The organism is Thermoplasmata archaeon (assembly GCA_038851035.1).
Taxonomy (GTDB): Archaea; Thermoplasmatota; DTKX01; order VGTL01; family VGTL01; genus JAWCLH01.
Map to the genome: position 1 here is coordinate 95,145 of JAWCLH010000001.1, position 57,671 is coordinate 152,815.

The 57,671-nt window shown below is 62.3% G+C and carries 43 protein-coding genes and 2 pseudogenes (1 of these 45 only partly in view); 24 read left to right on the forward strand and 21 right to left on the reverse strand.

Translation table 11 applies throughout. The annotated features are described in order from the left end of the window. The 3 genes and pseudogenes from QW379_00320 to QW379_00330 all read left to right on the forward strand — a co-directional run bounded on the left by QW379_00320 (window position 1) and on the right by QW379_00330 (window position 6,282). Window positions 1-2,784 (forward strand): annotated as a pseudogene (locus QW379_00320) (hypothetical protein). 184 nt (window positions 2,785-2,968) lie between these two features. Beyond that, window positions 2,969-3,904 (forward strand): hypothetical protein, encoded by a 936-nt coding sequence (locus QW379_00325; protein MEM2868855.1) that lies wholly within the window; start codon window positions 2,969-2,971, stop codon window positions 3,902-3,904. Then, window positions 3,799-6,282, forward strand: coding sequence for a hypothetical protein (locus QW379_00330; GenBank protein MEM2868856.1), 2,484 nt, complete (start codon window positions 3,799-3,801; stop codon window positions 6,280-6,282). The genes QW379_00325 and QW379_00330 overlap by 106 nt, the downstream gene beginning before the upstream one ends. An 86-nt stretch (window positions 6,283-6,368) precedes the next feature. Here the strand turns inward: QW379_00330 and pyrG are convergent, their stop codons facing one another. Together pyrG and QW379_00340 are read right to left on the reverse strand one after the other, a co-directional pair. Continuing rightward, the gene (pyrG, locus tag QW379_00335; protein MEM2868857.1) at window positions 6,369-7,973 is read right to left on the reverse strand and encodes a CTP synthase (glutamine hydrolyzing); all 1,605 of its coding nucleotides are present in this window, start codon (window positions 7,971-7,973) and stop codon (window positions 6,369-6,371) included. A gap of 7 nt (window positions 7,974-7,980) precedes the next feature. After that, window positions 7,981-8,478, reverse strand: a complete 498-nt coding sequence (locus QW379_00340) for a hypothetical protein (protein ID MEM2868858.1) — start codon at window positions 8,476-8,478, stop codon at window positions 7,981-7,983. 679 nt (window positions 8,479-9,157) lie between these two features. Between QW379_00340 and alaS the strand changes: the two genes are divergently transcribed. The 3 genes from alaS to QW379_00355 all read left to right on the forward strand — a co-directional run bounded on the left by alaS (window position 9,158) and on the right by QW379_00355 (window position 13,546). Further along, window positions 9,158-12,028, forward strand: coding sequence for an alanine--tRNA ligase (alaS, locus tag QW379_00345; protein ID MEM2868859.1), 2,871 nt, complete (start codon window positions 9,158-9,160; stop codon window positions 12,026-12,028). A gap of 4 nt (window positions 12,029-12,032) precedes the next feature. Then, the gene (locus QW379_00350) at window positions 12,033-12,188 is read left to right on the forward strand and encodes a hypothetical protein (protein MEM2868860.1); all 156 of its coding nucleotides are present in this window, start codon (window positions 12,033-12,035) and stop codon (window positions 12,186-12,188) included. Between the two features lie 167 nt (window positions 12,189-12,355). Next, the gene (locus QW379_00355; GenBank protein MEM2868861.1) at window positions 12,356-13,546 is read left to right on the forward strand and encodes a glycosyltransferase family 4 protein; all 1,191 of its coding nucleotides are present in this window, start codon (window positions 12,356-12,358) and stop codon (window positions 13,544-13,546) included. A 51-nt stretch (window positions 13,547-13,597) separates the two neighbouring features. Here QW379_00355 and nadE read toward each other — a convergent pair whose 3' ends face one another. Further along, window positions 13,598-14,542: an NAD(+) synthase gene (gene nadE / locus QW379_00360; GenBank protein ID MEM2868862.1), complete on the reverse strand. Its 945-nt coding sequence runs from the start codon at window positions 14,540-14,542 to the stop codon at window positions 13,598-13,600. Between the two features lie 108 nt (window positions 14,543-14,650). Here nadE and coaT (QW379_00365) point away from each other — a divergent pair, with 108 nt between their 5' ends. The 4 genes and pseudogenes from coaT (QW379_00365) to QW379_00380 all read left to right on the forward strand — a co-directional run bounded on the left by coaT (QW379_00365) (window position 14,651) and on the right by QW379_00380 (window position 21,450). After that, entirely contained in the window at window positions 14,651-15,979 is a 1,329-nt protein-coding gene (gene coaT / locus QW379_00365; protein ID MEM2868863.1) for a choice-of-anchor T family protein, read from the forward strand. 33 nt (window positions 15,980-16,012) lie between these two features. Further along, complete coding sequence (gene coaT, locus QW379_00370) at window positions 16,013-17,269, forward strand: choice-of-anchor T family protein (protein MEM2868864.1); 1,257 nt, start codon at window positions 16,013-16,015, stop codon at window positions 17,267-17,269. Window positions 17,270-17,306: 37 nt separating this feature from the next. Further along, the gene (locus QW379_00375; GenBank protein ID MEM2868865.1) at window positions 17,307-20,690 is read left to right on the forward strand and encodes a right-handed parallel beta-helix repeat-containing protein; all 3,384 of its coding nucleotides are present in this window, start codon (window positions 17,307-17,309) and stop codon (window positions 20,688-20,690) included. A 34-nt stretch (window positions 20,691-20,724) separates the two neighbouring features. Further along, a pseudogene (locus QW379_00380) lies at window positions 20,725-21,450 on the forward strand (carbon-nitrogen hydrolase family protein). Window positions 21,451-21,464: 14 nt separating this feature from the next. On the opposite strand, the gene cca reads toward QW379_00380, so the two are convergent. The 3 genes from cca to QW379_00395 all read right to left on the reverse strand — a co-directional run bounded on the left by cca (window position 21,465) and on the right by QW379_00395 (window position 24,160). Further along, window positions 21,465-22,814 carry a CCA tRNA nucleotidyltransferase gene (gene cca, locus QW379_00385; protein MEM2868866.1) on the reverse strand — a complete coding sequence of 450 codons (1,350 nt, stop codon included), beginning with the start codon at window positions 22,812-22,814 and terminating at the stop codon, window positions 21,465-21,467. A gap of 173 nt (window positions 22,815-22,987) precedes the next feature. Further along, complete coding sequence (thpR, locus tag QW379_00390; protein ID MEM2868867.1) at window positions 22,988-23,542, reverse strand: RNA 2',3'-cyclic phosphodiesterase; 555 nt, start codon at window positions 23,540-23,542, stop codon at window positions 22,988-22,990. Beyond that, entirely contained in the window at window positions 23,543-24,160 is a 618-nt protein-coding gene (locus QW379_00395; GenBank protein MEM2868868.1) for a hypothetical protein, read from the reverse strand. Between the two features lie 81 nt (window positions 24,161-24,241). On the opposite strand from QW379_00395, the gene QW379_00400 reads away from it, so the two are divergent. Further along, window positions 24,242-25,606, forward strand: a complete 1,365-nt coding sequence (locus QW379_00400) for a PrsW family intramembrane metalloprotease (GenBank protein MEM2868869.1) — start codon at window positions 24,242-24,244, stop codon at window positions 25,604-25,606. Window positions 25,607-25,667: 61 nt separating this feature from the next. Next, the gene (locus QW379_00405) at window positions 25,668-26,036 is read left to right on the forward strand and encodes a MarR family transcriptional regulator (protein ID MEM2868870.1); all 369 of its coding nucleotides are present in this window, start codon (window positions 25,668-25,670) and stop codon (window positions 26,034-26,036) included. A gap of 10 nt (window positions 26,037-26,046) precedes the next feature. On the opposite strand, the gene nikR is transcribed toward QW379_00405, so the two are convergent. The 6 genes from nikR to QW379_00435 form a co-directional block, all read right to left on the reverse strand. Next, window positions 26,047-26,448 carry a nickel-responsive transcriptional regulator NikR gene (gene nikR, locus QW379_00410; protein MEM2868871.1) on the reverse strand — a complete coding sequence of 134 codons (402 nt, stop codon included), beginning with the start codon at window positions 26,446-26,448 and terminating at the stop codon, window positions 26,047-26,049. After that, window positions 26,432-27,235, reverse strand: a complete 804-nt coding sequence (locus tag QW379_00415) for a hypothetical protein (protein MEM2868872.1) — start codon at window positions 27,233-27,235, stop codon at window positions 26,432-26,434. Before QW379_00415 ends, nikR begins: the two co-directional genes overlap by 17 nt. Continuing rightward, on the reverse strand, window positions 27,222-28,004 hold the full coding sequence (locus QW379_00420; protein ID MEM2868873.1) for a hypothetical protein: 783 nt from the start codon (window positions 28,002-28,004) through the stop codon (window positions 27,222-27,224). Before QW379_00420 ends, QW379_00415 begins: the two co-directional genes overlap by 14 nt. Before the next feature lie 152 nt (window positions 28,005-28,156). Continuing rightward, entirely contained in the window at window positions 28,157-29,872 is a 1,716-nt protein-coding gene (locus QW379_00425; GenBank protein ID MEM2868874.1) for a radical SAM protein, read from the reverse strand. 98 nt (window positions 29,873-29,970) lie between these two features. Beyond that, complete coding sequence (gene dnaK, locus QW379_00430; protein MEM2868875.1) at window positions 29,971-31,860, reverse strand: molecular chaperone DnaK; 1,890 nt, start codon at window positions 31,858-31,860, stop codon at window positions 29,971-29,973. Window positions 31,861-31,881: 21 nt separating this feature from the next. After that, window positions 31,882-32,661 (reverse strand): nucleotide exchange factor GrpE, encoded by a 780-nt coding sequence (locus tag QW379_00435; protein MEM2868876.1) that lies wholly within the window; start codon window positions 32,659-32,661, stop codon window positions 31,882-31,884. A 114-nt stretch (window positions 32,662-32,775) separates the two neighbouring features. Between QW379_00435 and QW379_00440 the strand changes: the two genes are divergently transcribed. Next, window positions 32,776-33,783 (forward strand): THUMP domain-containing protein, encoded by a 1,008-nt coding sequence (locus QW379_00440; protein MEM2868877.1) that lies wholly within the window; start codon window positions 32,776-32,778, stop codon window positions 33,781-33,783. A gap of 102 nt (window positions 33,784-33,885) precedes the next feature. Here QW379_00440 and QW379_00445 read toward each other — a convergent pair whose 3' ends face one another. From QW379_00445 to QW379_00465, 5 genes are all read right to left on the reverse strand, one after another. Then, complete coding sequence (locus tag QW379_00445) at window positions 33,886-36,435, reverse strand: Ig-like domain-containing protein (protein ID MEM2868878.1); 2,550 nt, start codon at window positions 36,433-36,435, stop codon at window positions 33,886-33,888. A gap of 131 nt (window positions 36,436-36,566) precedes the next feature. Further along, window positions 36,567-37,487, reverse strand: a complete 921-nt coding sequence (porB, locus tag QW379_00450; protein MEM2868879.1) for a pyruvate synthase subunit PorB — start codon at window positions 37,485-37,487, stop codon at window positions 36,567-36,569. Window positions 37,488-37,605: 118 nt separating this feature from the next. Beyond that, window positions 37,606-38,793, reverse strand: coding sequence for a pyruvate ferredoxin oxidoreductase (porA, locus tag QW379_00455; GenBank protein MEM2868880.1), 1,188 nt, complete (start codon window positions 38,791-38,793; stop codon window positions 37,606-37,608). A 12-nt stretch (window positions 38,794-38,805) separates the two neighbouring features. Further along, window positions 38,806-39,090 carry a 4Fe-4S binding protein gene (locus QW379_00460; protein ID MEM2868881.1) on the reverse strand — a complete coding sequence of 95 codons (285 nt, stop codon included), beginning with the start codon at window positions 39,088-39,090 and terminating at the stop codon, window positions 38,806-38,808. Further along, complete coding sequence (locus QW379_00465; GenBank protein ID MEM2868882.1) at window positions 39,087-39,638, reverse strand: 2-oxoacid:acceptor oxidoreductase family protein; 552 nt, start codon at window positions 39,636-39,638, stop codon at window positions 39,087-39,089. The genes QW379_00460 and QW379_00465 overlap by 4 nt, the downstream gene beginning before the upstream one ends. A gap of 274 nt (window positions 39,639-39,912) precedes the next feature. Between QW379_00465 and QW379_00470 the strand changes: the two genes are divergently transcribed. After that, window positions 39,913-40,629 carry an ATPase domain-containing protein gene (locus QW379_00470; protein ID MEM2868883.1) on the forward strand — a complete coding sequence of 239 codons (717 nt, stop codon included), beginning with the start codon at window positions 39,913-39,915 and terminating at the stop codon, window positions 40,627-40,629. Window positions 40,630-40,873: 244 nt separating this feature from the next. Beyond that, window positions 40,874-41,851 carry a hypothetical protein gene (locus QW379_00475; GenBank protein MEM2868884.1) on the forward strand — a complete coding sequence of 326 codons (978 nt, stop codon included), beginning with the start codon at window positions 40,874-40,876 and terminating at the stop codon, window positions 41,849-41,851. A gap of 183 nt (window positions 41,852-42,034) precedes the next feature. On the opposite strand, the gene uppS is transcribed toward QW379_00475, so the two are convergent. Then, a complete protein-coding gene (gene uppS, locus QW379_00480) occupies window positions 42,035-42,832 on the reverse strand; it encodes a polyprenyl diphosphate synthase (protein ID MEM2868885.1) in 798 nt (265 codons plus the stop codon). A gap of 94 nt (window positions 42,833-42,926) precedes the next feature. Between uppS and QW379_00485 the strand changes: the two genes are divergently transcribed. The 3 genes from QW379_00485 to QW379_00495 all read left to right on the forward strand — a co-directional run bounded on the left by QW379_00485 (window position 42,927) and on the right by QW379_00495 (window position 45,541). Continuing rightward, window positions 42,927-43,463 carry a DJ-1/PfpI family protein gene (locus tag QW379_00485; GenBank protein MEM2868886.1) on the forward strand — a complete coding sequence of 179 codons (537 nt, stop codon included), beginning with the start codon at window positions 42,927-42,929 and terminating at the stop codon, window positions 43,461-43,463. Window positions 43,464-43,482: 19 nt separating this feature from the next. Beyond that, window positions 43,483-44,430, forward strand: coding sequence for a choice-of-anchor T family protein (gene coaT / locus QW379_00490; GenBank protein MEM2868887.1), 948 nt, complete (start codon window positions 43,483-43,485; stop codon window positions 44,428-44,430). Between the two features lie 94 nt (window positions 44,431-44,524). Next, entirely contained in the window at window positions 44,525-45,541 is a 1,017-nt protein-coding gene (locus QW379_00495) for a histone deacetylase (protein MEM2868888.1), read from the forward strand. Here the strand turns inward: QW379_00495 and QW379_00500 are convergent. Then, the gene (locus tag QW379_00500) at window positions 45,538-46,692 is read right to left on the reverse strand and encodes a CBS domain-containing protein (protein ID MEM2868889.1); all 1,155 of its coding nucleotides are present in this window, start codon (window positions 46,690-46,692) and stop codon (window positions 45,538-45,540) included. The genes QW379_00495 and QW379_00500 overlap by 4 nt on opposite strands. A gap of 239 nt (window positions 46,693-46,931) precedes the next feature. Between QW379_00500 and lonB the strand changes: the two genes are divergently transcribed. From lonB to QW379_00515, 3 genes are all read left to right on the forward strand, one after another. Further along, complete coding sequence (lonB, locus tag QW379_00505) at window positions 46,932-48,932, forward strand: ATP-dependent protease LonB (GenBank protein MEM2868890.1); 2,001 nt, start codon at window positions 46,932-46,934, stop codon at window positions 48,930-48,932. Between the two features lie 329 nt (window positions 48,933-49,261). Further along, entirely contained in the window at window positions 49,262-49,828 is a 567-nt protein-coding gene (locus tag QW379_00510; protein ID MEM2868891.1) for a nicotinamide-nucleotide adenylyltransferase, read from the forward strand. A gap of 142 nt (window positions 49,829-49,970) precedes the next feature. Beyond that, a complete protein-coding gene (locus QW379_00515) occupies window positions 49,971-51,605 on the forward strand; it encodes a hypothetical protein (GenBank protein MEM2868892.1) in 1,635 nt (544 codons plus the stop codon). Window positions 51,606-51,976: 371 nt separating this feature from the next. Here QW379_00515 and QW379_00520 read toward each other — a convergent pair whose 3' ends face one another. Continuing rightward, window positions 51,977-53,872 carry a propionyl-CoA synthetase gene (locus QW379_00520; protein MEM2868893.1) on the reverse strand — a complete coding sequence of 632 codons (1,896 nt, stop codon included), beginning with the start codon at window positions 53,870-53,872 and terminating at the stop codon, window positions 51,977-51,979. Window positions 53,873-54,061: 189 nt separating this feature from the next. Then, entirely contained in the window at window positions 54,062-54,763 is a 702-nt protein-coding gene (locus QW379_00525; GenBank protein ID MEM2868894.1) for a TraB/GumN family protein, read from the reverse strand. 174 nt (window positions 54,764-54,937) lie between these two features. On the opposite strand from QW379_00525, the gene QW379_00530 reads away from it, so the two are divergent. The 3 genes from QW379_00530 to QW379_00540 form a co-directional block, all read left to right on the forward strand. Beyond that, window positions 54,938-56,083, forward strand: a complete 1,146-nt coding sequence (locus QW379_00530; GenBank protein MEM2868895.1) for a DNA primase large subunit PriL — start codon at window positions 54,938-54,940, stop codon at window positions 56,081-56,083. A gap of 294 nt (window positions 56,084-56,377) precedes the next feature. After that, entirely contained in the window at window positions 56,378-57,409 is a 1,032-nt protein-coding gene (locus QW379_00535) for a cobalamin B12-binding domain-containing protein (GenBank protein MEM2868896.1), read from the forward strand. Beyond that, window positions 57,409-57,671: the beginning of an FtsX-like permease family protein gene (locus QW379_00540; protein MEM2868897.1), read on the forward strand. 901 nt of this gene lie beyond the right edge of the window; only the first 263 of its 1,164 coding nucleotides appear in the window; the start codon lies at window positions 57,409-57,411; its stop codon lies beyond the right edge, outside the window. The genes QW379_00535 and QW379_00540 overlap by 1 nt, the downstream gene beginning before the upstream one ends.

The window sequence follows — 57,671 nt, forward strand, 5'->3', positions numbered from 1 at the left end:
GGGGGGGGGGGGGGGGGGGGGGGGGGGGGGGGGGGGGGGGGGGGGGGGGGGGGGGGGGGGGGGGGGGGGGGGGGGGGGCCGGGGGGGGGGGGGGGGGGGGGGGGGGGGGGGGGGGGCTCGGGAGGAAAGACCGCCCAATGGGACGTAGGGGGCGATGGCGCGGGCCCCTTCGGAGGCAAAGGTGGCCCGTCCGCGGGCGGCGGAGCCCCCGGTTCCGCTAACAACGGCAAGAACGGAGGCTATCAGGCACCGGAGTCCAATGGCGACACCTCGATGAACCTGACGGTCTGGATGGGCAGCGGCGGTGGTGGAGGGGGTACGACCTCGAGCGGGAGTTACGGAGGGGGCGGCGGAGGTGGCGGCGCGGGCGGCGGAGCGGTCACAATCTTCTGCGACGGAGAGGTAACCATAGCCGGCACAATTTCCACGAGAGGGGGCGGGGGCGGAAAGGGTGGCTCGGGCGGGGGCACGACCGCGGGCGCAGGCGGGGGCGGGGCCGGGGGCGGGGTGGCGGTGAGCTGCGTTAAACTGATATTCTCGGGCACCATCGACGCCCGCGGCAGAAATCTCGACACACTCTCGGAGACTAATGGCGGGACGGTGAAGCTCTGCTACAACTACAAAGAAATGTCGGGCACGGTTTTTGCCGGAAGGAAGCTCATCAACGGAAAACCAAGAATGGAATCCCTGCTCTCCCCGGCGAACAACACCGGGACGGTGCCCAAGCCCACCTTTAAATGGAAAGCAGCGACCGACCCCGACGGTGACCCAGTGACGTACCACCTCCAAGTTTCGGCGAAGATGGACATGAGCAACCCGATTCTCGATGTCACAGGTATAGAAACGACCCAGTACACATCGACAGTGTCATTCATCGGCAAGGAATTTTTCTGGCGAGTCAGGGCGAGCGACGCCTACGGACCCGGGGCCTGGTCCGAGGTCTGGCGCTTCGTGACGGACCAGACACCACCGAGCTCCTCGGTCAACCCCCTCCCGACCTACACAAACACGAGCAATTTCACGGTGAGCTGGAACGGGAGCGACGACCTCGCGGGCGTGGAGAGCTACACCATTTGGGTCTCAGAGAACGACGAGCCCTTCGAGATATGGCTCTCCAACACACCAAACACCAGCGCGGTTTTCCACGGTCAAGATGGCAGGACATATACCTTCTACTCTGTCGCTAGGGACTGGGCGATGAACGTCGAGCCGAAACAGAGCAGGGAGGAGGCCTCGACGACGGTGGACACCACACCGCCCTCGAGCCTTATATACCCGCTGGAACCCTGCTCAGCCCACCTCGAGCTCAATATCGCCTGGAGCGCCAAGGATGCCGTCTCGGGCGTGAGCAATTACACCGTGTATGTCTCAGACAACGGAGAGCCGTTCACCGTGTGGCAGGATAGGACGACGAAGACCTCCGCGGTCTATCAGGCGAGGGAAAATCACGAATACGCTTTTTATGTTCGAGCCTGCGACAAAGCCGGCAACATCGAGCCGGTCCCGCCGCCCGCGAGGTGGACAAAGACGAAAGTCGACCTCACGGCTCCGGAGACCACCGTCAGATTTGGCACGCCGAACTACGGGAGGGAGCCGGTCTACATCAAACCGGAGACTATCATAAACCTGACCTTCCGGGACGGCTACTCGGGAGTGAACCACACCTACATCATTATAGACAACCGGCCTCAAGAGGAGTACAGCGCCAGCATATACGAGGAGCTCGGAGGCCACCACAACCTGAGCTACTGGAGCGTCGACCTCGCAGGGAACTCCGAGACGCCGAAGAAGGTCTGGTTCTTCGTGGACACGGACGCCCCGGTCACGACCGTGCTCTACGAGGGACCGAACTGGAGCAAAGATGACGCCGTATATATTACATCCCAGACCAAAATAATTCTTGTTAGTCGGGACGGAGGGGCGGGTGTGAACTACACCGAATACACCCTTCAGATGGGTGCGATGAGCCCGTATACCGGTCCGATAACAATCAAGAAACCCGGGACACACACCCTGAGGTACAGGAGCGTGGACCTTCTATACACAGAGGAAAAGGAGAAATCCCAGAAGCTTGTCGTGGACAACGAGCCGCCGAAGACCACCGCGCACGGCCCGTCGGTGGCGCAGAACACGGACGTCTGCGTGGAGCTCAGGGCAATGGATGCAGAGAGCGGCGTGGCCGGAACGTTCTATCGCGTGGACCCCTCGGGAGGTCCCGACGAGGGCTGGCAAAATGGGACGAGTGTGACGATTCAGGCGCTCCCCGACCACAGTAACGATGGGAAGCACAGAATAGAGTACTACAGTGTAGACCATGTCGGAAATCGAGAGAGCGTGAAGTCCATCGAGGTCAAAATCGACACCGAGAGCGAGCTCACCATTGAGAAGCTCTCGCCGAGCGGCAACAGGCTGGTCATAAAGGGAAAAGCGGAGCCGGGTTCTGTCGTGACCATCAACAGCCTGAACGTGTATGTCAGGCCAGATGGAACCTTCGAAAAGGAGTTCGAGCTCAGGGAGGGAGGGAACAAATTCTTAATCAAGGCCACGGACCCGGCGGGGAACATCGTAGAGCAGACGAAGAGGGTGAGCTACCAAAAGCCCATGGAAACGTCAATGACGGGTGGGCTGGCCGCGATGGTTGTTGTTGTGATTGTGGTGGTGGCCCTTCTCGTGGTCTGGATGGTGCGGAGGAGGAGAAAGCCCTCCGGGACGATGCCGGGGCAGGCGCCCCCCTACGGACAGGCCGCGCCACCCGCGCCGCCCCCCATCCCCCCTCCCTCATGAAGGCCACGCCCTGACAGGAGGCAAAGGCCTCCAGCACTACTTTACCACCCGGTCCAGCCCTCTCCGTTTCCATCACTAATTACGACCTTCAATCGCCCTGCTTTTAATCGTCCGAGGGCCCCACGAGGGCCCACAAACTACGACAAGATTAAAATATTATTCTGAGTATATGGCTCGTTGTCTGATGGAGGGACGAACTATGCCGGCTAAGACAATAGCTAAAAGAATAGGCACACTCGTGATTGCACTGCTGATGCTTGGCGCTGTGCCATGGCCGGTGCCGGCGGAGAGGGTGGAGGATGCGGCCACCCCTCGAGCAATCACGGACAACGCCAACGATCTCATCATACCGGATGGGGAGAGCTACGAGCTCTCAGGATGCCATACATATAAGAGAAGTGTCCAAATAAACGGCACACTGAAGCTCAAGCCCTGGGACGGCGTTGATGAATCCACAGGGATGATATGGCTGGAGGCGCCGTGGATAATCATCGGCCCGAGCGGTGTGATAGCGGCGGATGGACGCGGGTACGGTGGCGGGGGCGGGGCAACTGAGAACGAGGGCAATGGCGGCAAGGGAGGGGTGGGGGGCAAGGGAGGGAACGGCGACAGCGGCTATACATGGGGCGGGGGCGGTGGTGGAGGGAGCAATGGGGGGGGGGGGGGGGGGGGGGGGGGGGGGGGAGGGGGGGGGGGGGGGGGGCGGCTGGTACCTATGGAACCGCGGGCACAGCGGGAACCGAGACGAAAGGGGGCGATGGGGGCCAGTCCACTTATGTCTCTTACCCGGGTGGAAAGGGCGGCACGGGCTTTGGCGGCGGGGGAGGAGGAGGCGGGGGCTGGTACCCGGACGGCGGCGGCGGTGGTGGAGGAGGCACTGGGGGCAAGCCGGGCCGGGGCTACACACAGGGAGGCGACGGGGCCGGACCTGCGGCCGGAAAGGGAGGCTCGGGCACGGCCCAGAACGGGCAGAACGGAGGCTACGCTGTGCCCGGTAGCAACGGAGACACGAGCATGGACTTCAGTGTGCTCAGGGGGAGCGGTGGGGGCGGGGGGAGTTCCGGGAGCTACTATGGCGGTGGCGGGGGCGGCGGCGCGGGCGGTGGTGCGGTCTACATAATCTCAGATGGGGAAGTCGTCATCAACGGATTAATATCAACAACGGGCGGCGGAGGCGGGACGGGCGGCTCTGACGGCTCTGGCAAGGGCGGGGATGGCGGCGGCGGGGCAGGCGGAGGAGTTCTCATATCCGCTATCAAGCTGACGGGCTCTGGAACGATAGATACCCGCGGGCGGAATGGAAACACACTTTCCGAGACCAATGGAGGAACGGTGAAAATGTTTTATGAAACGGGGCCGGTTCCGTCGAACATTATTGCAGGAAGGAAGCTGATCAACGGCAAGCCGAAGATGGTTGGGCTGCTGTCCCCCGAGAATAATAAGGGAACCGTGCCGAAGCCGACATTCAAGTGGAAGCCTGCGGAGGACCCCGACGGCGACCCAGTGACCTACCACCTGCAGGTCTCTGCCAAATCCGACATGAGCAACCCCATCCTTGACAAAGAGGGCATTAAGGGCACGGAGTACACCTCGACCGTCACCTTCCTCGGAATCGAGTTCTTCTGGAGGGTGAGGGCGAGGGACGACTTCGGCTACGGCCGGTGGTCGGAGGTCTGGCGGTTCGTGACTGACCAGACGCCCCCGATATCGAGGGTGAAGGAGCTTCCGGAGTATATCAACTCATGGAACTTCACGGTATCGTGGGAGGGGACGGACGACCTTGCCGGCATAGAGAGCTACACAATTTGGGTTTCGGAGAACGACGAGGAGTTCGAGATATGGCTGGCGAACACGCCCAACACGAGTGCGGTATTTCGGGGCAGGGAGGGGATGAAGTACAGCTTCTACTCTATTGCGAGGGACTGGGCGATGAACATCGAGCAGGCGCCCGGCGAGCCCGACGCATCGACGACTGTGGACACGATTCCGCCGACGAGCAACATGATAGCTCTGGAGCCCTACTGTTCGGAGGCCAAGTTCAAGGTCTCTTGGACTGGCAAGGACGGCGTCTCCGGCGTCAAGGACTACACGGTCTATGTCTCGGACAACGGGGAGCCGTTCACGGTATGGCAGGAGGAGACGCGGCAGACCTCGGCGGACTATGAGGGGAAGGAGAAGCACGAGTACACGTTCTATGTGAGGGCGAGGGACAACGCCGGGAACTTTGAGCCGGTGCCGCCGCAGGACCGGTGGACATCGACGAAGATAGACTTCACGCCACCGGAGACGACGGTGAGGTTTGGGACACCGAACTACGGGAGGAACCCGACCTACATAAAGCCGGCAACCCTCATCAACCTTACTTGGAAGGACAACTATGTCGGGGTGGAGCACATTTATTACATTATTGACAGCAGGCCGCAGGACGAGTACACCGGCAGCATAAACGAGGGGATAGGCGGGCACCACAACATCAGCTACTGGAGCGTGGACCGTGCGGGGAACCAGGAGTCGCCGAAGAAGCTATGGTTCTTCGTCGACACGGACGCTCCCTCGACGACTTTAGTTTTCAAGGGTCTGAACTACACGAAAGAGGACACGGTCTTCATCACATCCCAGACGGAGATTCACCTCTTGGCGCGGGACAGCGGTGTGGGCGTCAACTACTCGGAGTACACATTCCAGACGGGTGCGATGAACCCCTACACGGGCCCGATAATGATAAAGAAGGCGGGCCCGTACACTCTTAGATACAGGAGCGTGGACCTTCTCTACACCGAGGAGGCCGAGAGGTCCCAGAAGCTCGTCGTGGACAATGACCCGCCCACCACGAAGGCCATCGGTCCCTCGGAGCCGCAGAACAAGGACATTTACGTTGAGCTGAAGGCGCTCGACACGGTCAGCGGGGTAGCAGCGACCTATTACAGGGTGGACCCGACGGGCGGGCCGGAGGAGGGTTGGCAGACGGGGACGCAGCTGAAAATCGCGGCTGCGACCGACCACAGCAGGGACGGGAGGCACAGGATAGAGTACTACAGCGTAGACAATGTGGGGAACAAGGAGGCCGTGAGGGTGCTTGAGGTGGTAATCGACACTCAGAGCGAGCTGGTCTTGGACAAGCTTGTTGTGAAGGGCGACAGGGTAACTGTGTCTGGAAAAGCCGAGGTCGGGTCGCGTGTGTCGATAAACGACCAGTTCGTGTATGTTAGGTCCGATGGCAGCTTCATGAAGGAGTATCCGCTGAAGGAGGGCGGGAATGCGTTCGTGGTGAAGGCCGTGGACGCTGCTGGGAACACGGTCGAGCAGAGGAAGAGCGTGAGCTACCAGAAGCCGATGGACACAGCGATGGTTGGAGGCGTGGCGGCGATTTCCATCGTGGTCGTGCTTCTCGTGGTGGTGATAGCGGCGTACCTGCTCGCCAGCCGGAGGAGGCCGCCGGTAAAGAGTGGGGGACCGGCGGCTCCAACCCCCTCTCAAGGACCCACGCCCAAGCCGTGAGCGCTCGGTCTACGGGGTTGGAGTGAGACGCTGGCCCGTCAGGTCCCATAAAAGGGAACTCCTCAGAACAAGACCGGTGAGTGAATCTATCCGGGAGGCTTCACGGCCAGCGCGGCCCTGACCAGCCCGAGATGCAGCTTGGAGGGCTTGTTCGGTCTGGACTTCAGCTCGGGATGGAACTGGCAACCGATGAAGTACGGATGGCCGGGGAGCTCCGCCACCTCCATCCTACGGCCGTCCTCCGACCTCCCTGTGAAAAGAAGGCCCTTTTTCTCAATCTCCGAGATGAACTCTGGATTCACTTCGTAACGGTGGCGATGTCTCTCTGATATCTCGGTTGTTCCATAGAGCCTATGAGCCATTGAGCCCTCTTTAAGGATTATCTTGTGGGCTCCGAGGCGCATTGTTCCACCCATGTCCTGAATGTTCTTCTGCTCGGGCAAAAGGTCAACGACTGGGTGTGTTGTCTTTGGGTTGAGCTCGGTGCTGTTGGCGTCCGTGTAGCCGAGGTTGTGCCTGCAGAACTCTATGACCGCGAGCTGGAAACCGAAGCAGACGCCGAGGAAGGGGATGCCGCCCTGCCTCGCGTACTGGATGGCCTGTATCTTCCCCTCCGCTCCCCTCTCCCCGAAGCCTCCGGGAACAAGCACTCCCTGAGCCCTTCTCAGAAGGGCATCAGCCCCGCTCCTCTCGATCTCCTCAGCCTCGACCCATATGAGGTTGACGCGTGTGCTGAGCTCGGCGCCGGCGTGGTTGAAGGCCTCGATGTGGCTTAAGTAGGAGTCCTTGAGGTCAACATATTTTCCAACGATGGCGATGCTAACGGCGTGGGTGGGGTTCATCACCCTGTGCACGAATTCCCTCCATTGAGCCAGGTCATCCCCCCTTGGCTCCAGCCCGAGTCTTTTTATTAGGTAGTTGGTCACGCCTTGGTCCTCCAGCACAAGCGGGACCTGATAGATGCTGCTCACGTCGGGCGCGCTGACGACGGCCTCGAGGGGCACGTCACAGAATTGGTGGATTTTCTCCTTTGTTGCCTTGTCCATCGGCCGGCTCCCCCTGCCCACGATCATGTCAGGCTGGATGCCGAGGGAGCGGAGCTCTTTGACCGAGTGCTGCGTGGGTTTCGTCTTCTGCTCTCCGACGATGCTCAAGACGGGTATGAGAGTAGTGTGCACCACTACCACGTTCTCCCTTCCGACCTCGATTATCGCTTGCCTAGCCGCCTCGAGGAAGGGCATGCTCTCGATATCACCGACTGTCCCGCCGAGCTCGATTATGATAACATCGGCCTTTGAGTCGCGTGCAACTTTTTTTATCCTGAGCAGAATCTCGTTTGTGATGTGGGGAATTATCTGGACGGTCTTGCCCAGATATTCGCCCCTTCTCTCCTTTTCTATGACCGCCTTATACACCTTCCCCGTGGTTATATTGTGGTCGCTCGAGAGGTCCACATCAAGGAAGCGCTCATAATTGCCCAGGTCGAGGTCGACCTCGCCACCGTCCTCCAGCACGAAGACCTCGCCGTGCTGGAAGGGATTCATCGTCCCCGCATCGCAGTTCAGATACGGGTCTATCTTTATCGCGGTGACGGAGAAGCCCCTGCTCTTCAGGAGCCTCCCGATCGATGAGGCAGTGATTCCTTTACCCAGACCCGAAAGCACGCCCCCGGTAACGATAATGAACTTCATTGCGCCCTCATAGCTCCAGAAGCACTTGGTACTCAGTGTGGCCCGCCATCGAGCCCATCTCCTTTATCTCGAACCCCTCAGCCCTAAACATGTCGAGCTTGTCCGCGGTCCTTGTGTCCGTGCTGTAAATCCCCCCGGCGATTGTGGTGACACCTCTGGCTGCGATGTACCTGACGAACCATCTGAGAAGCCTCTGGCCAGCCCTGGCCTTCTCCGACCAGTCCTCGATGTTGAAAGACTGTATCTCTACCTTGTTGTCCGGCAAAAGGGCATAGGTGAGCTTGGCCATGGGTCTCTTGGTTTCGACGGAGTACATCGTGGCGCTCTCTATCTTGTGCGCCGAGGGCAGGTTCTCCTCCCTCACGTCGAAGACCACCATGCCCCTCCCGCTCAGCCTCGCCGCTAGGCGGTCTGCGAAGGCCTCCATGAGCAGGGGCCTCTCCCGCTTTCGGGCTCGCTTTCTGAGCTGCAGAAGCAGTGTCAGCGGCTCAATCCCCGGGGCCATTCTCCGCCACCTCGTACGGCGTTATACAATATTAAATTAAATAAGTTGCGCAGCTCCTCCCCGCGAGTGGTGCGATGTCGCACTCCGGGAACAGAGTGTCGGTCGTCACGGCCTGAGGCCCCTCTCCCGCGCCGTCGAGTCGGGCGACCAACTCTACAATGCGGCCTTCTGTCAGTCCTGCGGGCTATCCTCCCCCGGCCGGTCAGAAGCCGAGCCTTTCGAAGGTGAGACCACCTCCCACTGGAGTTCCAGGGCGAAACGATACTTCGAGGAATTTATGTTATCCAGCATAATGCTGAGACAGGGCCCGACATATTTGCTCGCACATCTGGGCGAAAGGTCGAGAGTGATTTCTCTCTTTTGTGGCCCGACCCCCTGCCCGGTTTGCAAGTCCTCGAGGCCCACGGAACTGCTCTTTATTATATATCACCGGCCGTGGGGCTCGCCCGTGGCTTTTCTCCTGTAGCACGTTGCCGGCTGAGCTCGCAATGGTAGCCCCCCGAGAACATGAGACCGTCGAAGGATCTCTCCGTTGCGTCCATGATTTCATCGCGCAGGACCAGTTGAACTCCCCAGTGCCAGCTAGCCGGGGTTTTCAGAGGGACTAGGAGTCACAAGCGTTTTAAATACCCATCGCGCATATCACGTGATATAAAAGATGAATGGCGGGAAGGAGCGTATGCCGCAGGGCGACATGTCGGTCGAGCTGAATTTCTTCAGGGAGCGCGGATTCGAGAGGCGACAGTGCTCCAGTTGCGGCTCCGCCTTCTGGAGCCCCGGCGGGTCCCGCGCCCTATGCGGCGACACACCGTGCGTGGAATATTCCTTCATCGGTGCCCCGAAGATGAGGGAGAAGCACGACCTCGCCTCGATGAGGGAACTCTACCTATCATTCTTTGAAAAAAGGGGCCACACCCGAATTAGCCGCTACCCGGTCGTGGCGCGCTGGAGGGACGACGTCTTCCTAGTCAACGCCTCGATATACGACTTCCAGCCCCACGTGACCTCCGGAGAGGTCCCGCCCCCGGCCAATCCCCTGACGATTTCCCAGCCGTGCATAAGGCTCGTAGACCTCGACTCCGTCGGGCGCTCGGGCCGCCACCTGTCGAACTTCGAGATGATGGCCCACCACGCCTTCAATACAAAGGAGAGGAGAGTCTATTGGAAAGAGGAGTGCGTCGCCTACTGCCACGAGCTCCTGACCGAAGAGCTCGGCGTTCCGGAAGATGAGATAACCTATAAAGAGAACCCGTGGACCGGCGGAGGCAACGCGGGGAGCGCCCTAGAGGTCATGGTTGGGGGGCTCGAACTCGCGACCCTCGTCTTCATGGACCTGAGGCTTGACCCCCGCGGGCCAGTGGTTCTGGACGGACAGAGGTATGGACCGATGCCCCTATCCGTCGTCGACACGGGGTACGGTCTGGAGCGCTTCGTGTGGGTCTCAAGGGGTACACCGACGATATACGACGCAATCTACCCCGGGGTTTTGAAGGAGCTGTTCGAGCTATCTGGCGTCAGTCCGCCCGAGAAATGCGCCCACCCCGAGGTCCTGGCGGAGCACGCGCGCCTCGCGGGAATGATGAGCGTGAGCACAACCTCAAGACTAATGGAGCAGAGAAAGGGCCTCCTCGAGCGCCTCAGGGGTAAGGGAATCAACCTGAGCCTCCAGGAGCTCGTCGAGCTCCTCGAGCCCATCGAGAAGGTGTTCACCCTCGCCGACCACACCCGCTGCATCCTGCTCATGCTCGCCGACGGAATAGTCCCCTCGAACGTGAAGGCTGGGTATCTGGCTAGGCTCGTGATACGCAAGGCCCTCCGCGTGATGGAGGAGCTGGGGCTGGAGACACCTCTCGCCGACCTCGTATTTATGCATAGAAAGACCACGGAGGGCGTTCTAAAAATCGTTGGGACGGAGGAGGTCATCCGAACGATGCTCGAGCTGGAGACGAAGCGCTATCGAGAGACCTCTGAGAAGGGCGCAAGAATGGTGAGGAGGCTCGCGCGGGAATGCGGGGGCGGAATCACGCTCGAGAAGCTGATCGAACTCTACGACACGCACGGCATCCACCCCTCGGTCGTGCAGGCCGCCGCCGCTGAGGTCGGGGTGAGCGTCGAAGTCCCGGACGCATTCAGCGCTCTCGTGGCCCAGCGTCACTCAGCAGAGCAGGCGAGGGAGGAGCGGTGGCCCGCCCTGCCGGAGGGAATTCCCCCGACCCGGGCACTATACTACGAGCAGCCCGCCCTGAGGAGTTTCGAGGCTGTGGTGCTTTTCAGCAGGAGGTCCGGCGGGAGGGAGGAGGTCGTGCTTGACGCCACGGCATTTTACCCCGAGGGCGGGGGCCAGCACGCGGACAAGGGGTGGATAGAGGCTGCGGAGGCGCACGGGAGGCCTGGGGGAGGGGAGGCAGCTATGGGTGATGCGCTCCAGCAGGAGGGGTCCGGTCCGAGAAAGGGCGGCGAGAGAGAGGGTGTGAAGGTGCGCGCCGCTGTGGTGGACGTGCAGAAGGTTGACGGGAGAATCATCCACGTCCTAGAGCCGCCGCTGGGGCTCAGGGAGGGGGAGAGGGTCAGGGGCGAGGTCGACTGGAGAGTGAGGATGGCCCACAGCAGGCATCACACAGCCACGCACATCATTATTGGTTCGGCGAGGCGGGTTCTGGGTCCGCACGTCTGGCAGGCCGGGGCTGAGAAGGGTGAGAGCGGGGCCCACGTGGATATATCCCACTACGACAGGGTGACGATGGAGCAGCTCCACGAGATAGAGCGTGTGGCGAACGAGGTCGTGGCGGCCAACCTGCCCGTCGAGCTCCTCGAGCTCCCCCGGGAGGAGGCCGAGAAAAGGTACGGCTTCCTCCTATATCAGGGCGGGGCCCCAACGGGCAGGGTGATTCGCGTGGTTAGGATAGGCGATTTCGACTCCCAGGCCTGCGGCGGGACACACACCAGAACCTCTGGCGAGGCCGGTCTAATAAAAATCACCAGAGCGGAGAGAATTCAGGACGGCGTCGTCAGGCTTGAGTACTCCGCCAGCCTCGCGGCCCTAGCGAGAATTCAGCACATGGAGAGACTGCTGCACGAGGCCTCGAACGAGCTCAGCGTCCCGCCGGAGCAGCTGCCGAAGAGCGCTAGGCGCTTCTTCGAGGAGTGGAAGGCGCTCCGCAAGGAGGTCCAGGCGCTCAGAACGAGGACCGCGCGCGAGATGGCTGAGAGGAGGAGGCCCCTCGCCGAGAGGGTCGGGGAATTCTCTCTTGTGGCGATTTCCGAGGAAGTCGACATCGAGCTCGCGAGAGAGCTCGCCACGGCCCTCGCAGGGGACCCACGCACGGTGTGCGCCGTTTCGAGCAAGCTGGAAGGCACCCTCGTCCTCGCCGCGGGTGGGGAGGTGCCGCTCAGAATGGGAGAACTTGCGAGAGAGCTCGCGGGCTGCTTGGGCGCCTCAGGCGGGGGGAGGGACAGGCTCGCCCAGCTCGGCGGCATTTCTGCGGAAAGGGCGGAGGAGGCGGCGCGCGCCGCGGCGGAGCTTCTCCGGGCTCGCCTTTCCGGGAAGTGATTCTGTGGACCGGAGACTCTGGCTCAAGGCGAGGACTGTTATCTTGCTCTGCAGGGTGGCTCTGGCGCTCGGCGCGGAGGGCGAGAGGGCCGAGGCCTTGGAGGCGTTGGTCAGGAATTATAGAATTTTATTAGGGGCCCTTGAGGGAAAGATGGGGTAGGGATTGGGTATGGGCGGAGGGAAACCAAAGCTCGGGCGGAGTGGGTGGGGAGGGGCACGAGATGGGTAGAGGGGGATTGAAGAAGAAAGGGAGATGAGAGAAGAGACTCACGGGCCTACCGGGAGAGGATTATTAGGGAAGGGGCGGAGTGTGGGCGGGGGAGGGCGATGAGAATCGCTCAGGCGTGCTTCAGGTTCGCCGCGCCCGGCGGGGCGGAGGAGCACGTTATGCAGATATCGAAGGAGCTGGTCAGGAGGGGCCACGAGGTCGTAGTCCATACCTCGGACATCCTGACAGAGACGCCCTGGGTGAGGGGGGAGTGGCCGGCAGGAGGGAGAGGCACCGGTGGAGCGGGCTCCCTCGACGGCATCGAGGTCGTGAGGCACAGGGCCTACATCCGCCCGCTTTCGAGGCGCTGGAGCACCCTCGTCATTCCGGATATGGTCTCCGGCCTCCTGGGCGAGCGATGCGATATCTACCACGCCCACTCCCACCGCTACTTCCAGCTGGAGGCGGCCGCGTCGGCCGCAAGAGCGCGCAAGAGGCCTCTGGTCGTCACGCCCCACTATCATCCGGCGGAGAGGAGGGAGGGCGCGAGGACACGCGTCCTGCTCAAGCTCTACGACCTCTACTCGAGCGCAGGGATATACTCGTGGGCCAGCAGGGTCCTGACGATGACGGAGCTCGAGAAGAAGTATCTGAGCTCAATCGTCCCAGCCACGAAGTGCACCACAATCGGGACTGGAATCGACCCCGGCGAGTGGGAGGAGGCGCCCGACCCCAGCCTCTTTAAGGAGCGCTGCGGGGTCGAGAGGCCCTACATACTCTACTCGGGCAGGCTTGCCAGCAACAAAGGGCTGGAGACCCTATTCGAGACCCTCCCGGATATATTCAGGGGCTGGAATGGGGAACTCGTGCTCGTCGGGAAAGACTGGGGAATGAGAGAGAGGCTTGAGGAGGCCGCACGCCGGGGCGGTTTTGAGGCGAGGGTCAGATTCATCGACTTCCTGTCAGAGAGAGAAATATATAGAGCCGCAATCGCGGGGTGCGAGCTGCTCGTGCTGCCGAGCGAGTGGGAGGCCTTCGGCATCGTTCTTCTCGAAGCAGCGATGTGCCGCAGGCCCGTCGTGGCAACGGCCGTGGGGGGAGTGCCAGAGGTTGTTCACGATGGGACCACGGGCATCTTAGTTCCCTATGGGGACACGCGGGCGCTCTCGGACGCCGTCACGGCGCTCCTCTCTGACCCGGCCCGGGGGGCGCGGATGGGCGAGCGAGCGCGCGAGCTTGTCCTCGAGAGATACACCTGGCCTAAGGTCGTCGACAGAATTCTGAGGGTCTACAAGGAAATCCTCGGATGAGTCTGACGGTCTGGCTGGTCCCCGACGAGAGAGAGGACGGCTACTGGCGTGCTACTCCCTGTCCCCTGCGTGCAAGAGCTCCTCTCGCCAGTCCAGCCCTACGGTCCTGATGGCGAGCTTGGGTATCTGTGGAAATAGTCTCTTGTGGGCGCTCCTTCTGACTAGCGCCATCACTCTCGCAATCCTCTCTTGCGTGATTCCGGCTCTGCGTGAGATCTCAGCGGGCCCGAGCCCCAACTCGAGGCCGAGGAGGACTCTGTCGAGCTCTTCATAGGAGATGCCGAGCTCCCCTTCGTCGGTCTGGCCGGGATAGAGGCCTGCGGAGGGGACCAGCAATCTTATCCTCTCGGGAACACCAAGCCACTCAGCGAGGGCCCTGACTTGAGTCTTGTAGAGGTCGCCGATGGGCAGGATGTCCACTCCACCGTCGCCGTACTTTGTGAAGTAGCCCGTGAGAATCTCGCTCTTGTTTCCAGTCCCGGCCACTAGCCTCCCCGAGCGGTTGGCTTCGAGATACAGCAGAATCATCCTCAGTCTCGCCTTTACATTTCCCGCGGCGAGCCTCGGGTCCGTCACCATTCCTCCCTTCCCTTTTCCCGCAACACGACCCTTCCTCGAGGCATGTCCCTGACCCCCTCCGCCCGCTCGCCTCCCCCCTCCCCCGGCCGCAGAGGACGCACGCGCGCCAGCCCCGCCCGCCTCAAGCACCGATGCCGCGAGCTCGCCGATGGGAACGATTCTGTGCGGAACACCAAGCCACTTCACCGCCAGAAGAGCTTCCGGCGCCGGCTTCTTCTCGGGCATTAGGAGCGCAAGCACCCTCTCCTCACCGAGTGCGCGCGCAGAGAGCGCTCCAACTACGGTCGAGTCTAGACCGCCGCTCAGGCCGAAAACCACCCCGGAGGCCCCAGCCTGCTCGACCCTATGGCCTATGAAGCGGCATATCGCCTCGGCCATCTCGGGCTCGAACCGGGGAACCAGGGGCAGGCAAACCACCGGTGGTCAATGCTCCGCGCCGGTTATTAATTTATTTATGACCCGCCTCCCGGCCAGGGTAAAAAGAGGCACCGATTTCAATATATACCCGCATGACCGATTTTCAGGATGAGCGGGGCTGGGGGAATGGCCGGACCGGTCAGGAGAGGGCTCGCGCTTTGCGCCACAGCCATATTCCTGACCCTCCTGACCCTTCAGCAGAACTCCTCCGGGGACGGGCCGCCGCTCCTTCCGGACATTTACCTCTCCGACGACGATATCACCATCACAACGCTGTGGGGCGACCCCGCGCCGGAGTGCATTCTCCCGGACTATCTGCATGTCTGCGCCACGGTGCACAACAGGGGCCCGGGCGAGGCCAGCTCGGTCAATGTCAGCATCTATGTTGACGGCCGGCTCGTGTGCATCCTTCCTCTGGCGGGGACTCTTGCCGCCGACGAGCCGTTCAACTCCGGCCATGTCGAGTATATCTGGGACGCCACCTCCCTCAGCTTCGGGGAGCACACCCTGCGGGTCGAGGCCGGCGCCCCCTGTGGCGACGCGAATCCCGGGGACAATGGCGCCTCGAGGGGGCTCATGGTGGGCTGGGCACCGGCGCTCCTGATTCGGACAGACGAAACCACTAGGACCGCAAACTCGACCCCCGACGGGGGCGAAATCGTCCGGTTCACCGGAAGCGTCTCCGTATATGATGACTCCGGCGGGCCCGTGGAGGTCACCCTGGACGCCAGCACGGATAGGGGCTGGGACGCCGACATCCTTCCGAGAAACATGGTCTTCACGAATTCCTCGCCGCAGGCCTTCGTCGCCACGGTGCTTGTCCCTCCCGGAGCTGGCGAGCCCGGGATCACCACACTGACAATCAACGGAATGGCCTTCAATGGATATTTCCTGGACCTTGCGAGTACAATGGCGTCCATAGTAATACAACCATACTGCTGCTTCACCGTCGAGCCCGTCAGGGACTGGTATCCCGTTGGTCCCGGAGGGGTGGCGGGGTTGGAAATCGCCGTGACGAACACGGGCAATTCAATCGACTCCTTCAGAATTAGCATAGAGAATCAAAAAGAGCTCGGACGCCGGGGCTGGGAGTTCATAATGGAAAGAACCACCCTTGCGAGACTCAGTCCGGGCAGCAAGTCATCGGCGACGCTCTACATCCGGGCCCCGGCCGCGGGCGGGGGGAGGGCGGAAATCCGCCTGAATGTTTCATCTCTCAATGCGGAGAACATGCACTCGCCCGTCTCCGAGGTGCGGACAGTTACTGTAGAGGCCCGGAAGGGAGAACCACAACCGGTTATTACACTCGAAAACGCCGCCGCCGTTCTCCTTCTCGTCTTCTGGGTTGCGGTCGTGGTCGACCTTCTCAGGTGGCGGAAGCGCTTAGGGCCCGCGCCTTCCGGCAGCGGCCGGGAGGGTCATGGAAACAATATTTAACCATCCCGACCGATGTCGGAAAGGGGTGTGCCGATGGAGAGAGGATCGCGCCTTGTGTGTGCCCTCGCCGCTCTGCTTCTTTTCCTTCCTCCGGTCTCAGAGGGATCGCGGGCCGGTGACCTGCCGGACCTCTCCGTTTCTCCGGAGGGCATCGCGTTCATCGTTAATGGCGAGAAGGCAAACCTGAGCATCGCGGGGCTGCCCGTCATGCTCAGCATTACCGTCCGGAACGCCGGCCCCGGGAGCTCTGAGGGGGGGTTCGTCCTCATCACAATCGACGGCTCGCCCGCCGCAAATCTCTCCCTCAACACCACCCTCTCCCCCTCGGCGCCGCTCAACGTCACAACCGTCGAGTGGCTCTGGAACGGCACGGCCCCCGCCGGGAGCCACACCGTGCGCGTCGAGGTCAACGACACCGCGGGCGACGCGGACCCGTCAAACAACGCGGCCGTGGTCGTTTTCAGGACCATAACAGAGCCCGTTGTGAAAGTCTACCTGGACCGGGCGCTCGCGGAGGCCGAGGTCTCGGAGTCGGCGCAGGGCAATGTGAGGCTCACAGGGTGCGTGAACGTGAAGAGCGAGGAAGGGGTCAGGCTGATGATTCAGATGACCGCGAGCACGGACACCGGCTGGCCCACCTCGGTGAGCCCCTTGGAGGCGGTGTTCGATTCTTCCGGAACGAGGGCCTTCGAGGCGCTCGTCGTCGTCCCGCAGGCCACCCCGGCCAGCATCATCGGAACCCTCACGCTCCAGGCCCGGGGGAGAGGGGACGGCTTTGTTACTGGAGTTGCGAGTCAGACCGCCAAAATCATCGTAAGGCCATACTTCAGGGTGGGTATGGAGGCCTCGCCCCCTCACAGCGAGGCCGCGCCGGGCGGGGAGGCGGAGTTCTATTTGAAGATATGGAACCAGGGCAACTCGGTGGACTCCTTCGACCTCGCGGTCGAGAATCTGAGGGAGCTGGTCAGGGACGGGTGGCTGGTGATGCTGAGCAGCCAGGGCGCCTATCACGTCGCTCCGGGCGAGTGTGGAACCGTGAAGGTGACGGTCAGGGCGCCGGAGCGCTCTTCCCTCTACACGGACGAGACCGCGATAATCAGGCTGCACGTTACATCGCAGGGCGCCGCCGCACGGAACGAGAGCGTGAGCGCCTCCGATATCGTCTATGTGCACGAGCGCGGCTACAATCAGCCGGCGGTCGCGTTTCTGGCGCTCGCGGTGGTTCTGGTTCTCGCGCTCGCCGTGGGATACATCCTCGTATGGTGGCGCAGACGCGGGGAGGAGAGATAATTTATTATATTCTCCAGCGATATCACGTCAGAGAGAGATGCCGAAGTCCCCGAGAGCTCTTTTGTTCGCGGCTGTGGCCCTCATGCTGGTCCCTCCGCTACTCCCCGCGTCCGAAGGGGGCGCGGGGAGCGGCCGCGCCACCCCTCCCCCTTCCCCCGGCGACTGGCTCGTAAATGATACCACCATTCTGACTGGGGAGGATATCGTCCTTAAGGGCAACCTGACTGTCGGCCCCTCCGGCTCCTTGACTTTGACTTGCTGCACCCTCACCCTCGACTGCTCCTACCCCGGCGAGTTCGGAGTCAGCGTGCTCGCCGGGGGTGAGCTGATTCTCAGGCAGTCCACGCTGCAGTCGTCCAATGTTTCGAGGGGCTTCCTGTTCACGGCGCACCGGGGCTCCCTCATCGAGATATCACGCAGCACCGTGCGCCACGCGGGCGTCGGGAAAAGCGCCGACGGAAGTCTGAGCGGCCTGAGGGTTCTCACGCCCTACACCACCATCCACAACACCACATTCGAGCGCTGCTATCAGTGCCTCCACGTCCGCGACACGACGCTGAGGCTCACGGACTGCGAGCTCAGGGACAGCGAGGAAGGCGTCGCCGCCTTCAACTCCACCCTGATTGTCTCGCGCTGCACCTTCAGGGATATCAACAGCACCGCGATTCTGGCGAGCGACCGCTCCGCGCTCAGCGTCTCCTTCTCGAATTTCACCGGGAACCGGAAGTTCGGGATATACGTCAGCCGCTCCACGCTCGACGCGAGGCGCAACACATTCACCGGGAACTACAACGCGATATGGGCGGAGTACTCCTCTTCGGCAGTCTCGGAGAACAGCACGATGCTGAACAACACCTACAGGGGCGTCGGTCTCATGAGCTGCGCGAGCACCCGCGTGTCGGACCACGTCATCACGGGCACCCAGATCTATCCCATCGAGGTCCGCTCGACCCGCGCGCTTCTCGAGAACATCACCCTGAGCAGGGGCCTCCTCGACATCTACCTCACCGACAGGGCATATGTGGAGTGCGTGAACTGCACCGTGCGCCCGACGAACATTTCCGTCGGCGACGCCCACAGCCGGCTGAACGTCTCCTGGTTCCTCGGGGCGAGTGTGGTCTGGTGGTCTAGCGATGGGCCGGTGCAGGGGGCGGAGGTCAGGGCCTACAACGCCTCCGGAGCGTTGGCATTCCAGGGCGTGACGGACGCGCAGGGCCGCCTTTCCTTCGGGAAGGCGCTCGAGTACACATACGCCCGTGACTTCAGGCTCTACTACGGCCCCTACAAGGTCGTTGCTAGCAGGGGGGGCCGGAGCGGGTACGCGTTCTCCAGCCCCGACCGCTCGCTGGATGTCCTGATAAAACTGGACGACATCGGACCCGTCGTCAGGGTTGAGGCCCCCGAGAACGGAACCCATCTGCCGACCCGCGAGTTCGAGCTCAGGGGGACCGCCTGGGACAACGAGACCTCGGTGACGCTTGTCGAGTACAGGACGGGCAGCGGCGCCTGGAAGAGCGCAAAGGGCACCTCTTTCTGGAACGCAACCCTCAACCTGAGCGACGGAACACATACGGTTCAGGTTAGGGCCTGGGACGCGACAAACAACACCGGTCTCGCCTCGCTCACCGTCACCGTGGACACAAAGCCCCCGATGCTCTGCGTGACCGCGCCGGCGAGCGGCAACGTGACGAGGAATTCGGAAACGCTGATGCTCGGGTACACCGAGGCCGGCGCATCTGTCACGGTGAATGGAGCACAGGTGGCCGTGGACAACCGCTCCGGCGCCTTCAACACCACTCTGAGGCTGACAGAGGGCGACAACGTTTTTCTGGTCGAGGCAAGGGACAGGGCCGGGAACAGGGCTCGTGTGACCGTTGTCGTCCGTCTCGACACGATGATACTCCCGTTCGAGGTCTACCCCCTCAACGGCACCTTCACAAACCAGACCAATCTGACGATCTTCGGGGCGATTGAGGAGAACACCACTCTCAAGGTTTGCACGGTGGACGACGAGACCAACCTCACTTGGAACGAGCTCGCCATCAACGTCACCGGCCGGAATTTCTCGCTCGAGTACCCCCTTCGGAATGGAACCAGCCACCTGCGCGTATCGGCCTGGGACCGGTACGGCAACAACGCCACAGCCGACATCTATGTAACTCTCGACACCTCCCCGCCCCTCATAAATCTCAGCTCGCCACCATCTCAGCTCTATTACACGAGGGAGAGGAGGCTTGTCTTCGCGGGCGTGGTCGAGAGGGGGGCTTCGCTCACCCTGAACGGCAAGCCCGTGCTCGTCGAGGAGGGAAACTTCAGCAAGCCCGTCACCCTCGACCTCGGGGAGAATGTTTTCGTGATCACCGCCAGCGACGCTGCCGGAAACACGAGGGTGCTTGTGTACAGGGTCGTTCTCGACAGGGAGAGGCCATTCCTCAATGTGACGAGCCCGAAGAACGGTGCCAGAACCACCGCTTCTAAGGTGCTGGTGAAGGGCTTCACGGAGCAGTGCGCCACGGTTATTGTTAACGGAAAGCCGGCCCGGGTGGACGCCTCTGGCGCCTTTAAAAAGGAGGTGGCCCTGCGGGAGGGCAACAACACAATCGAGATAGTCGCCTACGACCTCGCAGGAAACCCCTCCAGGGTCCAGAGGCTCGTGGTCAGGGAGAGGCAGAGGCCCATCCTCTCGGAGCTCGAGTTTGGGGCCGTGATCGCGCTTGCGCTTGTTCTGGTATTCGTGGGGGTCGTCGCCTGGGACACGAAGAGAACGACGGGAAAGTGGGGTCTGAAGCGCCCCACATGGCTCAGAGTGCCGGACAGGCTGAGGGCATTGATTCCGAAGCCGACATTCGGGAGGGAGGAGTATGAGGCTGGCGCTGGTGCAGTTCAGGCCGCTGCTCGGAGAGAAGGAGCGGAACCTGAGAAGGATAGAGGAGCTGCTGAGGAGGCACTGCAGGCTCCGCTGGCGGGGGCCAAGGCGGCAGCCGGGGCAGGAGTTGGCGGGGGACCGGGGCCAGCGCCTCCCACCAAACCCGCCCAGCCGCCCCAACCCACCAAGCTCGGCGAGGAATACAGAATTTCAGAGAAGCCAGTACCCGAGCCATTCAAGCCCCTGCCCCCGCCCACCGAGGTTCCCGTGCCCGTCCCCGACACCGCACCCACTGGAGCCACCCCATCGCCCCCTCCCGCCAGCGGGGCCCCTACCGCTGGAGCTTCAACCGCCGCAGGCCCAGCTCCCAGTGGTGCGGGTGGGGCCGGAGGCGCCGCCCCCGCTACGGCAACGACGGGTCCCAGCGCCCCCGCATCCCCTCCCTCTCCTTCACAGCCCCCAGGAGCTCCACTCCAGCCTCCGAAGCCGGAGCCGAGGCCCGAGGAGCTCGACCCCCTCGCGGAGATTCTCGGCACACCCACGAAAAAGCTATGAGGTAGCAGGCGCGGCCCCGGAGTCCCCGCGCCGCGGCGCCGACCTATATGTCCTCCCTGAGATGGCCCTGACGGGATACTCCATCAGGGACGAAGTCCCTAGGCTCGCCGAGACGCTCGACGGCCCCTCGGTTAGGAGGATATCAGCCCTCTCCCGAGAGCTTGGGTCGGGGATAATATTGGGGATGCCGGAGAGGGACAAGAGGCTCAGAGGGCATATCTACAACTCCGCCGTCCTTGCGCTCCCCGATGGGAGCGTGGGGGTCTACAGGAAGTGCCATCTGGCGAACTTTGGGCCCTTCGACGAGAAGAGGTATTTCCTCCCCGGCAGGGAGCTCCCCGTCTTCGAGACGCCCTGGGGTAGGCTGGGGGTGCTGATATGCTACGACATCTTTTTCCCGGAGGCCGTGAAAACCCTTGCGCTGAGGGGTGCCGAGCTTGTGGTTGATATCTCTGCCTCCCCAACCCAGACCCGCCGCTTCTTCGAAGCGGTTTTGCCCGCGCGCGCTGTGGAGAGCACGGTCTTCGTCGCCTACTGCAACCTAGTCGGCACTGAGGGCCAGCTCGAGTTCTGGGGTGGGAGCCGAGTCATCGGCCCGAGACTGGAAATGAAGGCTCTCGGGCCGGACTATGAGGAGGCGGTCGTGGATGCGGAGCTGGATTTCTCGGACCTTGAGGCCGCGAGGCCACTCAGACCGACACTGAGGGACACAAGGCCGGAGCTTCTAGAGGAGCTCAAAGCGGCCCTTAGGGAGGTCTAGGACCGCCGGCTTTCTCATCGCTCCCATGGAAACCTTTTGTCGAAGTGGAGAGTCAGGGCCAGCGCGAGCTCTCTCGTGAGCAGCTCCACCCCGGTCAATAGCCTGTAGCCCCTCCTCACCTCCTCGCTCAGATGCCTGCCGAGACTCAGGCGCTCGATGCTCGCCTGGATGAGTTCCGCGGCCGTTGTGTGATCGCGCCTGACCTCGACCGCCCAGAGCCCCTCACGGATGTGTGGTGCGCTCATCCTCTTCGTCGAGCGCCTCCACTTTCCAATGAAATCAGGAGCTCTGGGGTTCCCGACCGGCGGTCCCTTGTGGACCATGACGCGCGGTAGCCTCCCAACCTCGAATTCGAAAATGAAGACCGTCTGCCCGCCCGCCTCGTGGAAGGATGAGGCGAGGAGGCGGAAGCCGTGCTCCTCGCAGAGCGCCGCTATCCCCCTTTCAAACTTCCTGAGCTGGGAGTAGTATATATCCGGAACCACACTGGGCGTTCGGAGCCCAATGCCCACAAGCTCCGTGCCCCTCCTCCGCAGCATCGCCGCCAGCTCACTCCGGGTCATCGGAACCGGCGGTCTGGGGAAGAAGAACTTCATGCTCGGCCTCCTGAGATAGCTCTGTGAGGCCGCGACGAACAGGGAAAATTTCTCGAGTGAGAGGGCGGAGGCAACGTTCCGGCTAGGGTCGACGGGGTCGGAGAACAGGAGGGGCGAGTGTCTCTCGTCGGGGCATCCGCGGGCCCCATCGAGAGAGAGCTCGACCCTCCCGGACCAGCGCGAAGCGGCTTCCAGCACCGCTCTGAAGCTCTCGAACTTAAGCACAAGGAGCTCGGCCAGATAGCCAGAGAAGCCGCGCACGGCCTCCTCCGCTCCGTAGGCCCCAATGCCCTTAAGGAAGCTCTTGAGCAGCCTGACCTCGGCCCTCTGGGCGTCGGTGATTCTTTCCGCGACAAAGCGAGTGTGGAAGGGAGTTCTGTCCACCGCGCTCATCCTCTGGGCGGTGTCGGTGATGCGGTAACAGGGGACGACCTCTGCCTCAAAACCGCCGAATTCGCCCCTGATGTACGGGTGCTCCGCGTAGCGCCTGATTCCCCCCAGGACCCTCATGCCGAGCTCCAGGCCCTTCTCCTCGAGCTCCTCCCTCGGGACATCCGGCGGGAAGAGAAAAAAGACGTCGATGTCTGGGTGGGTCAGATGAGTCCCCTTCGCGACCGAGCCCACAAGTAGCGGCTCGCCCCTCAGCCCGAGCTCCGCGGCTGCGAGCCGGACGCGCTCGACGAGGCCCCTGGCAGCCGCCTCAATGCGCGACTGCTCCTCCGGCGAGGGAGTCACCATCCTGAGAACCCTTCTCTCGATTCCATGCATTGATGGGAAATCGCCGTGCTGATATAAAAGGCATTGGAAGGCCCGGCTGGACGCGGGCGGTAGCGCCTCCAATCCGGTCCCCAGCCGGTGATGCCGCGCCGCTTCCCCGCGCCGGACTGCGTCATCTCAGCCACGGAGCCGGGGCGGCGCGTGGGTATCGTCGCGCCCCCAGCTCATCCCAAAAGAGCGACCTCCCTGACGTCGGAGTAGACCGGTCCCGCCCTCCCGAGCACACTCTTCTTCAGCTTCACGCGCTCAACGCGCATCGAGCCGAAGTCCTCGCTCGCCCTCGCCCTCAGTATTTCCTGAATTCTCTCCCTGCCCCTCCGACTCTTAACCCTAGCCAGGGTCATGTGAGGCGTAAACCCTCCCCTATCCACCATACCCAGCGGGGCGAGCTCCTCGTCGAGCCTTCTCGCGATTTCAGCGAGGGGCTCCGTTCCACTCAGGCCGACCCAGACGACCCTGATGTAATTCATATCGGGAAAGGCGCCGGTCCCCCGGAAACTGAGCTCGAAGGGCGCCACGCCCCCGACGCTCCTCTTCATCGCCTCGTGAATACCATCCACAGATGCCTCCTCTGTGTCCCCAAGGAACTTCAGGGTGATGTGGAGATTGCCGGGCTCCACGAGCTTCAGATCAGCCCCGGAAGAGGCGAGCTCCTCGGCGAGCTTCCGGAAGCTAGGCCTGTCCCCAACCTCAACAGCGATGAAGGCCCTGAAGACCATTCAGCCCCACCCACCCCCGCCGGGGCGCTTATTTTCCCGGCTCGAACGCCATGACGGGCCCAGCTCACCCTTAGAGGTGCTTGAGTGCTCGCCCGGCGGCCGCGGATACCCTCTCCTCCTCACTAAGGCCAGAAAAACTGCGAGCGGGGGGAGGAGGATAACAGCGAAGGTGCAGGGCATACGCCCGACTTTGACGGTGAAGGTGTCCATCTTCACCGTTGCCCCGTCCCTGACCACGGTGTAGGAGAACAGGTACTCGCCCTCCGCCGCGGACCTCGAGACCCTCATCGGAAATATGAAATCCACGGCCCTCCCCACGGGGACTTCATAGGTCTTGCTCCCGTTTGAGCCGTCGGTGAAGGCGAACTCGGGCCTCGGAGAGATGGTTATGGTGTAGTTCGCGCTCTGATGCGAGGTCAGGGTGAAGACAGTGCTGAACTCCTCTCCGGGGGAGGGGTCGCGGGTTGTGCTTACCTGAATGTCCGGGTAGGTTTCGTCATCCGCGGCCGCCGGGGCCCAGAGGAAAACCGCGGCGAGAAGGGCGAGGAGGGCGGGGAGGGCTCGCCACCGGTAGCCCCCTCCCCCCTCTCCCCTCTTCACGGATGGAGGACGCATCATTAAATCCTTATCACGAACTGAAGAGATAAATCCAGCGGTGCAGCGGAAGTATATTCTACCACTTCCGTCGTTCCACCCATCGTGGGCTGGGTCAGGGATTTAAGCAGAATTTATACCCTAGCCGCAGGGGCTTTCTGTGTGGTCAGCTTCTTCGAGATTCTCCTCCTTGCGGCCGTGGCGAGGGATACTCTCGTCACCTTCTGCGCCGCCCTCTCCATAATCCTCCTCATCATCGGCTCCTTCCTAATATACTTCGGCCTCCAGCTCTTCGAGGGCTTTTTCGAAACGATAACCGCGCGTCCGGCCACGATGCCCCCCTACACTTTCGGCCCGGGCGCGGGCCGAGACCCCTATCTGCAGTGGTACCATTATTATTACCAATTCTATTACCCATACCAGCATTATTATTATCCGGCGCACTACCAGTATTACCAGAGTAACCCTTTGTATCGACCATACTACCAAGGCACCGGCTACCAGCAGAGCTGGCCGGCAGAAATCGCCGGTTACGGTGGCGGTGCTCGAGACTGGCCCTCGGGCGCGGGACAGCCCCCGCCCCCCTCATCGCCGAAGGCCCTCGAGCTCCCTCCCGCCTGGATGCTCATGGCGATTTTCATCACCGCCATTTTCGCAGGAGGTGCTTCTCTAGCGATATGGAGCGAGGCACCCGTGGCCACGGTTCTGACCTTCCCCGTCGCGTTCGTCATCGGCTTTTCCTTCCCCTCGCTGATATGGATATCCTATTTCTACAGCTTTGACGGCGACCCCGCGCCCGCGAGGGCGGTCCTTGTCGCCCTGACCTGCGGGATGCTGTCAACCATACCCGCGCTCTACGTTAACAGCCTCTCCTCGCTAGCGCTGGGCGGCGGGGCCATACACGGTACCCCAATTCTTCTGGTGGTCGCCGGAATCGCGCCCCTCGTCGAGGAGTTCGTCAAGCCGCTGGGACTCATCGCCGTCAAGGAGAGCGTTAGGGGAAGGCTCCACGGATTGATATATGGCGTGACCTGCGGCATGGGGTTCGCTCTCATCGAGAACATTTCCTACGAGCTCTCATTCCTCTACACTGGTGAGGACCCAGCGGCGGTCTGGACCATCGGTTCCCTGGCTCGCGGCCTCGCCTCGATAGCCATTCACGCCGTCGGGACGGGCGCGGTCGGCTACGCATACGGCCGTCTCAGGAGCGACGGTCCCGGTGCGCTCCGTGGAATTCCCCTCGCCTACCTCACCGCGGTCGCTCTTCACTCTATATGGAACGGCACCGCCACATTTTTCGAGGGCCTCCCGTGGGGCTGGGTGGTGGCGATTCCATTCATGGTCGTTTTCGCTCTCGGGGGTTTTCTGGGGCTCAGGGCTTTTGTTGAGCGCGCTCGCGCCCGGGAGGCTGCGGTGGCGAACTTCGGGGCGATGGAGCGGGCGTCCGGAGGATGGATGGGTGGTCGATAAGAGGTCAATAAAGAGATAATTATATATTTTGATAGATAATATTATTAGAAGGGTCCGGGGAATGGCCGGTCTGGATGAAAAGGAGGAGGAACTCGTCGAGCTACTCACATCGATGTCGCTCGGGAGGAACGTAGCCAGGACGCTCGTGTGCCTCGCGGGGATGGAGGAGGCAACCTCCTCCCAGATAGAGAGGGCCACGGGCCTCAGACAGCCCGAGGTCTCGACCGCGATAAACGAGCTGCGTGAGAGGGGCTGGGTTAGTAAGAGGGACATAAAGCGCGAGAGGAAGGGCCGCCCCGTGCATAGCTACAGGCTCGCCATCCCCTTCGAGGAAATAATCGGTGAAGTCGAGAAGAAGGAGAGGAGCCGAATCGCGAAGATGGAGGAGGACATCAGCAGGCTCAAATCGATTTTGAAGAAGGGGAAATGAGCCCGCCCCTTCAGCTCTTCAGCATCACGAGCTCTCCGAGCTCAACGCCCCTGAGCGCCCTGATGTGCTGCGCTAGGGAGCGGACCTCCCCCGCGTCTCCCCTGAGCACGAGCACCTCGAGGCACCGGCGCTCGTCGATGTGGATGTGCGTCGTCGCCAGAACCCCAGCGTGGTGGTGGTGCTGGAGCTCGAGGAGGCGCTGTGTCACCCCGGCGCGGTGCTCGTAGATTATCGTTAGTGTCGCCACCACGTGCCCCCGGGCCACCCTCAGTGCTTCCCGCGCAAGCTCCTCCCTTAAAATGTCGCGAATCGCCCTGGAGCGGTTGTTGTAGCCCCTCTTGTGCGTCAGGGCATCGAACCTCTTCAGCAGCTCCGGCTCGAACGAGACACCGACCCTAGTGACCCTCTCCATGGTTCTCGGAGGGCCATGGGCTCGTGCGGATATTGAATTTTTCTTCCGCCCCCCCGGGCCGGAGCGGTCCGGGAGTCGGGGATGGCTCGGGAGCCTGAGCGCAGAGGGAGAAGTTGACTTCACACCCCATCGAAGCCCCATTAACGGGACTGAGCCAAACGGGGTAGCAGGAGGGGGTCAGGGTGATGGAGAGCGGGGATGTGACGTTGGGGCCCTCCGCGGCCTCCAGCTGCGCTGGAGCTGGCCATCTCAGGCGGGGGAGACCTGGAGCGTGGTCTTCCGGGCCTTGCGATACGGCTCCGCCAAAGTCCCCACCCTCGATTTTGTAGTATCTATACTCTAGAAAATCGTACACGAAATTGGCCCCCGCCACACCGACTGCTAGGGCGAATATCGGTGTGACGTCAATCGAGAAGGGATGACCCTCATAGCTCGAGTGAATAATGGGGGCGCCGCCGAGAATCGAGAGGAGCCAGAGCATCGAGAGGGTCACGAAGGCGCCGTCGAGATAGAGTCTGAAAAGCGTGCCCTTGGGGAACCTCTCCTGAGCGATCGAAATCGAGGTGAGGAGGAGCCCAAGAGGAATTATATAGGTTGCGGCGAAGCGGAACCGGCTCGAGTCGAGCTGGGGGTACTGGGCGAGCACGAGCTGGAATGAGACCAGCGGAGCGACCAGGTATATCAGGAGGGTCATGAGCGGTTTAAGGTGGTGCAAGTCCCTGAAGCGCTTTAGGGCCTCCACCCACCCAACCTGAACTCTCGCCCCCCGGGGCTCAGATTTCGGCAATTCCACCACCTCCAGCGGGGAGGTTGAGTGATACCCGCGCGAGCTCCCTCCCCCCCGCCCTGAGGGATATATAAAGGAACGGCTCTATGTAGCTCAGGACCGTTTCCAGACCGCCGCTATGGAGCGTGACTGGCTCCCCCCCGGCGAGAATCGCAGCGGCAACCCACGAGACCAAGCTGTCGAACAAGTCCCCGAGAGCCGGCATGGCATCCCTCAGCGCGGCGCTCAGGTTGCCTCCGAGGAAGTAGCCAGCCCATTCGCGTAGGGGAGGCCTCCAGGAGTAATCGATTGTCTCCTCGGCGTGGAATCTGGCCAGGCCTAGGATATAGGCGGCGTCCACCCTGACCTTGATGACGAATTTCGTCGCGCTGAAGAGTATCGAGCCGAAGTCGAGCCCGAGGAGCCTCTCTAGAGGCATGATGGCGAGAATCGTCCTGTTACCGCCGCCGAAGGCCGGTATTCTGACATTTTTCACAGAGTAATCCACGAGCCTGACGCCGGAGGGCGTTGAGATCGAAGCATCTATATTAAGGTCCGTGATGTCGTAGAAGCCCCTGTTCTGGATTGTGTAGCTCCCCAGAAATACGATGGAGGCATTCCCCGCGTCCAGCCTCCAGGAGAAGTCTTTCTCCGTCGGCAATGTGACCCTGACAGCTCCCGAGGTCAAAAGGCATAGGTCGCTGAGGGAGAGGCACGCCACAGCGACGTTGAGGAGAAGGACTACACTCCCCACGATGCGAAGGAGCCTGCGCTCTTGACCCCTCCTCATCACTCGCCACCCCCTCTCTCTCCCCTCTGGACAGAGACCCGTTTCCCTCTCGCATTTTCATGATAATGACACTCCATTACATACGTTGGTTAATCGGGAATATAAAATTTTTGGAAAATTAGTAAAAATTAAATCGATACGAAGAGTAGGGGTCATCTCTCACAGGATATTAGCTCCATGAGCGGCCTCAGAGGGCGCGGGTCGTCTAGGGCGGCTGAGACCTCACTGGAGTTTTTAAACGGCCTTCTCCGGACGATTCTTGCCGCCCTCATCCTTCCAATGCCCCTGATTGCCGCCAATGCGGAGAGGGGCAAACTATTCACCTTAAGTGGGGTGGGGAGGCCGGTCACGCTCCTCTCCCCGTGGTCGACGACGACTATATTTAAGCACTGCCCGGACATCAGAGCCTCCTCCGAACCGGCTCCCTTTGGAATTCCGACGAGAAGGGGATAGGTCCCGGACTGTCTCCCAAAGACGAGGCGGCCAATAATGACCTCAGGGAACACATCCCTCAGAACCGTCCCAAAGGGTGCGATCCTCGCCAGCATCGGCCGGTCTATCTCCCTCCTCACCCTCTCCTTGAACCGGAGAAAGGCCCCCCTGTGCCGCAATGGCGGGAACCTCCTCCTGACCGGAGCCACCTGCCTGATGTTGATTCTCCTCAAGAGCACCCCCTCCCCAGCCAGCCGCCTGAGAAAATCAAGGTTGAGCTCGTAGGTCCGGGAGGTCTCGGCCTCAAGACCGCAGAGGAAGTTCAGGCCCGGGAGGAGGGCGGGTAGTCCCGTCGGGGACATGGCCGCTCCAGCCGCGTTTATCATCCTCACCGCCTCCAGCGTCTGCTCTGGAGTGGCGTTCAGGTTGTTCGCCTCCATCACCGCCGGGTCCGCGCTCTCCAGCCCTAGTGAGAGCACGTTTCCGCCCGTGCAGTATGAGACCAGCTCCCCAAGAATCGCCCTCGATTCCTCGGGATGGGAGGCGATGACCGCTGGGTTGGCGTTGTCGGTGTGCAGAACCTCAAGCCCCGGCGCCGCGGCGCGAATTCCTCTCAGGAGCCGCGCAACGGCCTCCAGCGAGGGCCTCGGCGCCTCTGTGGTACCCACCCCCTCCGCTAGGTAGGAAAATATGCAGGAGGCCCCGCCGAGCCTGAAGCCCACGGCCCCAGCCTCATGAAGTGCGGAGACCTCCGCCGCTACGTCTTCAGGGGTCCTGAACCTCGGCCTCCCGTAGAGTGCGTCGGTGCAGAAGCTACAGCCGCCCGAGCGGTACCGTACGCAGCCCCGGTACAAAAGGAGCTCGACCATGAGGGGTCTGGGGAAGTCGGGGTGTTCCCTCACCAAAGCCGCTCCCATCCTGAGCCACCTCTCCTCCTCCTCGGCCGACCGCTCCCTGTCCCTCCAACGACCCACCCTCAGGTACTCATAGAGAGCCGCTTCGGCGTCCTTCCGGGCGACGAAATCGAACAGCCCCCACACGCCCTCAAGGGCCCAGGGGGAGAAGCGCGCGAGGGGGCCTCCAAGCAGCTTGGCTCCTCTGAAGGCGCGCGCGATTTCTCCCATCTCTCGCACAGATAGTGGGAGGCCGCGGAGGTACTTTCCGGGAACTGAGGCCCCTCCCGAGAGCGCGAGAACGTCGCACTCAGAGAGGATGCGGGCCTTCTTGAGGGCTCGCTCCCGCGCACCGGGCGCGGGAAGGGTCGGGGAGCCGCTGACAAGGCCAGCCGCCCTCAGCTCGTCGGCAGTCAGGTATAGCCAGTCGTGGCCCGCGTCTCTCACGGCGCCGGCGAGGAGGCGGGGGTAGGGCGAAATGTAGGGTGGGACGCCCAGCGTGGAGGGCTCGTCGACATAGCCGTCCACGATCGCTGCGCGCATGGCCCCCACGTATCTATCCGGGCATTTATAACCGGGGACCGGGCGAGCTCCGGCCCCCTATGGCCCTCCCCCGTTCGCCCCCCGAATCGCCGTGGCCGCTATTTCTCGTCCACGACTTTATACTCCGCATCCACCGTCTTCCCGTCGTCGGCTCTTTTCTTTCTATCGGCCTCCTCCCCTTTCTCCTCCGATGGACTGGCTCCTCTCTCCTTCTTCCTCCGCTCCTCCGCTGCTTGGGCGGCCGCCTGCTGGTACATCCTCGTGGTGACGCCGTGGAGAGAGGTCGTGACCTCTTCGGATGCGGCCTTTATCTTCTCGATGTCGTCGCCCTTTAGCGCGTCCTTGAGCCGCTCTAGAGCGGCCTGAACCTTCTCCTTCTCCTCCTTCGAGGCCTTGTCCCCCATCTCCTTCAGGAGCTTCTCAGTCGAGTAGATGAGGCTCTCGGCCTGGTTCTTCGTCTCCACCCTTTCCTTCTTCTTCTTGTCCTCCTCGGCGAACTGTTCGGCCTCCTTGATCATCCTCTCGATCTGCTCCTTGGAGAGCTTGGTGGAGGCGGTGATGGTTATGGCTTGCTCGTTACCCGTCCCCAGGTCCTTCGCAGAGACGTTGAGAATTCCGTTGGCGTCGATCTTGAATGTCACCTTTATCTGCGGGATGCCCCGGGGCGCTGGCGGGATGCCTACAAGGTGGAACACACCGAGCGAGGTGTTGTCAGCGGCCATCGGCCTCTCGCCCTGGAGCACGTGAATCTCGACCGTTGACTGGTTGTCCGAGGCCGTGGTGAATATCTGGGACTTCTCGGTTGGTATGGTTGTGTTGCGCTCGATTATTTTCGTGAACACGCCCCCGAGCGTCTCGACGCCGAGCGAGAGTGGGGTGACGTCGAGGAGGACTATGTCCTTCACCTCTCCGGCGAGGATGGCCCCCTGAATCGCCGCGCCCATCGCGACGCACTCCATTGGGTCCACCCCTCTCTCGACCTTCTTCCCGAGGTATTCCTCAACGAACCTCTGCACTATCGGCATCCTTGTCGGGCCGCCGACGAGGATGACCTTGTCTATGTCCTCGGGCTTTAGCTTTGCGTCCGAGAGGGCCTGTGCCATCGGGCCCCTGCAGCGCTCGATTGTCGGTCTGACCAGCTCCTCGAGCTTAGCACGGGTGAGAGTGTGCGTGAAGTGCACCGGACCCTCGGGCGTTGCCGAAAGGAATGGAAGGTTGATCTCAGTCTCCAGAGTCGTGGAGAGCTCGATTTTCGCCTTCTCGGCGGCCTCCCTGAGCCTCTGGAGGGCGGTCTTGTCCTTCCGGACGTCGATGCCGTGCTCTTTCTTGAACTCAGAGGCGAGGTATTCGGTTATCGCGTTGTCCATGTCGGTTCCGCCAAGCTGTGTGTCGCCGCTAGTCGCCAGAACCTGAAAGGTTCCTTGCCCGAACTCCATGACGGTGACGTCGAGAGTGCCACCGCCTAGGTCGAAGACGAGTATTTTCTGCTCCTTGTCGCTCTTGTCCAGTCCGTAGGCGAAGGCCGCCGCCGTCGGCTCGTTGATGATTCTGACCACGTCCAGCCCAGCTATCGCGCCTGCGTCCTTTGTTGCGGTCCTCTGGTTGTCGTTGAAATAGGCCGGGACGGTTATCACGGCCTTCTCGACCTTCTCGCCCAAAAAGGCCTCCGCGTCCCTCTTGATTTTCTGAAGTATAAAGGCGGATATCTGCTGGGGCGTGAACTCCCTGTTGCGAAGCTTCACCCTGTAGTCCTGTCCCATCTTCCTTTTGATCGCGAAGACCGTGCCCTCTGGGTTGGTGACTGCCTGCCTCCGAGCCGGCTCGCCGACGAGGAGCTGCCCGTCCTTGGTGATCGCCACGTACGACGGGAAGGCCTTGCCCCCAAGGCTCGTCCCCTCGGCGCTCGGTATTATCGTCGGTCTCCCGCCCATCATCACCGCCGCTGCAGAGTTGCTGGTTCCTAGGTCTATTCCGATTATCTTGCCCATCATTCTCACCTCCTCTCTCCCTCACTGCACCTTGCTTCCCTCGCTCGCTCCACCCTCCGTTCTCCCCTCCCCTCCGGAGCCACCGGTCCCCCCCGCGCCCCCCACTGGCGCGGGACCGGTTGCGACCGTGACCTTCGATGGCCTAAGGAGCTTCCCGTTGAGCGTGTAGCCCCTCCTGACCTCCTCGATTACCGTGTACTCGGGACGCCCCGGGTCGGGGACGAAGCAAACGGCCTCGTGGAGCTCCGGGTTGAACATCGTCCCTACCGCTTCTATCCTCTTCACACCCTCCCTCTCGAGCAGCTCCCTAGCGCTCTCAAGGGTTAGCCGGAGCCCCCTCATCAGCGCGCTCTCGTTGCTCAGCTCCCGGCTCCCGGCCTCGACCGCCCTCTCGAGATTCTCATAGACATCGAGGAAGGAGCGCAGGAGCGAGGCCCTCTCGCGCTCGACCGCCCCGCCCCTCTCCCTCTCGGCGAACTTCTTGAAGTTCTCGAAGTCCGCCGCCACCCTCTGGAGGTTCGAGCGAATCTCCTCCGCCCTCCTGTTGGCCTCCTCGAGTTCCCTCCGGAGCCTCTCCTCACCGGATGGGGCCGTTGAAATCACCGGGGGCTCGGGGGCCGCCGGAGGGGCGGGCGTGGGGGTGGTGGAGGCCTTGGCTGGGCAGCCGCCATCTTGCGCTGGGGGCCTGGATGTCCCGGGGACTCCCGGCTCCATAGCATCCACGGTGGGCCTCTCGCTCTCGCCCTGAGATTCCCCCGCCGATTCTCGCGCGTCCTTAGGGATAGCTTTCCTTCGCGCCATCGAGCTCACCCGGTTATTAACCGGAGGTTATCTACTGCCCCCAAATTACTTATCCCCTATTTAAACCTGGCGCCCGGGGAAAGCCTATTCTGCCGGACGGAAATGGGAGGTAGGATGGGACTCATACTTGTCCGTTACGGCGAGCTTGCGCTCAAGAGCAGGCGTGTCAGGCTGCGCTTCGAGAGGGCCCTGATGCGCAACATCGAAGAGATGTTCATGAGCGCGGGGCTGGAGTGTCTCACATCGCGCGAATGGGGCAGAATCTTCTTGCGCACTGCGGACGACAAGGGGGCTTGCACCCTACTTAGAAGGGTGTTCGGTGTGACCTCCTTCAGCCCGGCTGTGGAATGTAGTTCCGACGCGGGCGAGATATTGGGGCTGGTGGCGGAGTGCTCCCGGACCGCGCTGCGCGATGGCCAGACTTTCGCGGTCCGCGCCCGCCGCACCGGGACCCATCCCTACACCAGTCAGGAGCTCGCCGCCATGGTGGGACGGGAGGTGTTCAGGGCCAACGAGGGCCGGGGCGTCCGGGTTGACCTGACGGCCCCCGACGTGGAATTCTTTGTCGAGGTGCGCCAGAAAAGAGCCTTCGTCTTTGTTGAGAAGCTGCCGGGCCCCGGGGGCCTCCCGTTGGGCACGCAGGGGCGCGTCGTGGCGCTGCTCGACGGAGAAAATGGGGCCGCAGCAGCCTGGCTGATGATGAAGCGCGGATGCAGGGTCATAGCGGTCGCACCTGAAGTGGGGGAGCTCGGGGCAGAGGAGTCTCCCCCGCCACCTGAAATCCCCCCTACCCTCCAGAACCCACCCACCCCGGACCCCTTGCGTCAAGCGGCCACGAGCGCTCCCATGAAACACGAGGGGGCTCAGGATGGGCCCCGGAGGGCTCTTGATATGCTCCTCCCATGGGCGCCCGGGCTGGTGCTACATAGAGTAGATGATGTCTCGGTCGGAGGACTCGCCAGCCTCGCCCGCCGGAGAAAGGCCGCGGCTATAGTGCTGGGGCTCACTTACGACGAGCTCGAGCGTGGGATACCAGTCGCACCGACTCCGGTCCTCTTCCCGCTCTGCGGTATGTCTGGCGATGAGATTCGGGCGCTCGTCGCGAGAATAAGGGAGGCCTGACTCCCCCGACCGCGCGGCGGGCGGCTTTGCTTCAGTACCGCGCCGGCCCCTATCCTAAGCTTTGGCATCCGCCCGCGCGGCGCGGGGGGTGGCCACCGTTCCTCAGTCCCTCCTCCGGCGCAATAGCGCCAGACCGGCTCCCACAGCGACGAGAAGGAGGAGAGCCCCGAATCCCGGCTGGGAACTAGGCTTCTCGTAGGTCACGGTGACGCTCTTTGTCGCCTCGTTGCCCGCGGCGTCCCTCGCAACCACGGTGATGTTGTTCTTGCCCTCCTTCAGGGTCACGTTGCCCATGAACACCCCCATAAAGGACCTGACCTGTGTCGCCTTGACGCCGTTGACGAAGACCTCCACATCAACGGACAGACTCGTGTCGTCGGTGGCCGTGCCGCAGACGAAGATGGTCCTCTTTGTCACCTTGGCACCGGGCTTGGGGGAAGTAATCTCGATTTTTGGCTTGACGGTGTCGGGAGGAGCGGTGCTGTAGGTCACCTCGACGGAGGTGATGTTCGTCTTGCCCGAGTAGTCCGTCACCCTGACGTAGATGGTGCTCGTGCCCTCGGGCAGGGTCAGGTTGTAGTAGGTCCAAGTGTTCGTGCCGGTGGCGAGCCACCACACAATCCCGCTTAGGCTTACCTCGACCTTCTCCACTCCAACATCATCCGACGCGGTTCCTGTGACGTTGATGGTGGCCGTAGTCAATGTGGTTCGATTGGCTGGATATGTGACGGTCACGACGGGATTCTCGGTGTCCATGACCGCGCTGGCCAGCGTGACGTTGAACATGTACTCGTTGTTGCCCGTCTCGATTAAGATGTAGTAGAGACCCGAGGCCGTCGCGGTGTACTCTAGTGTAGTGGGCACGTCGGGGTTGACCCAGTCCGTGGCGTCAATCTCGTTCTTGTCGGGCCCGTAGAGCGTCAGCCTCCCCTCCTCCGAGCCGCTCGTGACCCTGAAGCCCAACGAGAGCTTCTCTCCGGTCACGGCGCTGAAGCTGTAGAAGTCCTTCTCGTCGTCATCGCCCATGAGACCCGTGTAGTTTTCGCCCCTCTGCACAGGCCTCGCGGTGTTTATGTCGTCGCCCGCGTCCCCGAGCTCGCCCGCGTCGGTCTGGTCCGTGAGCGTGAGGTCGAACCTGTAGGCGTTGTCGCCCTCAACCATCAGGTACCACTGGCCCGCGCCCGCGTTGTTGGTTATCCAGACGACCTCGTTCTCGCTGATGCCGGGGTTGAGCCACTCGGTGGACTTGAGCCACTCCTTGTTCGGCCTGTACATCTGGAGCCTTACGGTCTTTGGCTCGGCGCCCAGATTTGTGAAGTTGAACATGATTATCTGCCCGCCGCTGACATTGAACTTGTAATAGTCCTTCTTGTCATCGTCATGGATGTATCCGGTGTAGGTCCCGTTGCCCGAAATGAGGTAGGCGGTGTTGATGTCTCCGGAGACGTCCGTCCCGGAGTCGGCGTCGTTCTCGGGAATCAGCTCCAGGGCGAGGGTGTAGTTGCCTCCCTTGCCGCCGTACTCGACCATTGCGTAGTAGGTCCCTCCGGTGGTGTCGGAGGTCTGGTGGAATATCGTGTCGCTCAGCTCCGCGGCCTTCCAGTCGGTGGCGTTCAGCCACTCCTTGTCCGGTTTGTAGAGGTTCGCTCTCAGCGTCCCCCCGGAGGGCACGTTCGCGCCGACGGTCAGCTTGAGCACGATTTTGTTCCCATTAGGCACGTCGAAGGAGTAGTAGTCCTTCTTGTCGTCGTGGAGGAGGTAGCCCTCGTAGGTCCCGGGGCCCGGGAGCGCCATGGGGGTCCGGTCGAAGGAGCCAGACACGTCCGTCCCGGTCCCGGCGTCGTTCTCGGGAATCAGATTGAGGGAGAGGGTGTAGTTCCCTCCCTTCCCGCCATACTCGACCTCTACGTAATAGGTCCCGCCGGTGATGTCCGAGGTCTGGTGGATTATTCCCTCGCTCAGACCGGCGTGCTTCCAGTCCGTGGCCTTCACATATTCCTTGTTGGGGTCGTATAGTTGAATTCTCATGGTGCACGCTGAAGGCGCACTAGAGGCCACGGTCAGCGTGAGGTCGATTTTGTTCCCGGGCGGGACGTCGAAGGAGTAGTAGTCGCTTTTATCCTCATTGGCGAGCCAGCCCTCGTATGTCCCGGGCTGAATCGGCCTGGCCGTTGTGTCCGTGTCGCCGGCGTCGCCCTGCTGGCCCGCGTCGCTCTGGTCCAGAATCTGGAGGGTGAAGGAGTAGAATACCGTGGTGGTTCCACCCCCGAACTCGACCTTCAGGTAATAGCTCCCCGCGTTGGCATGGCCCAGAGTGTAGTCCAGGACAACCGGTTCGGCGCCGGCCGCAATCCAGCCTGTCTCATGAATGAACTCCTGGTTCGGGTCATAGGTCTCGAACCTGGCCCTTGTTCCGCTGGTGACCTTGCATGTCAGGATGTACCTCTGCCCCTCCGCCATCGTGAACTTATAGTAGTCCTCTTCATCAACGGTCTCGCTGAGGCCCCCGGTGTAGTCACCGGGCTGAATCGACTCCGCCTCAGTGAATGCATTGTTCGGCTCCTGGTCCCCGGCCGCTCCGCCCATCAGGCCTCCCAGAAAACCAAAGAGGAGGAGGGCCGTCACAAAGCACGATGCCAGTTTTCTTTTCATCCAACGCATCCTCCTTGTTTATTTTAATAAAATGAAATAGGGTTTCATAATATATTAATTTAATCCCCATAACTTCCATTCCTTCTGAAACCTTCTAAAACGCTTTCTGAAATGTCCGGGCTTGGGAGAGTCTATGGGCCCCGCGAGTCCGCCGGTTTCTCGCGCTGGCTCATCTCCTCCTTTTTTAGGAGGAGTTCCCACTCCTCGTCGACGAGCTTCTGTATCATTTCAATATCTTCTTCCTTCAGGTGCCTAAAGCGCCCCTGCATCATCAGGTACTCGCTCACTGGCTTTCTCTTCGCTGGCTTCCTGACGGTGTAGACGCCGTTCTCGACCTCGTACATCGGCCACATGCAGCTCTCGACAGCCAGCCTCCCGATCGTGATGGTCTTTTCCGGGTCCGACTTCCAGCCCGGAGGGCAGGGGCAGAGGACCTGAATGTACTTCGGGCCCCTTATGGACGCGGCCTTCTGGAGCTTCCTCACGAAGTCCTCCGGGTAGGAGACGCAGGCCGTGGCGGCGTAGGGAATTCTATGCGCCACCATTATCTCCACGCCGGACTTCTTCGGCTCGCGCTTCCAGTTTCCCGTCGAGCCGCCGGGCGTGGTCGTGGTCCATGCTCCTATGGGCGTCGAGGAGGACCTCTGGATGCCCGTGTTCATGTAGGCCTCGTTGTCGTAGCACACATAGATGATGTCGTCCCGCCTCTCCACGGCCCCGGAGAGGGCCTGAATTCCGATGTCCAGTGTGCCCCCGTCACCGGCCCAAGCGACGACGTTGACGTCTTTTATCCCGCGCACGTCGAGCGCGGCCCTGATGCCGCTCGCGGATGCGGCCGCGGTCTCGAAGGCCGTGAAGAGTACCGGTACATCGATGCTGTTGTAGGGGTAGACGCCCGGCATCACCGCCCAGCAGCAGGCCGGGATGGCCAGAATCGTCCTCTTTCCGAGCGCCTTGAGCGCAAGCCTCATCGCGATGCAGGCCCCGCAGCCCGGGCAGCCCATGTGGCCGGGGGAGAGGTTCTCCTCGGCCGGGAGCGGGAGTTTGGCCATCAGACCCACCCCCCAAGGTCTCCGGAGCGCGCGTAGGTGGTACCGCGCCCCCAGCAGCTCGCGGACCCCCCGGTTGCGCTCGGGAGCTCCGTCACGCGGAGAAATCGGAGGAGCGCCATCACACCACCTCCGGTCTTTTCAGGTCAACCCACTCCTTCTCGCGGTCCAGCCCGGAGGACCCGATTCTTAGCAGGTTTTCGAACATCTTCTCGATGGTCTTCATGGTGATGTCCCTCCCCCCGACACCGGCGACGAAGTTCTTCACGAGCGGCCGGTCGCGTAGCTGGTAGAGCGCGCTCTTGATTTCCGTAAAGAGGGGGCCGCCATCGCCGAAAGTGTAGCACCTATCCATGACACCGATCACAGGCACCCTCCGCCCGAGCGCCCTGAGCTCTTCTGTCGGGAAGGGCCTCAAGCAGCGGATGCGGGCGAGCCCGACCCTTTTCCCCACCTTCCTCATATCGTCCACCACCTCCCTCGCCGTCGAAGCCGCGGTGCCTGCGCAGGCGATAATGGCGTCTGCACCATCAGTGCCGTACTCGTCGAGGAGACCGCCGTAGCTCCTGCCGGTCAGCTCCCTCCACTCTCTCTCGACCTCCAGAATTCTCCGGCGCGAGAGGTCCATCGCTTCGGCAATGTTGTAGCGCATCTCCATGTACCATTGGTGGGGCATGGAGAGTGAGCCGAGGCCGTGGGGCCTGTCCACGTCCAGCTTGAACGGCGGGTCGAAGGGCGGGAGGAAGGAATCGACCATCGCCTGCTCCGGAATGTCCACGGGCTCGTAGGTGTGGGAGAGATAGAAGGCGTCCTCCGTCACGAAGCCGGGGAGGAGGATGTCGGGGCTCTCCGCAACCTTGTAGAGCATTATCACGGTGTCGAGCAGCTCCTGCGTGCTCTCGGAGTAGAACTGCATCCAGCCCGTGTCCCGCTGCGATATCGAGTCCGTCTGGTCGGCCCAGACGCTCCAGGGCGGGCCCACGGCCCTGTTCACATTGACCATCACGATGGGGAGGCGCGCCCCCGACGCCCAGTGGAGGAGCTCGTGCATCAGTAGTAGGCCCTGGGACGAGGTCGCGGTGAATGTCCTCGCCCCAGTCGCCGAGGCTGCGATGCACGCGGCCATGGCGCTGTGCTCCGACTCCACGCAAATATACTTCGCTTTCATCTCGCCCGATGCCACGAAGTCCGCGATCAGCTCGACGACGTTGGTCTGGGGTGTTATCGGGTAGGCCGCGATCACCTGCGCCCTGGCGAGCTTGGAGGCGTAGGAGGCGGCGTAGTTCCCGTTGATCAGCTTCTTCACCATTTCACTCACTCCTCACTCCTCGGGGACCATCTGAATCGCCCCCGCCGGGCACTCATTCGCGCATATCCCGCAGCCCTTGCAGTGGTCGTAGTCGAACTCCACTCCCTTTCCGTCCTCACGAATTCGGACGCTGACGTCGGGGCAGAACTTCCAGCATATCCAGCATTTCTTGCACTTCGCAAGCTCGACAACGGGTCTGAAGGTCCTCCACGAGCCTGTCTTGAAAAAGCCCCGCGTGGTCTCGAAAGTGATCGGCCCGGGAGGAAGGTCCTTGTAGCTCCTGAGCTCCCGTCTCACTCGACCACCGTCCTCTCGCTCGCCTCGAGGGCCGCGGCCGCGTTCTCCTCCGGCTTCAGGGGCACCGTGGCCTTTATGGCCTTGACGACCGAGTCCATGCGAACGATGCCTAGGAACCTGACCATCCCGCCCAGTATCGCCGTGTTGACTATTGGTGATGTCCGGCTGCCCAGCCTGTGCTTCAGCGCAATCCCGGTGGCGTCCACAGTGGCAACGGTCTGCTTTATGCCGTCCCTGAACGCGGAAGGGGGTTTCGGAGAGTTGATTAGTATCTTTCCCTGGGGCTTCAGGCCCTGAATCACATTGACATACTTCATCAGGAAAGTATCCAGAACCACCACTGCGTCTGGATCAGTTATCTCGGAGCGAATTCGAATCGGCTTATCGTCCACCCTGAGGAAGGCGGTGACGGGCGCGCCCCTCCTCTCGACGCCGAAGTAGGGGAATGCCTGAACGTTCTTTCCCTCCTCGAACAGAGCAGTCGCTAGAATTGTGGACGCCACCACCGCTCCCTGCCCGCCCCTTCCATGGAACCGAATCTCCAGCACCGGCCGCTACCCCCACCAGCGGTATCGAGTAATCAATAATAAATCTGTCTATAAACAGGCCCCGAGCCATCCCTATTCCACCCGCCCGAGCCTCTTCCGCGCGAGGGCGGAAGCGGTTAATCCTTTGCTCTGCTGGACAATGCCCAAGAAGCGCCTGGCGCCTGAATTCCTTATCCGGAATTTACGTTCGTTGTGCTGAGAAAGCCAGGTGGAGACCCGTGCGGAACAAGGGTTATATAGGTCGTTCCGAAATATCTTGTGGGGGGAGGGCCGTATGCAAACCGAGGGTGAGGTGGAGCGAATTCCAACGCACATCAAGGGCCTCGACGAGCGCATGGAAGGCGGAATTCCGGTGGGGCACATAGTGCTCCTTTGCGGACGCGCGGGGAGCATGAAATCCACCCTCGCCTTCAGCATAGTATATAACGCGGCCAAATCGATGGGGAAGCGCTCTCTCTACATCTCTCTGGAGCAGAGGTCCGAGAGCCTGCTTCGACAGATGAGGAAATTCGGGATGGACATCTCAGGCATGAACGAGCTGGTGATCATGGACCTGGGGAGGCTCAGGGGGGCCAAGGAGCTTTCAATATCGCCCCAGCAGCAGGACTGGATGCCTGCGATTCTGAGGGGAATTACCGCCTATAAGAACAACTTTGGCTGCGAGCTCGTTGTCATCGACTCCCTGGACGCCCTCTACACCCTTTCGTCGATGGAGAACCCGCGCGTGAAGCTCTACCATTTTGTCGAAGGCCTGCGGGACCTGGGTGTGACCGTGTTCCTTGTCTCTGAGATTCGCGAGAGCGAGACTCGCTTCGGCCAGTTCGGTGTGGAGTCATTCCTCTCCGATGGAATCATCCACATCGACCTGACGCGTGAGGGCAAGAACGTGGGCAGGTGGATAGGTATCGCGAAGATGAGGGAGACGAACCACGTCCAAGGCTACTTCCCGCTGATTGTGGACAGGACGGGGTTCAGAATCGTCACAAAGTGAGTGAGCCCGGGGATGCCCGATGGGGGAGAGGAAAACGCGCCCGGAGATTCGTGGGAGGCGGAGAGGCAAGGCGGGGGCGCCAGCCGATTCGGTCGGGCGTGCTGCCGGTCCCGGCGCGAGCCCCCATGGAGGTACCCCTGAGACGACCAAGCTCCGTAAATTCTCCCCTCTCATCGGCCCCAGTCCGGCATTTCCGCGCGCGGCTGGTGCGGGCGCTCCAGCGTCCGGGCTTATAAGAGACGATGTGAGCGGGCTGCAGGCGCCACCCCCAGGGGTCTCGGGGCCGGCGAGCGGCGAGAAAGGAGTTCCCTCGGGGGAGGAACTGGGGGAGCCGCAGGGCTCCCCAAAGGCACAGCCCTCCGCCACTGAAGCCGCCCCGTTCGTCACCGTCGTTCCCGCGCCCGCGCCGCCCACACTTTCCCTGCAGGCGCCGCCTGAGGACACGGTAGGAAAATTGAAGAGGGAGGTCGAGCTCGAAAAGCGGGAGAGGGCGGTTGAGGAGAGAGAATTCCGGGTGGTGGAGGCGGAGAGGGAATTGGAGTTGAAGAGGAAGGAGATGGCGGAACGTGAGAGTGAAGTCGAGGCGAGAATGGGGAAGTTGGTGGAGGCGGAGAGGGAATTGGAGTTGAAGAGGAAGGAGATGGCGGAACGTGAGAGTGAAGTCGAGGCGAGAATGGGGAAGTTGGTGAAGGCGGAGAGAGGGAAGGAAATAGGGACCAAGAGGGTTGAGGAAGTGGAGAGCGCAATCAGAGAGAGGGCTGGGGAGAAGTTAAAGGAAATGGTGGTGGCGGAAGCCGAGGCGCCGGACGTGGGTTTGCAACCCCCGCCCCAGGCCCAGAGGGCTCCAACGATGGTGTGGGAACCAGGGCTACCTCCTCCTCGGCTCTCCCAGTCCCCAGCGCCTAGCGAGAGGGAGCCACCGCCCCCTCCTCCCGCTCCACAGTCTTTGCTCTGCAAGCAGCCCCCCACGCCTCCTCCTTTAACTCCACAATCTCTGCCTCTTGTGAGCCCTGAAGCCGCTACCGCCCCACACTCTCCGGTCCCATCTTTATCACCGCCTCCGTCCAGCGGCACGGCTGTTGACCGAGAAACGGCCCCAGTGGACAAACCCCTCCTCAAGGTCCGCTGCTCTTCATGCAAGAGCATAATTCCCATCTACACGCGAGAGAGACCGCTCAGGATAAAGTGCACCGGCTGCGGCAAGGAAGGGACGCTCAGGTGATTTCTCTCACCCCTGCTGGAAGTCGGTTTCGAGCTGGCCGGCCTGCCCAGGCCCTGTTCACCGACGAGGAGAATGGAGCGCGGGAAGCTGGAGAGAAGCCCTTTCCCATGGCCTGAGCGCGGGCCAAGCCGGGCCTGCAGAGCGCGCTGATAGTGAAGAGGGACATTTCGAGGGGCGCGGGCCTCATCTCCCGAAGCGCCTATGCCTGCTCTGGTAGGCACGTATGGCTCTGAGAAAATCAACCTTCCTCAGGCCGGGCCAGTATACATCCGTAAAGTAGAGTTCCGAGTAGGCGAGCTGCCAGAGAAGGAAGTTCGATATCCTCTCTTCGCCGGAAGTCCTGAGAATCAGGTCCGGGTCGGGGAGGTCGTAGGTGTAGAGGTGCGACGAGACCATTTTCTCGTCTATCTCCTCCGGCTTCACCCTGCCCTCCGCAACCTCCCGAGCGATTTTTTGAATGGCGTGGATGATCTCCTCCCTGCCTCCGTAGGCGACGGCGATGTTGAAGAAGTACTGGTCGTAGTCCTTGGTTCTCTCCTCCGCGTAGCGAATCGCCTTCTGTACCCTCTCCGGAAGCAGGGATATCTGCCCTATCGCCCTAACCCTGATCTTGTACTTGTGGGCCCTTTCGTCGTCACCGGCCTTCCTGAAGTTCATCTCGAAAAGATCCATGAGCGCCTTGACCTCCTCCGGGTTGCGCTTTAGGTTCTCGGTGGAGAATGCATAGACCGTGAGAATTCGGATGCCGACGTCGAGGCACCAGCCCACCAGCTCCTCGAGCTTCTCTCTTCCGGCGATGTGGCCAGAGACCGGGTCGAGGCCCATCTCCATCGCGAACCTCCTGTTCCCGTCCATTATTATCGCGACATGCCTCGGAATCGGCCCCGCCTTAACCTCTTTAAAGAGGGCATTTTCGTAGGCTTGGTAAGCGATGTCGCTGATGGCTTTCGATATCTCAGCCATCCCCCATCTCCGCCCCATCCTAAGCTCTCCCCACCTAAAAACCTTTTCCAGAGGGAGCGGATGGGAGCGAAATCTTTAAACCGTTGTGAAGGGATGATACGCCGGTGAGGCGATGGCTGCAGCCGGAAAGAAAGTGTTGATGGTTATAGCTCCGAAGGACTTCAGGGACGAGGAGCTCCTCGAGACGCGCAGGGAACTGGAGAGCGCTGGGGCGAGGGTCACGCTCGCGAGCACCACACTCTCCGAGGTCAGGGCGATGTTCGGGGCACGCGCAAAGCCGGACATTCTCCTGAAGGACGCGAAGGCGAAGGACTACGACGCCGTGGTCTTCGTCGGTGGCAGTGGCTCTCAGGTATACTTCGGCGACCCCGTGGCACACTCCCTAGCGAGGGACGCGGCCTCGGCTGGAAAGGTCGTGGCCGCGATATGCATAGCGCCCTCGATACTAGCGAAGGCTGGGCTGCTGAAGGGAAAGAAGGCGACTGTTTGGGACGACAAAGGCGCCTCGGGCCCCTTCTCCGCCAATATCAAGAACGGCGGGGGCGTCCTTGTGGCCCAGGACGTCGTGCGCGACGGGAACATCATCACCGCCAACGGGCCCCAGGCGGCTCAGAAGTTCGGGAGGACCATTGTTGAGGCTCTCAGCTAGACCGCCGGCATGGCATCTGGTGCGAGGGGCGCGGCTAGGCGAGTCACCGTCCCAGCGACCTCTTCGGGCCGCAGTCTTCATCGCCTTTTTGGGAATTTGTTTGGGCCAGTTCCCCTTCTCGAGTGCCCAAGGACTCGTGCCAGAGCTCACGCTCACGCTGGAGAAGACCGACCTCGAGGCCGAATCGCCCGGGAGCGCCTCCGTTCAGGGATGGCTCCATCTCGATGGGCTTCCGTTCATTCCGTACAGGGTGAACATGAGCGCAGAGTGCTCTGGCTGGAGCGCAGTCTGCGAGCCCGCCACTCTAATATTCACCGGCTCGGGGAACCAGAGCTTCAACGTCACTGTCTCCATACCAGCGGGCGAAGAGGGCGGGGAGACCCAGCAGCTAAACGTTACCGCTACCGTCACCGCCGCAGGAATTCCGGCGAGCAACGCAACCGCCTACGCAATTGTTACCGTGAGGCAGGTCTTCGGGGTCGACCTGAGCTCGGAGGTCTCGAACCTCGAGACTACCGCCGGGAGTCCAGTGAACTGGCCATTCCGGCTGACCAATACTGGGAACGGGCGCGATTCCTATTCGGTCTCGGTCGTGGACCTCCAGAGCTACACGAGCACCGGCTGGGCACTCAGGTTCAACAGGACGATAGTCTCTATTGACAACGGGAGCCAGGCAGACATCAGCCTGAACATAACCCCACCGGCGAGCCACCCAGGAGGAGTGGTGGAGCTTTGCGTCCGGGCCTACTCGAGGAACGCCAACCTCAACAACAGGACCGTCGAGGATTTTCTCTCCCTCTACCTGACTGTCCAAAAGCGCCCGGCTGGGGGCGGCGGGGGAAAGCCGCCGCAGGAGCCCCGGAAGGTCCCGGGCTATGGCGCCGCTCCCCTGCTGGCGCTGCTGTTTATCGCCGCGTACGCGGGCCGCCTCAGGCGCGATGCTAACCGAAGGAAAGGGGGCGGCTGACCCGGCCAACCGGCGAGAGCCCAGCGGCGAGGCCTAGCCCCTGCTCGCAGGACGAAAAAATTAATCACGCCGAGCGCAATTCCCGGCGGGCCCGATGACGCTCGTACACCACCCAAGATACCACGCCCACAGGCAGACCGTCGGCCATCCGGAGTGCCCGGAGAGGCTCGATGCGATCGTCGCGCGCCTCAAAAGAGAGGGTCTATGGAATGACGTCCTCAAACCGGAGCCCGTGGACCCCGCGCTGCTCAGAAAGGTCCACACGCCGGAGTACATCGAGAGCATCCGGGACTTTGGGGAGGGCTATATGGACCCCGACACCTATGTCCGGCCCGAGACCTACGAAATCGCCCTGCTGGCGGCAGGGGGTGCAGTCCTCGCCGCCCGGACCGCTCTCGAGAGGGGCACCCCGAGCTTTGCGCTCGTCAGGCCCCCGGGACATCACGCCGGGAGCTACCACGGTGGGGGCTTTTGCTACTTCAACAACGCCGCGATAGCGACCGAGGCCGCGCTCGAGAAGGTCCGGAGGGTCGCCATCGTCGACATCGACCTACACCATGGGAACGGCTCGAGCGACATTTTCTACAAAAGGGACGACGTGCTCTACATCTCGACCCACCAGGGCGGAATCTACCCCGGCACCGGCATCCCGGAGGAGCTGGGCGAGGGAAGGGGCATGGGCTACAACCTGAACATCCCGCTACCAGGTGGCAGCGGAGACGCCACCTACAACTTGGCCCTGAGGCGAATAATAAAACCAGTGCTCCAGAGCTACCGCCCGGAGCTGATACTGGTGTCGCTCGGCGGCGACGCCCACTACATGGACCCGCTCGGGGGAATGGCGCTGACCTCGCCTGGGTACGTGGCCATTTCCGAGGAGCTCCTCGCGCTCGCCAGCTCCCTTTGCGGCGGCGCAATCGCCTTCACGCTTGAGGGCGGCTACCACACCGGCGCGCTGGCGGAGCTCGTGGCTGGTATCGTTGCCTCCTTCGATGGAAAGAAAGTCCAGTACGAGTTCGACCGCTCCTCGGACGAGACTGGCACGGGGGCCTACGCCGTTGCTCGAGCTGCCGCGGCGATGAGGAGGCACTGGCCATCGATAGAAGGCTAGAATTTTCTCCCCCTGGGCTTCTCCTTGTCCAGCTCGCGCGCCCTCCTTATCTGCTTCTCTAGCTTCTTCATTGCGTCGTCCGTTGCGGCGAACAGGTCCCAAGCGTAGGTATAGGCCCTGTAGATTCCCTTCCTCGTCGAGAGCCGGACGCGGAGGGAGTGCTTGTATACGTCCCCCCGCGTGTGGTGGCGGGCGATGTGCATCGTCAGGACCCTCGGGGAGCAGAGGCTCGCCACGCGCTTCATGGCCCTCTCGATAATGGAATACAGCATGTCGTAGGTGTCCGGGTCCTCGTCCTCGAGGCCTGTAATGTTCACGTAGAGTCCCTCCTTCTCCTTGAGAGAGGTCAGGAGTTCGAGAATGTCGGACTGGGTTAGCACGCCGACGGGCCTGTCGTCCCTCGTCACCACCACGGTGGAAACGTCCCTCTCGACCATCAGCTTCGCGGCCTCTGCGAGGGTCGCCTCCGGTGAGATCGCGATGGCCGGCGAGCTCATCACGCTCCCCACTGCGATTTCGAGGGGGACGCGCTCGCCCGGGGAGCGGGCGTGCCTCCCCTCCCTCTGGTCCTCCATGACCTGCACTATGTCCCTCGCCCCCACTACGCCGACGAGCCTGCCCTGGTCGTCCACTACGGGGACACTCCTCACGTCCAGCGACTTCATTCCCTGGCGCGCGCGCTCTAGGCTGTCGCGCTCCCTGACCACAACTGGGGAGGGGCTCATCACATCCTCCACCTTGACCGAGGAGAGCTCGTCGGCGCCGAGCAGGCCCCGAATCAGGTCCGACCTCGACACGATACCCACGACTCGGGAGCGGCGGACCACCGGGACCGCTCGCATATCGCTGGAGAGCAGAGCCTCCGCTATCGTGGCTGCGCTGGCGTCCTCAGGGACCGATGGTGCTGAGACCATTACGCTCTTCGCCTCCGATGAGAGGGGGAACTGGCGCCTCTTTATTAGGACGTCATAGCTCACCATTCCCAGAAGATTCCCCCTCTCCACGACAGGGAGCTCGTAGACGTCGGCCTTCTTCATTTTTCCCAGGAGCTCCGAGAGCGGCTCCCCGGGCGATGCCGTCACGACCTGTCTGGTCATCAGCTCGCGCGCTCTCAGCTCGTTGACGCTGAACGGCTTGGCCACTTTCCCCACCCCGCGCGCCCCTACAACACGCTCCCCGTTATTAAGTGTGAGCCCGCCGCCCATTGCTAAACAATATCAATGAATATCAACGACCGCCCGGGAAGACCGCTCCCCCCACCCGCTCACAATCCCGCGGGCCGAGGGCAGAATCGCCAGCTCCCCTTGGGGAGAGGGGCCGGCGCGGGTTTAGCTCCAATAAAAACTTATATCTATTCTGTTATTAATAAGAGCTGGAGACGGTTCCGGACATGGCCGAAGGCGATGCTGTATCGGGGAGGGAGCCCCTGAAGCCAATCGAGGAATGGGTGAGGGAGCAGCCCTTCCTGACCACCGCAGAAATCGAGATTCCGCCGAAGCTCGTGGACCAGGTCATAGGACAGGACGCCGCAGTCGAGGTCATCCAGAAGGCGGCGGCACAAAAGAGGCACGTGATGCTGATAGGCGAGCCGGGGACCGGCAAGTCCATGCTCGCCCGCGCCATGGCCGAGATTCTTCCAAGGGAGGAGCTGCAGGACATCCTCGTTTTCCACAACCCCGAGGACCCCAACAACCCGAGGGTAAGGGCTGTGCCCGCGGGCAAGGGCAAGGAGATCGTCGCCGCCCACAAGCTCGAGGCGCTCAAGAAGAAGAGCGAGAGGAACCAGTTCCTGACAATGATACTTGCATTCGTGGTCATAGTGGCGGCTGTGCTCTCCATAACGCCCGATGGGCGCGGAGGCGTCGCGATCAACCCGATGGTTCTCTTCTTCGGAATCATAGCCGCGGCAATGCTCCTGATGGCCTTCAGGTGGATGGGCCAGAAGCAGGAGAACGCCCTGATTCCCAAGCTGCTGATATCCCACTCCCCCGATGACAGCCCTCCATTCGTGGACGCCACCGGTGCCCATGCCGGCGCGCTGCTCGGCGACGTCAGGCACGACCCGTTCCAGTCCGGCGGGCTTGAGACCCCCGCCCACGAGAGAGTCGAGGCCGGAGCTATACACAGGGCACACAAGGGCGTCCTGTTCATTGATGAGATCAACATCCTCAAACTGGAATCCCAGCAGTCACTCCTGACGGCCCTTCAGGAGAAGGAGTTCTCCATAGTGGGCCAGAGCGAGCGCAGCTCTGGGGCCATGGTCAGGACGGAGCCGGTTCCCTGCGACTTCGTGCTCGTCGCGGCCGGGAACCTGGACGCGGTCGAGGGGATGCACCCGGCCCTCCGCTCACGAATAAGGGGCTACGGGTACGAGATATACATGAAGAACTCGATGGAGGACACCCACGAGAACCGCGAGAAGCTCGTGCGCTTCATTGCGCAGGAGGTGGCGAAAGACAAAAAGATTCCCCACTTCGACAAGAGCGCTGTCACCGTGGTTCTCCACGAGGCCCAGAGGAGGGCCGGGACGAGGGGGCACCTGACGCTGAGGCTTAGGGAGCTCGGGGGCCTAGTCAGGGTCGCGGGCGACATCGCCCGTGAGAGGAAGGCGCCTCTAGTGACGGCGGAGCACGTGCTCGCGGCGAAGAGAATCGCCCGGACGCTGGAGCAGCAGGTCGCAGACCAGCTCGTCGAGAAGAAGAAGGAGTACAAGAACTACCTGACCGAAGGGGCCGAGATAGGCAGGGTCAACGGTCTGGGGGTTCTGGGCGGAGAGAGCGGCGTGTCGGAGCACGCGGGCGTGGTCCTGCCAATCGTGGCCGAGATGACGCCCGCGAGGTCTAGGTCGCAGGGCGAGATAATCGCCACTGGCAAGCTCGGTGAGATCGCGAAGGAGGCCGTACAGAACGTCTCAGCAATAATCAAGAAGTACACGGGCGAGGACATCAGCAACCACGACGTCCACATCCAATTCATCGGGACATATGAGGGAGTGGAGGGTGACTCCGCGTCCATATCGGTCGCGACCGCGGTCATTTCGGCGATGGAGGAGGTCCCGGTCAGCCAAAACGTCGCGATGACGGGCTCGCTGAGCGTTCGCGGCCAGGTCCTGCCGGTCGGGGCGATAACGGCCAAGTGCGAGGCCGCGGCCGAGGCCGGGATGAAGAGGGTCCTGATTCCCGCAGCCAACGCACGAGACGTGCTGCTGGAGGACAAGTACAAGGACAAAATCGAGGTGGTGCTGGTCGAGGACATAATCGATGTTCTTAAGAACGCGCTGGCCCCGGGCCCGAAGAGGGACAGACTCATCGAGAAGCTGAGCGCGATAACTCCCAAGCCCTCGACGAGTCCTACGAAGCCACCGACCGGGCTGCCCGCGCCGCAGGGGTGAGCGTCTGTCGGCGAGGAGAAAAGCAGATTCCGAGGAGTTAACGGGCTTTCTCTACCGGGGTCTTGGCGAAAGCGGGGGAGGGGGCTCACCCGATGATGAATCGGAGGCCTATCTCCGTGACCAGCCATGCTACGAATTCAACGACGCACTAGGGCCCGGAAGCGACGACCGCAGGTGCGTCCACTGCAGGAAGTTCCTCACGACATCGTGCGAGCATATTGAGAGGTTCCTTGACGAGGACGGCGACGTCGGCGGCATCGAGGAGTGAACGGATTGTCCCGGGAACATGGCCGAAGGCCCGCTGGTCGGGGGGCAGAAGGAGGGAGGCTATGAGGCGGAATTCCGTGGCGAGGAGGGGCGAGCGAGGAGCTGACGGCACCGGGACGGGCAGGGCACTCTTCGTCGGCCGCTTCCAGCCGATTCACCTGGGGCACATCAGGCTTCTGCGCTCCCTCAAATCGCGCTTTGGCTCGTTCATCATCGGCATCGGGAGCGCCCAGTACAGCCACACCCTCGAGAACCCATTCACCGCGGGCGAGCGCGTCGAGATGGTGGCGGAGTCGCTGAGGAACGAGGGCTTCGCCGATTTTTACGTTATTCCAATAGACGACATAAACGAGCATGGCCGCTGGGTGGCGCACGTGGAGAGCCTAGTCCCGCGTTTCGAAACGGCCGTGACCAACAACCCCCTGACCGCGCGTCTATTCAAGGAGAGGGGCTACGAGGTCGTCGGGACCCGCCTCTACGACCGGAGGAGGTACTCCGGAACGGTGATAAGAAGACGAATGTTGCAGGGCCGGCGCTGGAGGCACCTAGTGCCCGCGCCCGCAGCACGCGTAATCGACAGAATTCATGGTGTCGAAAGAATTCGGGAGCTCGCCGGGAGTGATGAGTAGCTCCCACCGGCAGGAGCGAGAGGGCGTTCCAGTGAGCCGTTGGTAAGTGTTGGAGTTTTGTCCTTGCGGGGTGCCCTCTTGGCCGCTCCTCCAGCACTCTTCCAGCAAAAGCCTTTTCTCCGCCAGACCCATCCGCGCCAGCGTGACTAAGGTCTTGCTCTACGCCCAGCCGCTCGAGGAAGGCCCGCGAATCAGCAGAATCGCCCTCCGCAAAGGAGAGTATAAGGAGGGAGGAGGGCTACTTGGCGGAATCGCTTTGACCGACGTCGGGGCCGCTGTGTGGGAGACATTGAAGAGAATATATCCCGAGCCCTCGCTGGATGCAATAGAGCTTCCGATGGGGCAGTCGCGGTGGGCCCTGCGTTTGACGGTTTCCCAGCTGAGAATTCTGATGAGCCGGCGCCAAATTCGGGCGCTCGAGGGAGCTCCTGGTAGCTACATTGCACTCGAGCTCGATGGCGACAAGCACGCGATATCGAAGTTCCTCAGGACCTTTCTTAAGAACCTGCGCAGGCCCCCCTGGGAAATCGTCTTCAAGGCGGATTTCAAGCGCGCGACGGGAAAGAATTCGAAAGATGTGGCGGCAGACTGGGAGCCATTCGCCCGGGGCATCTCGCTTGAGCCCGTGGAGCCGCGGGCGGGAGGGGGTGTGGAAGGCGAGGTCGAGCGCCTGCGCACCGGAGCCGGCGAGGCGGTTATGGAGGGCGGGACGGCCGGGGCCGCGGACGCAGAGAGCGCAGGCGGGAAGGGCCCGGCGGAAGGCGCAACAGCCGGAAAGGAGGCTCCCCCATCCCCGCTCGAGTTGTCCATGCGCTCCTCGCTCGACTTTGATGGCTCGGGGCTCATCCTCAGGGTCAGGGCCGAGAACCGCTCAACCGTCTCGCTGGAGGATTTAACGGTCGAGGCGCGGGCCTTCGGCTCGGTTCAGTTCGACCGGCCCCTCAGTAGAATCTCGTACCTCAGGCCGGGCGAGGGCCTCACGATATCATTCACCATGAGGATGGAGGGTGGTGTAGGGGGAGTGGTGGGGATGAGCACCAGCGGGGGAGGGGTGGAAGGCTCCGGGAAGCCCGGAGGGGGCGGTGGGGCAACGGGCGGAGGAGCGGGGGCCGGGGAGCTCGGGGGCCTGGCGAACAAAGGAGTTGCTGGGGACAGCGCAGGTGCGGTTCCCAGCTCCGGGGGGGCCACGGGCTCCGGCGAGGGAGGCGCAAATGAGGAAGCGCTCGCGGGCAGCGTTTGGGCGGAAGCCACGTTTCGCGCCGGCGAGAGGAGCGGAAGGGCGAGAACCGAGCCCCGCGCACTCAGGGCCGCGCCGCCGTCGCTAAGACCCGTCAATATCGAACCGTCGGACTGGGCCGCCCGGACATCGGGACTGATCAAGAGGGACGAGGAGCTGGCGAGGGCCCCGGTCCCGGCCCCGGAGGCCTTCGACGCCCTTGTTGAGCGCCTGAAGGCCCTGGGCATGTTTCTGCTCGAGCCGGAGGTCGTGCGCGCGGGCACCGGATACCGTGGGCGCCTGAGGCTATTCGGCGAGGACGCCCGTGGAAGGCCCCACGCGCTCGCCGTCGACTGCGCAGGGGACTACTCTGTCTCAAAAATCACGCTCCATTACTACGCGGAGAGCGCGGAGCTTGTCGTCGCGCTCAGGGAGCTCGCGATGGGCGCGCTTCAAAGCGGCGGGGGTGAGAACTCTGGCCGGAGGGGCGGCTTCGCTCTTGGCCACCGCGCTCATTCTGATAATGATTGTATCTATCGCCCTCCTGATGTCCTCGATTAAGGCCCACTTCGTGATATCCAACTACAAAATCGTCGTTGGAGCGCCGGCGCGGACAATGCTCAAGGTGCGCCTCGTGTTATTCCCTCGCATTATTCTATCCCAGGGACCTGGTCGTCAACAGGGAGAAAGAGAAAGAGCCAACTCGAGACATAATAGACGATGCCACCCGAGCACGGGGCGTCAGGTTTACGGCCATCAAGCTCCGCAGGTTCTACTCGGGCGGGATGGCCGAAGAGCGAGGAAGCTGAAAGAGGCTCCGGAGCTCGCACGAGCCCTCGAGCCGTAACTAGAGTGTGCGAGCGCTAGGATGTCCCGACATTCGGGCTTGGGGCAGCCAGTGCCGCACTATAAAGGGCAAGCTGACGGGCGGCCTACCTCTTCCCGTAGCCTATGGTCCTGACAGCCTCCTCGAGCTCTCCCAGTATCGCCGGGTCGTCGATTGTCGACGGCACGCTGTACTCCACGCCGTCCGCTATCTTGCGTATCGTGCCCCTGAGTATCTTGCCGGAGCGCGTCTTCGGCAGGCGCTTCACGATCGCAACCTGCTTGAAATTCGCCACTGCACCGATCTTCTCCCTCACGCTCACCACGAGCTCTTTAACGATTTCGTCGTGTGGTCTCGTCACGCCCGCCTTGAGCACCACGAACCCGACCGGCACCTGTCCCTTGAGCTCGTCGTGGGCCCCGACCACCGCGCACTCGGCCACGTCTGGGTGCTCGGCGAGAATCTCCTCCATCGCTCCCGTGGAGAGCCTGTGGCCCGCGACGTTGATGACGGTGTCTATCCTGTCCATAACGAATACATAGCCCTCCTCGTCGATGTACCCGCCGTCGCCGGTCAGGTAGTAACCGGGGAAGGGGTCCATGTACGACTCTTTGAACTGCCTGTCGTTGTTCCACAGCGTCATGAAGCAGCCGGGCGGGAGGGGGAGCTTAACGACGATGATTCCGTGCTGGTTCGGCGGCAGCTCCTTTCCGTCCGAGTCGACCACCTTTACGTCGTAACCAGGGGAGGGCTTGTTTGCCGAGCCGGCCTTGGTCGGGAAGAGGCCTAGGCCGACGAAGTTCGCGGTGATGGCCCACGCAGTCTCGGTCTGCCACCAGTGGTCGATGACCGGTTTATTCAAAAGGGCGGAGGCCCAGTGGTATGTGTCGGGGTCGGTCCTCTCGCCTGCGAGGAACAGCGCCCTGAATTTTGAGAGGTCGTACTTCTTAACGAACTCGCCTTTCGGGTCCTCCCTCTTTATCGCCCTGAAGGCGGTCGGGGCTGTGAACAGAACTTTGACCCCGTGCTGCGATATCACCCTCCAGAAAGCTCCCGCGTCCGGGGTTCCAACGGGCTTCCCCTCGTACATGACCGTTGTGCAGCCCGCGAGGAGGGGCCCGTAGACGATGTACGAGTGGCCCACGACCCAGCCGACGTCTGAGGCCGCCCAGTAGACATCGCCCGGCTCGACGCCATACACATACTTCATCGTCCAGCGCAGCGCAACCGCGTGGCCGCCGTTGTCCCTGACCACGCCCTTCGGAATTCCAGTTGTGCCGGACGTGTAGAGGATGTACAGGGGGTCCGTGGAGCGCACGGTGACGCAGCCCACAGGTCTTGAGCTCGCCATTAACTGGGCGAAGTCGATGTCCCTACCTTCAATCAGGTCCGCCTTCGCCTGCCTCCTCTGGACGATGATGCAGCGCTCGGGTTTGTGCCTCGCGAGCTGGAGGGCGGTGTCGACCAGCGGCTTGTAGGGGATGACCTTTGAGCCCTCGATGCCGCAGGAGGCGGTGATCAGGAGTTTCGGTTTTGCATCGTCGATTCTTATGGCGAGCTCGCGGGGCGCGAAGCCCCCGAAGACCACGGAGTGGATGGCGCCTATTCTGGCGCAGGCGAGCATCGCCACCATTACCTCGGGAATCATGGGCATGTAGATGATGACAGTGTCTCCCTTCCTGACCCCGAGGGAGACCAACGCGCCCGCGAACCTGCTGACTAGGTCGAGAAGCTCTTTATAGGTGAATTTTTTAACAGTCCCCGTCACTGGGCTGTCGTATATCAGCGCGGTCTGGCTCCCCCTGCCCCCCTCCACGTGCCGGTCGAGGGCGTTGTAGCAAGTGTTGAGCTCCGCGCCGACGAACCACCTGTAGAAAGGAGGATTGGAGAAGTCAAGCACCCTGTCCCATCTCCTCTCCCAGTGAATCATCTCAGCAGCCTCGGCCCAGAACCCCTCCGGGTCCTTCAGGGACCTCCTGAACGCCTCCTCGTATCCCGACATTCCCTCCCCCCTCGGCGGCGGGTATGGCCGGCGCGATTATAAGTTTTATCTTGCCGTAGGGTAGCGCGGGGTTGGACCCCCGGGAGCGGAGGGGGAGCCGCCCTCCAGTCCGGCAGCCCTTGGGCATCGATAAGCGTCAGGGGGCGCCAGCTTCGCATCCTGTCGGCACCGACCCCGCGCGAGTTCGAGTTATCTGAAGGTGTAGGTATACGTGGCCCCCTCCACCGCAACCGTCGCGTCGGGCGCCCTCCTGAGGTCCGCGAGCCTCACGACCTCGGGGTTCAGGTCCGCGAGCATCCGGCGCAGGCCCTCGATGTGGCCGTCCCCGACCACCGCAACGATTCTCTCGAACCGCGTGCTAAGCTCTCGGATGCGAGAGGCCATATGCTCGTCCCTCTGGTCTATGAGCACCCTCTTCGCCGACGGGAACTCTCTGGAGAACTCCTCGATATACTCCGTCGGGCTCTCCTCGAACCTCGCTACCTCCCTCTCGACGGTTTTCCTGCTCGTGAAGAGGCCGCCGAACGCGGCGAGGAGGAGCTTGACCCTCTCCTTGAGGCTCATCGACCTCCAGAACTCTTCAAAGACCTCTGAGGAGTTAAGGTCTATGAACGCCACCCCCGCCCTAAGCTCCCTAGCGGCCTCCGCCGCCGCTAGCATCTCGTCCCCGACCCCGGTCCCGTACTGCCTCGCTATGCTCTCCTGAAAGCGAGCCAGAAGGCGGTACATCAGGGGCGCGTCTGTGGCGTGGCTGCCCGAGCGCTCGAGGAGGGACTGGAAGCGCTCCCTGTCGAGCTCCAAGCAGACGAGCGTGGGGGAGCGTGCCAGAATCTCGGCCTTAAGCCTGCTCCTCAGGTCGAAGACGTGGCCGACGCCTATGAGCGTGAGCATTCCATTGGTCATAAAGCGCTCCGGGTAGAAAATTGTTGTTGGCGCCGGGCGGCCTACCTGCGTCTAACGGACCGCCTGGGAGCAACGAGTGGCCGTTCTCAGCCCCGCGCTCGCCCGGGCAGGAGGGTGGAGCGAGATGGAAAATGTTTATTGGTGGCACGCCGATGCACGCGCGTGGAGCCGCGCCGGCTGGCTTTCTATCCATTCCTCCGCGGGGCGGCCGCGCTGGTCAGGGAGAAGGGGCCAGGCCTCTCGGAGCTTCTCAGCGACATCGCCTACGCGGAGGCCCGCCACATGGGCGTCGAGAGGCTCCGGATGGCCCTCGAGACCGGGGAGCTCCCGGCCCCGTCCTGCAGGACAGAGCCAGAGTGCCTGAGGGAGCTTCTGGCGTATGTCTGTGCCAGACTCATCGTTTCCGTCGCAGCGAGTCCGCACCTCATCCGCAGGTACGCGCTCGCGGAGGCGAGGAGGGCGAGCCGGCTAATGGAGGCCGGGAGCGTGGAGGAGCTTCTGGAGCTCTCGCAAGAGCTTGGACTGCCCACGAGGCTCGCAGACGGCGGAATTCTCGTGCATTTCACCCATTTCATCGCATACAGCGCGGGCCTGAGGGCCCCGGACTGGAAGCTCGTCAACAGGGACATAGTCCGGGGTGAGGTCAGGGTCAGCGCTTCGGAGCTCTGCAGACTCCTCGAGGAGCTACTGAGGAGGAGGTTCGAGAATGAGCTTCCGCTCGAGGTCCCGGAGGAGGTGAGGCAAGCCTTTGGAGAGCAAGCGAGGGCGCTCAAAATGGAGGCCGAGGCCCGCCTCAGGCGATACCAGCCCACGGAGCTAGGCAAAATCAGGGTTACCTCCTTCCCGCCGTGCATGAGGCACCTACTCGCGATGGCCCAGTCGGGCGAGAACGTCCCCCACAGCGGGCGCTTCTCGCTCGTCGCCTTCCTCAACGCCGTCGGTGCGTCGCCCGAGGACATGATGAAGGCCTTCGCCGGCTCCCCTGATTTCAAGGAGGAAAAGACCCGCTATCAGGTCGAGCACATCACCGGCATCTCCTCGGGCACCGTCTATACGCCCCCGTCCTGCGACACAATGAAGACCTACAGCCTCTGTATCGAGCCCGACGAACTCTGCGCGAAGGAGTGGATGACGCACCCGCTTAAATATTACAGAGTGAAAACGGGGAGAGGGAGGAGGGGCGCCGGCGCAAAGGGCACTCCCGGGGGCGGACAGAGGGGCACGCACGACGCGGATGGGAGCGGCGGGGTTGGTGCCCGGGGCGGAGAGGAGAGTGGCGGGAGTGGCGGCCAGGGCGGACGGGAGTGACGGGGTTGGGGCCCGGGGCGGAGAGGAGAGCGGTGGGAGTAAGGTCTGGGGCAGACGGGAGGGTGAAGGGGATGATGGGGTCCGTGGCTGAGAGGTGAGAGGCGATAGTGGCCTCATGGGCGGACAGATGGGGGGAGGGAAACCGCCGGCGGACCAGGAAGAGAGAGGCTGAGGAATTCGCGGGGTGCAAACGGCGGAAAGAGGTGCAGGGGCTGGTGGTCCCCACCACTAACCCCCAATAAATTTATTAAAACATCCATCTCGTTGGGGTCCATCCCTTTGGGGGCGGGAGAGATGGCAGGTGAAGAGGGGCGCAGACCGATGTTGAGGCAGGGGCTCTACGAGCAGTTTCTGGGAATTCTGGAGGCCGAGGACCGAGAGGGGTGCGTGAGGTGGGTCCAGGAGAGGCTCAACTCCGGCGAGTTGGACATCGTGGCGCTCTATGAAGATATTCTGGCCCCATCGCTCAATAAGATGGTCTGCAGGGACGAGGAAGCAAGGATATGTGTGTGGAGGGAGCACGTGCGCAGCTCGATAGTCAGGACCGTCATCGAGAGCTGCTATCTTTATGTCCTCGAGGAGAGGGACAGGAGGATGGCCGCGCGCGGCGGGGCGGCGAGCGAGAGAGGACCGGAAGGCGCGGAATGGAGCGAGGCGGTGGAGAAAGTGAGGAAAATGGAGGGAGCGGGGGTGGATGAGGCTGGGAGGGTGGTGAGGGCGAAGGGAGTGGAAGCGAATGGGGCTGAAAGGGTGCTAAGAGGGGAGGGAGTGGAGGCGGATAATGTTGAAAGGGTGATGAGCGCGGAGGGACCGGGAGGGAATGGAGCTGGCGAAGGGAATGGGAGGGCTGGGGCGCGCAGCGCAGAGGCCCTCCGGGTGGGAGCGGTGCAAAAAGTGCCGGTCCGGGGGGCGGTGGGGAAGGGGGTGGAAGGGGGCATGAAGCGAGGGAGGGCGGCGAGGCGGGCGGCGGTCCTATGCCCCACGGAAGAGTACCACGAGCTCGGCGCGAGGATGGTCGCGGACTTCCTGACCATATGCGGCTACGACGTCACGTTCGTCGGAGCCAACACTCCCCTCGAGGACTTCATCGCCGGCGTCCAGCTTGTCAGGCCGGAGGTGGTTGCGGTCAGCGTCACGAACCCCTACAGCCTCGTCGCAACGAGAAGAACCATATCGGCGCTGAGGGCGGCGCTGAGGGAGGGCGCGAGGGTGGTCGTGGGGGGGAACGCCTTCCGAAGCAACCCCGGGCTCTTCAGGGAGACCGGCGCAGACGCGCTCCTCCAGACATTCGCAGACATTGAAAAATTCGCAGGGGGCGGGGTCTGATGCTGCCGGCACGAATCGCGGCCCGCTTCCTGACCGCGACGAAGGGCCAGACCGCGCTCATCGTCTTCGGAATAGCGATGGGCGTGGCGGTTCAGGTTTTCGTCGGCGTCCTCATCACCAGCCTCCAGGCCACTCTCTTGGACAGGACGGTCGGGAGCTCGCCGCACATCACGATCCTCTCCGGAACCGACGAGCCCGTGATGGACGACTGGGAAAGGGTCGTGGCCGAGGCGGAGGCCACGCCGGGCGTGACGCGTGTCTC

Coding starts and splice junctions, on each gene's coding strand:
- coaT (MEM2868863.1), top strand. CDS start 14,651: ATGAGCGGGGCTGGGGGAATGGCCGGACCGGTCAGGAGAGGGCTCGCG.
- porA (MEM2868880.1), bottom strand. CDS start 38,793: ATGGTGAAGAAGCTGATCAACGGGAACTACGCCGCCTCCTACGCCTCC.
- QW379_00330 (MEM2868856.1), top strand. CDS start 3,799: ATGGACTTCAGTGTGCTCAGGGGGAGCGGTGGGGGCGGGGGGAGTTCC.
- QW379_00470 (MEM2868883.1), top strand. CDS start 39,913: ATGCAAACCGAGGGTGAGGTGGAGCGAATTCCAACGCACATCAAGGGC.
- porB (MEM2868879.1), bottom strand. CDS start 37,487: ATGGCCAAACTCCCGCTCCCGGCCGAGGAGAACCTCTCCCCCGGCCAC.
- QW379_00510 (MEM2868891.1), top strand. CDS start 49,262: ATGAGGCGGAATTCCGTGGCGAGGAGGGGCGAGCGAGGAGCTGACGGC.
- QW379_00355 (MEM2868861.1), top strand. CDS start 12,356: ATGAGAATCGCTCAGGCGTGCTTCAGGTTCGCCGCGCCCGGCGGGGCG.
- QW379_00340 (MEM2868858.1), bottom strand. CDS start 8,478: ATGGCCCCGGGGATTGAGCCGCTGACACTGCTTCTGCAGCTCAGAAAG.
- cca (MEM2868866.1), bottom strand. CDS start 22,814: ATGCATGGAATCGAGAGAAGGGTTCTCAGGATGGTGACTCCCTCGCCG.
- QW379_00440 (MEM2868877.1), top strand. CDS start 32,776: ATGGGACTCATACTTGTCCGTTACGGCGAGCTTGCGCTCAAGAGCAGG.
- dnaK (MEM2868875.1), bottom strand. CDS start 31,860: ATGGGCAAGATAATCGGAATAGACCTAGGAACCAGCAACTCTGCAGCG.
- QW379_00495 (MEM2868888.1), top strand. CDS start 44,525: ATGACGCTCGTACACCACCCAAGATACCACGCCCACAGGCAGACCGTC.
- QW379_00485 (MEM2868886.1), top strand. CDS start 42,927: ATGGCTGCAGCCGGAAAGAAAGTGTTGATGGTTATAGCTCCGAAGGAC.
- QW379_00445 (MEM2868878.1), bottom strand. CDS start 36,435: ATGAAAAGAAAACTGGCATCGTGCTTTGTGACGGCCCTCCTCCTCTTT.
- nikR (MEM2868871.1), bottom strand. CDS start 26,448: ATGGAGAGGGTCACTAGGGTCGGTGTCTCGTTCGAGCCGGAGCTGCTG.
- QW379_00375 (MEM2868865.1), top strand. CDS start 17,307: ATGCCGAAGTCCCCGAGAGCTCTTTTGTTCGCGGCTGTGGCCCTCATG.
- lonB (MEM2868890.1), top strand. CDS start 46,932: ATGGCCGAAGGCGATGCTGTATCGGGGAGGGAGCCCCTGAAGCCAATC.
- QW379_00420 (MEM2868873.1), bottom strand. CDS start 28,004: ATGAGGAGGGGTCAAGAGCGCAGGCTCCTTCGCATCGTGGGGAGTGTA.
- QW379_00325 (MEM2868855.1), top strand. CDS start 2,969: ATGGAGGGACGAACTATGCCGGCTAAGACAATAGCTAAAAGAATAGGC.
- uppS (MEM2868885.1), bottom strand. CDS start 42,832: ATGGGGCGGAGATGGGGGATGGCTGAGATATCGAAAGCCATCAGCGAC.
- QW379_00520 (MEM2868893.1), bottom strand. CDS start 53,872: ATGTCGGGATACGAGGAGGCGTTCAGGAGGTCCCTGAAGGACCCGGAG.
- alaS (MEM2868859.1), top strand. CDS start 9,158: ATGCCGCAGGGCGACATGTCGGTCGAGCTGAATTTCTTCAGGGAGCGC.
- QW379_00425 (MEM2868874.1), bottom strand. CDS start 29,872: ATGCGCGCAGCGATCGTGGACGGCTATGTCGACGAGCCCTCCACGCTG.
- thpR (MEM2868867.1), bottom strand. CDS start 23,542: ATGGTCTTCAGGGCCTTCATCGCTGTTGAGGTTGGGGACAGGCCTAGC.
- coaT (MEM2868864.1), top strand. CDS start 16,013: ATGGAGAGAGGATCGCGCCTTGTGTGTGCCCTCGCCGCTCTGCTTCTT.
- QW379_00405 (MEM2868870.1), top strand. CDS start 25,668: ATGGCCGGTCTGGATGAAAAGGAGGAGGAACTCGTCGAGCTACTCACA.
- QW379_00435 (MEM2868876.1), bottom strand. CDS start 32,661: ATGGCGCGAAGGAAAGCTATCCCTAAGGACGCGCGAGAATCGGCGGGG.
- QW379_00525 (MEM2868894.1), bottom strand. CDS start 54,763: ATGCTCACGCTCATAGGCGTCGGCCACGTCTTCGACCTGAGGAGCAGG.
- QW379_00535 (MEM2868896.1), top strand. CDS start 56,378: ATGGCAGGTGAAGAGGGGCGCAGACCGATGTTGAGGCAGGGGCTCTAC.
- QW379_00395 (MEM2868868.1), bottom strand. CDS start 24,160: ATGATGCGTCCTCCATCCGTGAAGAGGGGAGAGGGGGGAGGGGGCTAC.
- pyrG (MEM2868857.1), bottom strand. CDS start 7,973: ATGAAGTTCATTATCGTTACCGGGGGCGTGCTTTCGGGTCTGGGTAAA.